The organism is Bradyrhizobium sp. BR 10289 (assembly GCF_019455385.1).
GTDB lineage: Bacteria > Pseudomonadota > Alphaproteobacteria > Rhizobiales > Xanthobacteraceae > Bradyrhizobium.
The window spans coordinates 1-55,934 of record NZ_JACOFR010000039.1 but is presented as its reverse complement, the minus strand read 5'-3'; the positions used below and the strand labels follow the sequence as shown (position 1 = coordinate 55,934).

Annotated in this window: 54 protein-coding genes and 1 tRNA gene (1 of these 55 running past the window's edge); 23 read left to right on the top strand and 32 right to left on the bottom strand. The window is 63.8% G+C overall.

Translation table 11 applies throughout. The annotated features are described in order from the left end of the window. Positions 1-182, bottom strand: the 5' end (the start) of a protein-coding gene (locus HYH08_RS36050; protein WP_220014567.1) for a septal ring lytic transglycosylase RlpA family protein. Its footprint begins 316 nt before the window's first position; only the first 182 of its 498 coding nucleotides appear in the window; its start codon is at positions 180-182; its stop codon lies beyond the left edge, outside the window. A gap of 637 nt (positions 183-819) precedes the next feature. Between HYH08_RS36050 and HYH08_RS36045 the strand changes: the two genes are divergently transcribed. The 6 genes from HYH08_RS36045 to HYH08_RS36020 all read left to right on the top strand — a co-directional run bounded on the left by HYH08_RS36045 (position 820) and on the right by HYH08_RS36020 (position 7,792). Further along, the gene (locus HYH08_RS36045) at positions 820-1,380 is read left to right on the top strand and encodes a F0F1 ATP synthase subunit delta (RefSeq protein WP_220014566.1); all 561 of its coding nucleotides are present in this window, start codon (positions 820-822) and stop codon (positions 1,378-1,380) included. Then, the gene (gene atpA / locus HYH08_RS36040) at positions 1,380-2,909 is read left to right on the top strand and encodes a F0F1 ATP synthase subunit alpha (protein ID WP_220014565.1); all 1,530 of its coding nucleotides are present in this window, start codon (positions 1,380-1,382) and stop codon (positions 2,907-2,909) included. Before HYH08_RS36045 ends, atpA begins: the two co-directional genes overlap by 1 nt. A gap of 150 nt (positions 2,910-3,059) precedes the next feature. Then, positions 3,060-3,932, top strand: coding sequence for a F0F1 ATP synthase subunit gamma (locus HYH08_RS36035; RefSeq protein WP_220014564.1), 873 nt, complete (start codon positions 3,060-3,062; stop codon positions 3,930-3,932). 86 nt (positions 3,933-4,018) lie between these two features. Next, positions 4,019-5,452 carry a F0F1 ATP synthase subunit beta gene (atpD, locus tag HYH08_RS36030; protein ID WP_220014563.1) on the top strand — a complete coding sequence of 478 codons (1,434 nt, stop codon included), beginning with the start codon at positions 4,019-4,021 and terminating at the stop codon, positions 5,450-5,452. Positions 5,453-5,566: 114 nt separating this feature from the next. Beyond that, positions 5,567-5,974 carry a F0F1 ATP synthase subunit epsilon gene (locus HYH08_RS36025; protein ID WP_220014562.1) on the top strand — a complete coding sequence of 136 codons (408 nt, stop codon included), beginning with the start codon at positions 5,567-5,569 and terminating at the stop codon, positions 5,972-5,974. A gap of 156 nt (positions 5,975-6,130) precedes the next feature. Further along, the gene (locus HYH08_RS36020; RefSeq protein ID WP_220014561.1) at positions 6,131-7,792 is read left to right on the top strand and encodes an adenylate/guanylate cyclase domain-containing protein; all 1,662 of its coding nucleotides are present in this window, start codon (positions 6,131-6,133) and stop codon (positions 7,790-7,792) included. A gap of 150 nt (positions 7,793-7,942) precedes the next feature. Here the strand turns inward: HYH08_RS36020 and HYH08_RS36015 are convergent, their stop codons facing one another. The 9 genes from HYH08_RS36015 to HYH08_RS35975 form a co-directional block, all read right to left on the bottom strand. Beyond that, on the bottom strand, positions 7,943-8,443 hold the full coding sequence (locus tag HYH08_RS36015; RefSeq protein ID WP_220014560.1) for an RNA pyrophosphohydrolase: 501 nt from the start codon (positions 8,441-8,443) through the stop codon (positions 7,943-7,945). Positions 8,444-8,507: 64 nt separating this feature from the next. Then, positions 8,508-9,014 carry an RNA pyrophosphohydrolase gene (locus tag HYH08_RS36010; protein WP_220014559.1) on the bottom strand — a complete coding sequence of 169 codons (507 nt, stop codon included), beginning with the start codon at positions 9,012-9,014 and terminating at the stop codon, positions 8,508-8,510. A 74-nt stretch (positions 9,015-9,088) separates the two neighbouring features. Next, the gene (locus HYH08_RS36005; protein WP_220014558.1) at positions 9,089-10,312 is read right to left on the bottom strand and encodes a divergent polysaccharide deacetylase family protein; all 1,224 of its coding nucleotides are present in this window, start codon (positions 10,310-10,312) and stop codon (positions 9,089-9,091) included. A 142-nt stretch (positions 10,313-10,454) separates the two neighbouring features. Continuing rightward, complete coding sequence (locus HYH08_RS36000) at positions 10,455-11,816, bottom strand: S41 family peptidase (protein ID WP_220014557.1); 1,362 nt, start codon at positions 11,814-11,816, stop codon at positions 10,455-10,457. Beyond that, complete coding sequence (locus tag HYH08_RS35995; RefSeq protein ID WP_220014556.1) at positions 11,813-13,183, bottom strand: murein hydrolase activator EnvC family protein; 1,371 nt, start codon at positions 13,181-13,183, stop codon at positions 11,813-11,815. Before HYH08_RS35995 ends, HYH08_RS36000 begins: the two co-directional genes overlap by 4 nt. Positions 13,184-13,216: 33 nt before the next feature. After that, on the bottom strand, positions 13,217-13,699 hold the full coding sequence (gene rlmH, locus HYH08_RS35990; RefSeq protein WP_220014555.1) for a 23S rRNA (pseudouridine(1915)-N(3))-methyltransferase RlmH: 483 nt from the start codon (positions 13,697-13,699) through the stop codon (positions 13,217-13,219). A gap of 92 nt (positions 13,700-13,791) precedes the next feature. Beyond that, complete coding sequence (rsfS, locus tag HYH08_RS35985) at positions 13,792-14,163, bottom strand: ribosome silencing factor (protein WP_220014554.1); 372 nt, start codon at positions 14,161-14,163, stop codon at positions 13,792-13,794. Between the two features lie 199 nt (positions 14,164-14,362). Then, the gene (locus HYH08_RS35980) at positions 14,363-15,007 is read right to left on the bottom strand and encodes a nicotinate-nucleotide adenylyltransferase (RefSeq protein ID WP_220014553.1); all 645 of its coding nucleotides are present in this window, start codon (positions 15,005-15,007) and stop codon (positions 14,363-14,365) included. 23 nt (positions 15,008-15,030) lie between these two features. Further along, positions 15,031-16,326, bottom strand: coding sequence for a glutamate-5-semialdehyde dehydrogenase (locus HYH08_RS35975; RefSeq protein ID WP_220014552.1), 1,296 nt, complete (start codon positions 16,324-16,326; stop codon positions 15,031-15,033). Positions 16,327-16,517: 191 nt separating this feature from the next. On the opposite strand from HYH08_RS35975, the gene HYH08_RS35970 reads away from it, so the two are divergent. Continuing rightward, positions 16,518-16,796 (top strand): type II toxin-antitoxin system ParD family antitoxin, encoded by a 279-nt coding sequence (locus tag HYH08_RS35970; RefSeq protein ID WP_220014551.1) that lies wholly within the window; start codon positions 16,518-16,520, stop codon positions 16,794-16,796. After that, complete coding sequence (locus HYH08_RS35965) at positions 16,786-17,082, top strand: type II toxin-antitoxin system RelE/ParE family toxin (protein ID WP_220014550.1); 297 nt, start codon at positions 16,786-16,788, stop codon at positions 17,080-17,082. The genes HYH08_RS35970 and HYH08_RS35965 overlap by 11 nt, the downstream gene beginning before the upstream one ends. Before the next feature lie 17 nt (positions 17,083-17,099). Here the strand turns inward: HYH08_RS35965 and proB are convergent, their stop codons facing one another. After that, positions 17,100-18,221, bottom strand: a complete 1,122-nt coding sequence (gene proB, locus HYH08_RS35960; RefSeq protein WP_220014549.1) for a glutamate 5-kinase — start codon at positions 18,219-18,221, stop codon at positions 17,100-17,102. 201 nt (positions 18,222-18,422) lie between these two features. Here proB and HYH08_RS35955 point away from each other — a divergent pair, with 201 nt between their 5' ends. Next, entirely contained in the window at positions 18,423-19,388 is a 966-nt protein-coding gene (locus HYH08_RS35955; RefSeq protein WP_220014548.1) for a Bug family tripartite tricarboxylate transporter substrate binding protein, read from the top strand. 135 nt (positions 19,389-19,523) lie between these two features. Here HYH08_RS35955 and HYH08_RS35950 read toward each other — a convergent pair whose 3' ends face one another. Both HYH08_RS35950 and obgE read right to left on the bottom strand, forming a co-directional pair. Continuing rightward, positions 19,524-21,158: an alkaline phosphatase family protein gene (locus tag HYH08_RS35950; RefSeq protein ID WP_220014547.1), complete on the bottom strand. Its 1,635-nt coding sequence runs from the start codon at positions 21,156-21,158 to the stop codon at positions 19,524-19,526. A gap of 196 nt (positions 21,159-21,354) precedes the next feature. After that, complete coding sequence (obgE, locus tag HYH08_RS35945) at positions 21,355-22,395, bottom strand: GTPase ObgE (RefSeq protein WP_220014546.1); 1,041 nt, start codon at positions 22,393-22,395, stop codon at positions 21,355-21,357. Positions 22,396-22,552: 157 nt separating this feature from the next. Here obgE and HYH08_RS35940 point away from each other — a divergent pair, with 157 nt between their 5' ends. After that, positions 22,553-23,527 (top strand): ABC transporter substrate-binding protein, encoded by a 975-nt coding sequence (locus HYH08_RS35940; RefSeq protein ID WP_220014545.1) that lies wholly within the window; start codon positions 22,553-22,555, stop codon positions 23,525-23,527. A 2-nt stretch (positions 23,528-23,529) separates the two neighbouring features. On the opposite strand, the gene HYH08_RS35935 is transcribed toward HYH08_RS35940, so the two are convergent. Beyond that, positions 23,530-24,009: a MaoC family dehydratase gene (locus HYH08_RS35935; protein WP_220014544.1), complete on the bottom strand. Its 480-nt coding sequence runs from the start codon at positions 24,007-24,009 to the stop codon at positions 23,530-23,532. Between the two features lie 189 nt (positions 24,010-24,198). Between HYH08_RS35935 and HYH08_RS35930 the strand changes: the two genes are divergently transcribed. Beyond that, the gene (locus HYH08_RS35930) at positions 24,199-25,113 is read left to right on the top strand and encodes a DMT family transporter (protein WP_220014543.1); all 915 of its coding nucleotides are present in this window, start codon (positions 24,199-24,201) and stop codon (positions 25,111-25,113) included. A gap of 3 nt (positions 25,114-25,116) precedes the next feature. Here the strand turns inward: HYH08_RS35930 and HYH08_RS35925 are convergent, their stop codons facing one another. The 3 genes from HYH08_RS35925 to rplU all read right to left on the bottom strand — a co-directional run bounded on the left by HYH08_RS35925 (position 25,117) and on the right by rplU (position 26,627). Next, on the bottom strand, positions 25,117-25,710 hold the full coding sequence (locus HYH08_RS35925) for a GNAT family N-acetyltransferase (RefSeq protein WP_220014542.1): 594 nt from the start codon (positions 25,708-25,710) through the stop codon (positions 25,117-25,119). A gap of 156 nt (positions 25,711-25,866) precedes the next feature. Beyond that, positions 25,867-26,136, bottom strand: coding sequence for a 50S ribosomal protein L27 (gene rpmA, locus HYH08_RS35920; protein ID WP_008137923.1), 270 nt, complete (start codon positions 26,134-26,136; stop codon positions 25,867-25,869). A gap of 104 nt (positions 26,137-26,240) precedes the next feature. Continuing rightward, positions 26,241-26,627, bottom strand: coding sequence for a 50S ribosomal protein L21 (gene rplU / locus HYH08_RS35915; RefSeq protein ID WP_220014541.1), 387 nt, complete (start codon positions 26,625-26,627; stop codon positions 26,241-26,243). Between the two features lie 320 nt (positions 26,628-26,947). Between rplU and HYH08_RS35910 the strand changes: the two genes are divergently transcribed. Then, positions 26,948-28,075 carry an ROK family protein gene (locus tag HYH08_RS35910; protein ID WP_220014540.1) on the top strand — a complete coding sequence of 376 codons (1,128 nt, stop codon included), beginning with the start codon at positions 26,948-26,950 and terminating at the stop codon, positions 28,073-28,075. A gap of 382 nt (positions 28,076-28,457) precedes the next feature. Here HYH08_RS35910 and HYH08_RS35905 read toward each other — a convergent pair whose 3' ends face one another. After that, positions 28,458-29,321, bottom strand: a complete 864-nt coding sequence (locus HYH08_RS35905; RefSeq protein WP_220014539.1) for an alpha/beta fold hydrolase — start codon at positions 29,319-29,321, stop codon at positions 28,458-28,460. Between the two features lie 138 nt (positions 29,322-29,459). Here HYH08_RS35905 and HYH08_RS35900 point away from each other — a divergent pair. The 5 genes from HYH08_RS35900 (at position 29,460) to HYH08_RS35880 (ending at position 37,513) form a co-directional block, all read left to right on the top strand. Further along, positions 29,460-29,549: transfer RNA gene (locus HYH08_RS35900), tRNA-Ser, on the top strand. A 326-nt stretch (positions 29,550-29,875) separates the two neighbouring features. Then, positions 29,876-31,858, top strand: a complete 1,983-nt coding sequence (locus HYH08_RS35895; RefSeq protein WP_220014538.1) for a type I restriction-modification system subunit M — start codon at positions 29,876-29,878, stop codon at positions 31,856-31,858. Beyond that, positions 31,855-33,234: a restriction endonuclease subunit S gene (locus HYH08_RS35890; RefSeq protein ID WP_220014537.1), complete on the top strand. Its 1,380-nt coding sequence runs from the start codon at positions 31,855-31,857 to the stop codon at positions 33,232-33,234. The genes HYH08_RS35895 and HYH08_RS35890 overlap by 4 nt, the downstream gene beginning before the upstream one ends. A gap of 144 nt (positions 33,235-33,378) precedes the next feature. Further along, positions 33,379-36,354, top strand: coding sequence for a type I restriction endonuclease subunit R (locus HYH08_RS35885; RefSeq protein ID WP_228748300.1), 2,976 nt, complete (start codon positions 33,379-33,381; stop codon positions 36,352-36,354). Continuing rightward, the gene (locus HYH08_RS35880; RefSeq protein WP_220014535.1) at positions 36,275-37,513 is read left to right on the top strand and encodes an FAD-dependent oxidoreductase; all 1,239 of its coding nucleotides are present in this window, start codon (positions 36,275-36,277) and stop codon (positions 37,511-37,513) included. Before HYH08_RS35885 ends, HYH08_RS35880 begins: the two co-directional genes overlap by 80 nt. A gap of 168 nt (positions 37,514-37,681) precedes the next feature. Here HYH08_RS35880 and HYH08_RS35875 read toward each other — a convergent pair whose 3' ends face one another. Genes HYH08_RS35875 through HYH08_RS35850 form a run of 6 tightly spaced genes read right to left on the bottom strand, consistent with a single transcriptional unit; the run spans position 37,682 to position 42,248 of the window. Then, positions 37,682-38,491, bottom strand: a complete 810-nt coding sequence (locus HYH08_RS35875) for an ABC transporter ATP-binding protein (RefSeq protein WP_220014534.1) — start codon at positions 38,489-38,491, stop codon at positions 37,682-37,684. After that, positions 38,488-39,279 carry a pyrimidine utilization protein D gene (rutD, locus tag HYH08_RS35870; RefSeq protein ID WP_220014533.1) on the bottom strand — a complete coding sequence of 264 codons (792 nt, stop codon included), beginning with the start codon at positions 39,277-39,279 and terminating at the stop codon, positions 38,488-38,490. Before rutD ends, HYH08_RS35875 begins: the two co-directional genes overlap by 4 nt. A 33-nt stretch (positions 39,280-39,312) precedes the next feature. After that, positions 39,313-40,110 (bottom strand): ABC transporter permease, encoded by a 798-nt coding sequence (locus HYH08_RS35865; RefSeq protein ID WP_220014532.1) that lies wholly within the window; start codon positions 40,108-40,110, stop codon positions 39,313-39,315. A 1-nt stretch (position 40,111) separates the two neighbouring features. Next, entirely contained in the window at positions 40,112-40,498 is a 387-nt protein-coding gene (gene rutC / locus HYH08_RS35860; protein ID WP_220014531.1) for a pyrimidine utilization protein C, read from the bottom strand. Beyond that, a complete protein-coding gene (gene rutB / locus HYH08_RS35855; RefSeq protein WP_220014530.1) occupies positions 40,495-41,235 on the bottom strand; it encodes a pyrimidine utilization protein B in 741 nt (246 codons plus the stop codon). The genes rutC and rutB overlap by 4 nt, the downstream gene beginning before the upstream one ends. After that, a complete protein-coding gene (locus HYH08_RS35850; protein ID WP_220014529.1) occupies positions 41,235-42,248 on the bottom strand; it encodes an ABC transporter substrate-binding protein in 1,014 nt (337 codons plus the stop codon). The genes rutB and HYH08_RS35850 overlap by 1 nt, the downstream gene beginning before the upstream one ends. Before the next feature lie 139 nt (positions 42,249-42,387). Between HYH08_RS35850 and HYH08_RS35845 the strand changes: the two genes are divergently transcribed. From HYH08_RS35845 to HYH08_RS35835, 3 genes are read left to right on the top strand one after another with little or no spacing between them, the layout of a single operon-like run. Then, positions 42,388-43,308, top strand: a complete 921-nt coding sequence (locus tag HYH08_RS35845) for a LysR family transcriptional regulator (protein ID WP_220014528.1) — start codon at positions 42,388-42,390, stop codon at positions 43,306-43,308. After that, entirely contained in the window at positions 43,238-44,563 is a 1,326-nt protein-coding gene (locus HYH08_RS35840) for a DUF2157 domain-containing protein (protein WP_220014570.1), read from the top strand. The genes HYH08_RS35845 and HYH08_RS35840 overlap by 71 nt, the downstream gene beginning before the upstream one ends. Beyond that, positions 44,560-45,156: a GDYXXLXY domain-containing protein gene (locus HYH08_RS35835; protein ID WP_220014527.1), complete on the top strand. Its 597-nt coding sequence runs from the start codon at positions 44,560-44,562 to the stop codon at positions 45,154-45,156. Before HYH08_RS35840 ends, HYH08_RS35835 begins: the two co-directional genes overlap by 4 nt. Here HYH08_RS35835 and HYH08_RS35830 read toward each other — a convergent pair. Beyond that, entirely contained in the window at positions 45,153-46,523 is a 1,371-nt protein-coding gene (locus HYH08_RS35830; protein ID WP_220014569.1) for an aminotransferase-like domain-containing protein, read from the bottom strand. The genes HYH08_RS35835 and HYH08_RS35830 overlap by 4 nt on opposite strands. Positions 46,524-46,684: 161 nt before the next feature. On the opposite strand from HYH08_RS35830, the gene HYH08_RS35825 reads away from it, so the two are divergent. Further along, entirely contained in the window at positions 46,685-47,545 is an 861-nt protein-coding gene (locus tag HYH08_RS35825; protein WP_220014526.1) for a DMT family transporter, read from the top strand. 11 nt (positions 47,546-47,556) lie between these two features. Here HYH08_RS35825 and HYH08_RS35820 read toward each other — a convergent pair whose 3' ends face one another. The 3 genes from HYH08_RS35820 to HYH08_RS35810 form a co-directional block, all read right to left on the bottom strand. Continuing rightward, positions 47,557-48,771 carry an EAL domain-containing response regulator gene (locus HYH08_RS35820; RefSeq protein ID WP_220014525.1) on the bottom strand — a complete coding sequence of 405 codons (1,215 nt, stop codon included), beginning with the start codon at positions 48,769-48,771 and terminating at the stop codon, positions 47,557-47,559. A gap of 284 nt (positions 48,772-49,055) precedes the next feature. After that, positions 49,056-49,481, bottom strand: coding sequence for a hypothetical protein (locus HYH08_RS35815; protein ID WP_220014524.1), 426 nt, complete (start codon positions 49,479-49,481; stop codon positions 49,056-49,058). A 323-nt stretch (positions 49,482-49,804) separates the two neighbouring features. After that, positions 49,805-50,968 (bottom strand): hypothetical protein, encoded by a 1,164-nt coding sequence (locus tag HYH08_RS35810; protein ID WP_220014523.1) that lies wholly within the window; start codon positions 50,966-50,968, stop codon positions 49,805-49,807. A 339-nt stretch (positions 50,969-51,307) separates the two neighbouring features. Between HYH08_RS35810 and HYH08_RS35805 the strand changes: the two genes are divergently transcribed. Beyond that, a complete protein-coding gene (locus HYH08_RS35805; RefSeq protein ID WP_220014522.1) occupies positions 51,308-51,931 on the top strand; it encodes a helix-turn-helix domain-containing protein in 624 nt (207 codons plus the stop codon). Between the two features lie 69 nt (positions 51,932-52,000). On the opposite strand, the gene HYH08_RS35800 is transcribed toward HYH08_RS35805, so the two are convergent. The 4 genes from HYH08_RS35800 to HYH08_RS35785 all read right to left on the bottom strand — a co-directional run bounded on the left by HYH08_RS35800 (position 52,001) and on the right by HYH08_RS35785 (position 54,571). Then, on the bottom strand, positions 52,001-52,249 hold the full coding sequence (locus HYH08_RS35800) for a hypothetical protein (RefSeq protein ID WP_220014521.1): 249 nt from the start codon (positions 52,247-52,249) through the stop codon (positions 52,001-52,003). Positions 52,250-52,439: 190 nt separating this feature from the next. Further along, a complete protein-coding gene (locus HYH08_RS35795) occupies positions 52,440-52,817 on the bottom strand; it encodes an Hpt domain-containing protein (protein ID WP_220014520.1) in 378 nt (125 codons plus the stop codon). Positions 52,818-52,974: 157 nt separating this feature from the next. Then, positions 52,975-53,673 carry a Crp/Fnr family transcriptional regulator gene (locus tag HYH08_RS35790; protein WP_220014519.1) on the bottom strand — a complete coding sequence of 233 codons (699 nt, stop codon included), beginning with the start codon at positions 53,671-53,673 and terminating at the stop codon, positions 52,975-52,977. A 187-nt stretch (positions 53,674-53,860) separates the two neighbouring features. Next, the gene (locus tag HYH08_RS35785; RefSeq protein WP_220014518.1) at positions 53,861-54,571 is read right to left on the bottom strand and encodes a Crp/Fnr family transcriptional regulator; all 711 of its coding nucleotides are present in this window, start codon (positions 54,569-54,571) and stop codon (positions 53,861-53,863) included. A gap of 423 nt (positions 54,572-54,994) precedes the next feature. Between HYH08_RS35785 and HYH08_RS35780 the strand changes: the two genes are divergently transcribed. Continuing rightward, positions 54,995-55,462 carry a response regulator gene (locus HYH08_RS35780; protein WP_283844202.1) on the top strand — a complete coding sequence of 156 codons (468 nt, stop codon included), beginning with the start codon at positions 54,995-54,997 and terminating at the stop codon, positions 55,460-55,462. Positions 55,463-55,934: the final 472 nt, after the last annotated feature.

Sequence of the window (55,934 nt, the reverse complement as noted above, 5' to 3'; positions counted from 1 at the left end):
GCGTTGCGCCAATCCGGGGTCGCGTTGGTGTCAGCCTGGGCGTGGTGGCGGTGATGGTGCCGGTGGTGGCGGGATTTGGCGGAAGCTTCGGTGGCAGTTCCACCGACCAGGAGAGTTGCAGCGACGAAAGCGATCGCCGTACGCGGCCGGGTCACAGAGCCCAGCATCTTCAAAGACAGCATTTAGTGGTCCCTAAGCTAGTATTGCCACATATGTGGCAAGTGGAGCCCCCATCAGTTTGTGAGCGGGTTGGCGTTTCGATTCTCAATGAGGCGTGAATTGGGCAGTAAATCCGTTCTGTGTCGTCGTGTAATATCTTGTTACTGGCATCGATATTGCAGCCGATGTTCCGTAATCTTAGACTTTAACGATTCATTAACCTTCAAATTACTTGGGAATACTGTAGAGCGAAGTCATCGCGCGCGATGTTTAGAATTGGGTAAGTATTCGGGATAAGTCGGCAAAGCCGTCCCGGTCACGCCTCAGCGATCCGTGTTCATGGCCGCTATGCGCTGAGGGCAGGAACGAAGGAGCTGGATGGCGCCGTCCGGGTCGGGTCAATTCCGTGACGTGGCAGGTCCACGTGCGAGCTTTGGTGCGTGCGACGAACTGGCGAGAAACAGCCGAGCCTTTAAGTTGCCGTCATGTTGCACGTGCGCGCCTGCTATGTTAGCAAAGCCGCGATTTTAACGGACCCGGCACCTCCCGTGTCGGTCGAAAATCGAAGTCCCGCTTGAATTCCAAGGGCTTGGATCGCTAGGCGCCGCTTCGTGGCGACGGTTTTTCCCTTGCGAGTTTGACAGCAAAAAGAGCGCGTCTGTGGCTGCAGAAGATACGTCCGTTTCCGGTGTGTCCGGCCGTTATGCAACGGCCTTGTTCGAACTGGCCCGCGACCAGAAAGTGGTCGACGAGGTCAAGGCCGATCTCGAAAAATTCGAGGCCCTGCTGAACGAGAGCGCCGATTTGAAGCGCCTCGTCCGCAGCCCGGTGTTCGCGGCCGACGCCCAGTCCAAGGCCCTTTCGGCCGTACTGGACAAGGCGGGCATTGCCGGCATCACCGCCAATTTCCTCAAGGTGCTGACCGCCAACCGCCGTCTGTTCGCGGTGGCTGACGTCATCCGCGCCTATCGCGCCCTGGTCGCCAAGTTCAAGGGCGAGGCGGTTGCGGACGTGACGGTCGCGGAAGCGCTCTCGGACAAGAATCTCGACGCCCTCAAGGTTGCCCTGAAGTCGGTGACCGGCAAGGACGTCGCGCTCAACGTGAAGGTCGATCCCTCGATCATCGGTGGCCTCGTGGTCAAGCTTGGCAGCCGCATGATCGATAGCTCGCTTCGCACCAAACTCAATTCGATCAAGCACGCGATGAAAGAGGCAGGCTGATGGACATCCGCGCCGCGGAAATTTCCGCGATCCTCAAGGACCAGATCAAGAATTTCGGCCAGGAAGCTGAAGTCTCCGAAGTCGGACAGGTGCTGTCCGTCGGCGACGGTATCGCCCGCGTCTATGGTCTGGACAACGTCCAGGCCGGTGAAATGGTCGAGTTCGAGAACGGCACCCGCGGCATGGCGCTGAACCTCGAAACCGACAACGTCGGTGTCGTTATTTTCGGCGCCGACCGCGAGATCAAGGAAGGCCAGACCGTCAAGCGCACCCGCGCCATCGTGGACGCGCCGGTCGGCAAGGGCCTGCTCGGCCGCGTCGTCGACGCGCTCGGCAACCCGATCGACGGCAAGGGCCCGATCCAGGCCGAGAAGCGTATGCGCGTCGACGTCAAGGCGCCCGGCATCATTCCGCGCAAGTCGGTGAACGAGCCGATGGCGACCGGCCTCAAGGCGATCGACGCCCTGATCCCGATCGGCCGCGGCCAGCGCGAGCTGATCATCGGCGACCGTCAGACCGGCAAGACCGCGATCGCGCTCGACACCATCCTGAACCAGAAGCCGCTCAACGCGCAGCCCGACGAGAACATCAAGCTGTACTGCGTCTACGTCGCAGTCGGTCAAAAGCGTTCGACCGTCGCCCAGTTCGTGAAGGTGCTGGAAGAGCAGGGCGCGCTCGAATATTCGATCGTCGTCGCCGCCACCGCGTCGGACCCGGCGCCGATGCAGTACATCGCGCCGTTCACCGGCTGCACCATGGGCGAGTACTTCCGCGACAACGGCATGCACGCGGTCATCATCTATGACGACCTTTCCAAGCAGGCCGTCGCCTACCGCCAGATGTCGCTGCTGCTGCGCCGCCCGCCGGGCCGCGAAGCCTATCCCGGCGACGTGTTCTATCTGCACTCCCGCCTGCTCGAGCGCGCGGCGAAGCTGAACAAGGACCAGGGCTCGGGTTCGCTGACGGCGCTGCCGGTCATCGAAACCCAGGCCAACGACGTGTCGGCCTACATCCCGACCAACGTCATCTCGATCACCGACGGTCAGATCTTCCTGGAAACCGACCTGTTCTTCCAGGGCATCCGTCCCGCGGTGAACGTCGGTCTGTCGGTGTCGCGCGTCGGCTCGTCCGCGCAGACCAAGGCCACCAAGAAGGTCGCCGGCAAGATCAAGGGCGAACTCGCGCAGTACCGCGAAATGGCGGCGTTCGCGCAGTTCGGCTCCGACCTCGACGCCTCGACCCAGCGCCTGCTGAACCGCGGTTCGCGCCTCACCGAGCTGCTGAAGCAGCCGCAGTTCGCGCCGCTGAAGATGGAAGAGCAGGTCTGCGTGATCTGGGCCGGCACCAACGGCTATCTCGATCCGCTCCCGCTCAACAAGGTGCGCGCGTTCGAGGACGGTCTGCTGTCGCTGCTGCGCGGCAAGAACGTCGAGATCCTCAATTCGATCCGCGACACCCGCGACCTCACCGACGACACCGCGGCCAAGCTGAAGTCGGTGGTCGAAGGTTTCGCGAAGAGCTTCGCGTAACAACACGCTTTCATGGCCGGATGCTTCCGGCCGTGACCGCTTCGCGAGAGGCAAATCAATAAGAAGCGTGCCCGGCGCCCGGCCGGGCATTGCGATAGGGACAGGCTAGCGGTCCGACATTTCAAGTCGAACCGCCGGGGTGAACGAAGAATGGCGTCACTTAAAGACATGCGCGTGCGCATCGCCTCCACCAAGGCGACGCAAAAGATCACCAAGGCCATGCAGATGGTCGCGGCCTCCAAGCTGCGCCGCGCCCAGACCGCGGCGGAAGCCGCGCGTCCCTATGCCGACAAGATGAGCGCGGTGATCTCCAACATCGCCAGCGCAGCCGCCGGTTCGCCCGGCGCGCCGGTTCTCCTGGCCGGCACCGGCCGCGACCAGGTTCATTTGCTGCTGGTCTGCACCGGTGAGCGCGGCCTGTCAGGCGCCTTCAACTCCTCGATCGTGCGTCTCGCCCGCGAGCGCGCGCTGGCGTTGATGGCGCAGGGCAAGGACGTGAAATTCTTCTGCGTCGGCCGCAAGGGCTACGAGCAGCTCCGCCGCCAGTTCGACAAGCAGATCGTCGAGCATCTCGACCTGCGCAGCGTTCGTCAGCTCGGCTTCGTCAATGCCGAGGACATCGCCAAGAAGGTGCTGGCGCGTTTCGACAATGGCGAGTTCGATGTCTGCACGCTGTTCTACTCGCGCTTCAAGTCGGTGATCGCGCAGATCCCGACCGCCCAGCAGGTCATTCCGCTGGTGGTCGAGGAGGGCGGCGCCGCCAACACCACGTCTTACGAATACGAGCCTGAAGAGGACGAAATTCTCACCCGTCTTCTGCCGCGCAACCTCGCGGTCCAGATCTTCCGCGCGCTGCTCGAGAACAACGCCTCGTTCTACGGCGCGCAGATGAGCGCGATGGACAACGCGACGCGCAACGCCGGTGAGATGATCCGCAAGCAGACGCTGGTCTACAACCGCACGCGTCAGGCGCAGATCACCAAGGAACTGATCGAAATCATCTCGGGTGCCGAGGCCGTCTGATCAAGACGCTTCAGTCCCCGTCAAACTCAACGTCCCGGTCGACGAGCTGACCGTGGTTTAAAAATTCGGATCGAAGGAGACATTCAATGGCAGCCCAGGTCGGTCGCGTCACCCAGGTCATCGGCGCCGTCGTCGACGTGCAGTTCGAAGGCCACCTCCCGGCCATTCTCAACTCGCTCGAGACCAAGAACGGCGGCAACCGCCTGGTGCTCGAAGTCGCCCAGCATCTCGGCGAGTCCACCGTCCGCGCCATCGCGATGGACACCACCGAAGGTCTGGTCCGCGGCCAGGAAGTGACCGACACCGGCGCTCCGATCCGCGTTCCCGTCGGCGAAGGCACGCTCGGCCGCATCATCAACGTCATCGGCGAGCCGATCGACGAAGCCGGTCCCGTCAAGACCGAAGGCCTGCGCGCCATTCACCAGGAAGCGCCGACCTACACTGACCAGTCGACCGAAGCTGAAATTCTCGTCACCGGCATCAAGGTCGTCGATCTGCTGGCTCCGTACGCGAAGGGCGGCAAGATCGGCCTGTTCGGCGGCGCCGGCGTCGGCAAGACCGTGCTGATTCAGGAGCTGATCAACAACGTCGCCAAGGCGCACGGCGGTTACTCCGTGTTCGCCGGCGTCGGCGAGCGCACCCGCGAGGGCAACGACCTCTATCACGAGTTCATCGAGTCCAAGGTCAACGCCGATCCGAAGAACCCCGATCCGAGCGTGAAGTCGAAGTGCGCGCTGGTGTTCGGCCAGATGAACGAGCCGCCCGGCGCCCGCGCCCGCGTCGCGCTCACCGGCCTCACCATCGCGGAAGACTTCCGCGACAAGGGCCAGGACGTGCTGTTCTTCGTCGACAACATCTTCCGCTTCACCCAGGCCGGCTCGGAAGTGTCGGCGCTGCTCGGTCGTATTCCTTCGGCGGTGGGTTATCAGCCGACGCTCGCGACCGACATGGGCGCGCTGCAGGAGCGCATCACCACCACGCAGAAGGGCTCGATCACCTCGGTGCAGGCCATCTACGTTCCGGCCGACGACTTGACCGACCCGGCGCCGGCGACCTCGTTCGCGCATCTTGACGCGACCACCACGCTGTCGCGCTCGATCGCCGAGAAGGGCATCTATCCGGCGGTGGACCCGCTCGACTCGACCTCGCGCATGCTCTCCCCGCTAGTCGTCGGCGAGGAGCACTACGCGGTCGCCCGTCAGGTCCAGCAGGTGCTGCAGCGCTACAAGGCGCTCCAGGACATCATCGCCATTCTCGGCATGGACGAGCTTTCGGAAGAGGACAAGCTGACCGTGGCCCGCGCCCGCAAGGTCGAGCGCTTCATGTCGCAGCCGTTCCACGTCGCCGAAATCTTCACGGGTTCGCCGGGCAAGTTCGTCGACCTCGCCGACACCATCAAGGGCTTCAAGGGCCTGGTGGAAGGCAAGTACGACCACCTGCCGGAAGCTGCCTTCTACATGGTCGGCACCATCGAAGAAGCCGTCGAGAAGGGCAAGAAGCTCGCCGCTGAAGCGGCCTAAGTTTCAGATGTCGTCGCCGGACTTGATCCGGCGATCCATCGAGAAAGAACTTTCGTTGAGTGATGGACCCGCGGGTCAGGCCCGCGGGTGACAAGCGAAGCAAGCGGAAACACCATGGCCACCTTCCACTTCGATCTCGTCTCGCCGGAAAAGCTCGCCTTCTCGGGTGAAGTCGATCAGGTCGACATTCCCGGCGTCGAGGGCGACTTCGGCGTGCTGGCGGGTCATGCGCCGGTCGTGGCTGCGATCCGCCCGGGCATCCTCACCATCACCACCGCTGGCCGCCACGAGAAGGTCATCGTGCTCGGCGGCCTCGCCGAGGTCTCTGAAAAAGGCCTGACCGTGCTTGCCGACGTCGCGACCTCGCTGGCCGAGCTCGACCGCGCCCAGTTCGCCGAGACCATCTCGGAGATGGAAGAGGGCCTGAAGGAGCACGAAGGCAGCGAGCTCGATCACGCCATCGCGCGGCTCGACCACTACAAGAGCATCCAGCAGCAGCTCAACTCCACGGCTATGCACTAAGCCCCGGCGCAACCGCTCCGGGGCCAAGCTCCAGCTTCAAATTTCTGAACAAAATCAGCGCTCGTCACGGAAGTGGCGGGCGCTGAAACTTTGTTGCACCCTGCGAGCGATAGCGGCATTCTGCCGCCGCGGCAGAGGTTCCAGGGCAGGGCTCAGATGAAGCGCAAGATCGCGGCGATTTTCGCGGCCGATATTGCCGGCTATTCGAGGCTCGTTGCGGAGGATGAGGAGGAGACGCTGCGGCGTCTGGCCTCCTACCGCGAAGTCATCGACGATTTCATCGCCAAGGCGGCTGGGCGCATCTTCAACACGGCGGGCGATGCCGTGCTCGCGGAATTTCCGAGCGCGGTCGACGCTGTGCGCTGCGCGATCGATATCCAGGAATCGCTTCGAACCCGCAACATGGCCTATCCGCCGAGCCGGCAGATGTCGTTCCGGATCGGCATCACGATCGGTGACGTGGTCGAGCGTAACGGCGATCTCTTAGGGGACGGCGTCAACATCGCGGCGCGGCTGGAGGGTCTTGCCGAGGTCGGCGGCATCTGCGTCTCCCGCGCCGTGCACGAGCAGGTCGCCAACAAACTGTCGGTGCAGTTCGCCGATATCGGCGCGCAGGAGGTCAAGAACATCCCGACGCCGGTACACGCCTATATGGTGGCGATGCGGCGCGAGGACGGCAGCTACGCCAAGCCGCAGCTGAAGAAGGCGGCCTCCAAGGTGACGGCGGCACCGGTGTGGATGTGGCCGCTGGTGGTGGCGGTCGTCTCGGTCGTCGCCATCATCGTCACCGGCTTTCTCTACAACACCAAGCTCAAGCAGACGGTCACCGCCGCGGTCGCGCCGGCTGCGGCGCCCAGCCCAACGCCGACAGCAATGGCTGCTGCGCCAAGCACTGTTCCGAGTCCTGCGCCGATACAGCCGGCAAAGGCGCCGATGGCTCCGCCGAGTGCGAGCGCCGCGATGGCGGCGATTCCTGCATCGGCGCCGCCGCTATCGGGCAAGCTCGTCGCCGACAGCGTGCCCTTCATCAACGAGCGCGTCCGCAATTACCTCGCCGGCGACTATTCCGCCTCCGGCGATTACAAGGCCTTTGCGCTCAATGTCGGCGGCTTCACCGGTTCGGTCTTGAACCAGCCGACCGAGGAAGCCGCGCGCAATGGCGCGCTGGAGCAGTGCCAGAAACGCGCCGATGCCGCGCAATCGCCGCGGCGCTGCGAGCTCTATGCCGTCGGCAACAACGTCGTCTACCCCCATGGCAAGCCGCCGATGCCGCCACCGCCCTATTTTCGGCACGACGCCATGACCGAGCGCGCCTTCGTGTCGAAAGACTTTCCCATGGTGCGCGATCCGCAAAAGGTCCGGCTCGAGAACATGTTCGTGCCGGCAGCAAAATCCCGCGCAGTCGCGCTCGGCCCGGGCGGGCAATATTTCTGGGTGCTGGGCGCGCCGACGCCCGAGGATTCGGCGCGGCGCGCGCTGGAATCCTGCGGCGCCATCGCTGGCGTCGCCTGCATGATCGTCGCGGTCGACGACAATTTCGTGGTGCCGATCCCGACCCTGCTCAGGATCACCGGCTTCTTCCACGCCGCCAGCAATGCCTCGATCATCGCGGACCAGCGCGACGACGTCGTGCGCAAGCTGGGTGATGCCATGGGCTGGAACGCAGTGGCCGTCGGCACCGCCGGCCGCCCCGGCCTCGGCCTGAAAGCCGCCGACGAGCAGGCCGCCGTGAACTCCGCCCTCGCCGACTGCGCCAAGCGCGACAGCGACTGCCACGTCATCGCGATCGGCCCGTTCACGGTGGGCCCGATCAATTAGGGTGGTGCGATCGGCCTTGCCGCGCGCGGGGCGCTCCCTCTACCGCAAGCGGGAGAGGTCTGGCACCTGTGATGGATTGCGCGCCGGCGCGCAAAAATATCCCAATGATTCCAACCCCAATCCTACTGTGCATGGGGTTGTTTTCGAATTTCAGTCCGCGAATACCGCGAACTGCTTCGCCACGGCGAGATAAACCTCGCGCCGGAACGGCACTACGATGTCGGCGACGCGGTCGAGGCGCTCCCAGCGCCAGGCATCGAACTCCGCGGGCTGGCCGTTGCGCGGCGTCAGCGGATCGATCTCGTCATCCTTGCCGGTGAAGCGCAGCGCGAACCATTTTTGCCGCTGGCCGCGGAATTTTGCCAGGCGATGGGTCTGCGGTCCGTCATAGGGCGGGAATTCGTAGGTGAACCAGTCGGTCTCGCCGAGGAAGTTTGCGCTGACCACGCTGGTCTCCTCCCACAGCTCGCGCATCGCCGCGTCCCGCAGATTCTCGCCCTCGTCGACACCGCCCTGCGGCATCTGCCAGTCGAGCCCGGGCAGGATGATCTCGGGCCCGTCGCCCTTGAAGCGGTGGCCGATCAGCACGCGGCCATCGGCATTGAACAGGGCGATCCCCACATTGGGGCGGTAGGGCTTGTCGTTCGTCACGCGTCAGTCTCTCATCGTCGTTCCCGGCGATGCCTTAGCACCGAAGCCGGGACGACAATTTGATTTATTGATCCACGAGTGACGAAAATTCCTTCACCACGCGCTCGTAGACCGGGCGCTTGAACGGGATGATCAGCTCCGGGAGATTCTTCATCGGCTCCCAGCGCCAGCTGACGAACTCGGCCTTGTGGCCGCCGCCGCCGGGGTTCTCGACATTGATCTCGCTGTCCTTGCCGGTGAATCGGACCGCGAACCATTTCTGGCGCTGGCCGCGATAGCGGCCCTTCCAGGCACGCCCGGCAACGGTGCGCGGGATGTCGTAGATCAACCAGTCCGGGACCTCGCCGAGCCGCTCCACCGAGCGCACGCTGGTCTCCTCGTAGAGCTCGCGCTTGGCGGCGTCCCAGGTGTCCTCGCCGGGATCGACGCCGCCTTGCGGCATTTGCCAGACATGGCTGTCGTCGACATGCTCGATGCCGCCGGCGCGGCGGCCGATGAACACCAGGCCCTTGTTGTTGATCAGCATCACGCCGACGCAGGTCCGGTAGGGCAGATCCTCGTAACGCGCCATTCCGCCAGACCTCTTGCGTGCTCTCGGTCAGGCCTTGAGGCCCCGCCGGACCCCTGCCGTACCAATCCGTTGATTTAGCTGGATTTTGATTTCAGCATCGCGGTTGTCAATGGCACCAGGAGAATACCCCGGTCGCCCAATGTCTTGGTCCAGGCACTGATGCGCTCGATCGAGACCGGCAGGGCCGAGGCGGTGCCGACGGCGGCGCCGCGCTCGCGGGCCGCCGATTCCAGCTTGTTCAGGGCGCGGTCGATCTCGGTCGGGGTCGGCACCGCGTCGATCGCGATGTCGCCCTTGCCGAACGGCACGCCTGCGCTGTTCGCGGCCTGGGGCGCGATGCTGCGCGGCGAGGAGCCGTCGTCGAAGAAGCCGAGGCCGCGCTTGGCCGCCTCGCGGATGATCGGCGTCATCGCCGGCTCGGTCGCGATGAAGCGGGCGCCCATGAAATTGGTGAGACCGGCATAGCCCTGTATCCGGCTGAGGTGCCAGTACAGGCGGTCCGTGTTCTGGTCGGTGCTGAGCGAGGTCAGCAGCGTCTGCGGGCCCGGATCGTTGTCCGGGAAGTCATAGGGCTCCATCGGGATCTGCAGGAAGATCTCGTGGCGCTGGGCGCGGGCCCGCTCAGCGAGCTTGCCGGGGTCCGAACCATAGGGCGTGAATGCCAGCGTCACCGCCGGCGGCAGCTTCATGATGGCGTCTAGCGTCTTGGCGGCGCCGACGCCGAGCCCGCCGATCACGATCGCGACCACAGGCATTTTTGCGGCCTTGGCGCGGTCGGCATCGGCGGCATAGACGTTGAACGGCTTGAGGTCGCCTGCGACCACCGGGATCATGCCGTAGCGCGACTTCTCCAGCAGTTTTGGGTCGATCCCGGCCATCACGGGCGGCGGGGCGGATGCGGCTGCCGCTTCGCCCTTGTCCGCGGCCTCGCCGGCGCCGATCACCACGTCGCGGCGCGTGCCGGTGGAGCCGTCGATCATGGTGACGGTCTTCGGCTCGCCCGCCTGCTTGGGGGCTTCCTTGGCCTCGTGCTTGCCGTCCTGCTTGGCCTCCTGGCCATGATCGGAGGCTGCCGGTTTCTCATCGGTCGCCTTGGTATCGCGGATCGCGATCCGCGTCATCGGCTCGCCGCCGAGCGGATCGTTGTTGAAGATGGCAAAGCCGGCAAAGGCGACCAGGAACAGGCCGAGCAGGACGGCGAGCAACTGCATGGCCGTGAACGGCAGCCGCAGCCGGCGTTTGCGGCGCGGCTTGTCCTGTCCGAGCGGGGTGCTCAGATCATCGGCCGTTTCAGTCATGCGCGATCCCGAATCACTCCACCGACGATACCACGCCGGGGTCAAGCGGCGGCAGGCCGGGAGAGGCCGGGGACGACCAGGTTCCAAGCAAAAAGGGCGGCTCTAGGAGCCGCCCTTTCGGGAGATCGTTTGGTCCGTCGACCTAGTTCGCCGCTTTGGGCTTGTCGGTCGTCGCCGCCTTGTTGTCGTTGCCGGGCGTCGGCGCCGCGGAGGCGCTGTTCTTGATGCCGTGAAGCAGATCGTCGGCGAGCTTGAGCGCCTTGTCGTCCTTGGCATCCGGCGGCACGTAGGACTGCGAGCCGGTCTTCTCGTCGCCGTCGTTCTTCAGGTGCCCGCGCAGCGAAGCCTCGCCCTTGGTGTCGGTGCGCGACTTCAGTTCGTCCGGCACGTCCTGCAGCACTTCGATATCGGGCACGATGCCCTTGGCCTGGATCGACTTGCCCGACGGCGTGTAGTAGCGCGCCGTGGTCAAGCGCAGTGCGCCGTTGCCGGAGCCGAGCGGGATGATGGTCTGCACCGAGCCCTTGCCGAACGAGCGCGTGCCGACGATGGTCGCGCGCTTGTGGTCCTGCAGCGCGCCGGCGACGATTTCCGACGCCGAGGCCGAGCCGCCATTGACCAGCACGATGACCGGCTTGCCCTTGGTGAGGTCGCCGGCATGCGCGGTACGCCGCTGGGTCTCCTCGGCATTGCGGCCGCGGGTCGAGACGATCTCGCCCTTCTCCAGGAACGAGTCGGAGACGGTGACCGCTTCCTCGAGCAGGCCGCCCGGGTTGTTGCGCAGGTCGATGATGTAGCCCTTCAGCTTGTCGCCGATCTGATTCGAGAGGTTGGCGACCTCGCGCTTCAGGCCTTCGGTGGTCTGCTCGTTGAAGGTGGTGATGCGAATATAGGCGATGTCGTCGGCCTCGACGCGCGCGCGCACCGAGCGGACGCGGATGTTGTCGCGCACCAGCGTGACGTCGAGCGGATTGTCCTGGCCCTTGCGGATGATCTTGAGCTTGATCTTGGTGTTGACGGGGCCGCGCATCTTCTCGACCGCCTGGTTCAGGGTCAGGCCCTGCACCGCCTCGTCGTCGAGATTGGTGATGATGTCGTTGGCCATGATGCCGGCGCGCGAGGCCGGCGTGTCGTCGATCGGCGAGACCACCTTGATCAGGCCGTCTTCCATGGTGACCTCGATGCCGAGACCGCCGAACTCGCCGCGGGTCTGCACCTGCATGTCGCGGAAGCTCTTGGCGTCCATGTAGCTCGAATGCGGATCGAGGCCGGTGAGCATGCCGCTGATGGCGGATTCGATCAGCTTGGTGTCGTCGGGCTTCTCGACATAGTCGGAGCGCACGCGCTCGAAGACGTCGCCGAACAGGTTGAGCTGGCGATAGGTGTCAGCGGTCGCGGCGCGCGCGCTGGAGCCCATGAAGACCGCGCGCGGCTGGGTCACGAACAGCGTCAGCGCCGCACCGGTGGCCGCGCTGAGGAGGATAACTGAAGTCTTGCGCATCATCCGCGAACCTTCTCGCCTTCATTTGCGGCCCACCATGGGCCTGGATCGATTGGAGTGCCGTCTTTGCGGAACTCGACATACAGCACAGGTTGACTCGCGTTCGTGGCGAGAATGGAGGCGACTTGAGAGGTCGACCCCATGGTCGCGACCGGCTCCCCCGTGAGCACAAACTGACCGATGTTGACCGAAATGCGCTCCATCCCGGCGATCAGGACATGATACCCGCCACCGGCGTTGAGGATCAAGAGTTGTCCATAGCTGCGGAAGGGGCCTGAATAGACCACCCAGCCGTCACACGGCGTCGTGACCTGGGCGCCGGGTCGGCTTGCCAGCGAAATCCCCTTCTGGACCCCGCCGACCCCGTCGGAACCGCCAAAGTCCCTGATCTTGTTACCGTTAACCGGAAGCGGCAGGAGCCCCTTGGCCGATGCGAAGGCGATCGCCGGGGTGGTCCGGGAGCGGTCCTTGAAAATGGCGGGGCCGGGCTTGGCGCTGGCAGCCGCGTTTGCCGCTGCCGCCTTGGCTTCCTTGGCCTCGGCCTGCCGGGCGGCCTCAGCCGCCTTCTCGGCGGCCTTGGCCGCGCTCTGCAGGTCCTGCTCCATCTTGGCGATCAGCCCCTGGAGGTCGCCGACCTGCCGCGATAGCGCGATGGCGCGCACGTTCTCGGCGTCGAGGTCCTTTTCGCGCGAGGCCTGCTGGCGCTGCCGCTCCTCGACCAGAGCGGTGAGGCGGGTCTGGTCGCTGCGGACCTTGTCGCGGTCGGCGGCGAGCTGGTCGCGCTCGGCGGCGATGTTCTTGCGCAGGGCAACGAGCTCGCCGAGCTCGCCCGCGATCTTTTCGGCGCGACCGCGCAATTCCGGCACCACCGCGCCGAGCAGCATCGCGGTACGCAGCGATTGCAGCGCGTCCTCGGGGCGCACCAGCAGCGCGGGCGGCGTGCGCCTTCCGGCGCGCTGCAGCGCCGCCAGCACCTCGACGATGTCGGCGCGGCGCGAATCGAGCGAGGAGCGCATCTGCTGCTCGCGTCCGTTCAGCGTCTTCAGCCGCGCTTCGGCCTCGTCGATCTTGGTCTCGACGGCGCGCACATTGGCGGCGGTGTCGATCAATTGCTGATTAAGCTGGGTGCGGTCCTGACCGAGCGCGGAGATCTCGGCCTTGAGCTTGGCTTGCGCTTCCTCCGCGCTCTTCTTGCTCGCGCGCGCGGCCTCGAGCTCCTGCTCGCGCTGCTTGATGGCATCGGGCGAGACGGAAGCGGTCTGCGGTGCTGGCGCTGCCGTTTGAGCTTGCGCGAGGCTTACGCAACCTTGCGCGAGGCTTGCGCCTGAGACGCTTGCGATCAGCAGCAGGTTGAGGACAGGCGCTCGCATCGCTTGAGGCAAAGGTGCTCGTTGTGGCGCGTATCACGCGCGGTGATAGGGATGGCCGGCCAGAATGGTGGCGGCCCGATACAGCTGTTCCAGAAGCATGACGCGGACCATTTGGTGCGGCCAGGTCGCAGAGCCGAACGCGATCGCGAGCTTGGCCTTACGGCGCAATTCGGGCGAAAGTCCGTCCGCCCCTCCGATCACGAAGATAGTATGTCCGGCACCCTCGTCGCGCCAGCGTCCGAGATGCCGTGCGAATACGGTGGACTCGAGATTCTGGCCGCGCTCGTCCATCGCCACCAGAATCGATTTGTCAGGGATATGCGCGGAGATCGCCGCGGCCTCCTCGCTCATCCGGGTCGCCGCGTCGCGCGCGCGGCTCTCGGGAATCTCATGGATGCTGAGCTCGCGGAATCCGAGCTTGCGGCCGGCTTCGTCGAACCGCTCGAAATAGCGGTCGGCAAGCTCCCGTTCGGGGCCCTGCTTCAGCCGGCCCACCGCAATGACAGCAACACGCATGTATTTTCAGGGTCGCGTTTTCAAGACCGCGCGCAGTTTGCGCGCGCACGACGCTAGCATGCGCGTCAGCCGATTCGAAATCGACCTCTCGCCTAGATCACCTTCGCCGCGACCGCTTTCGCAGCCCCTGGACCCTGCGTGTACAACCGCTCGAGGTTGTAGAACTCGCGGACTTCGGGCCGGAACACGTGCACGATCACATCGCCGGAATCGATCAGCACCCAGTCGCAATTGGGCAAGCCCTCGACATGGATGTTCTTGATGCCGTTTTCCTTGAGGCCCTTGGCGACGTTCTCCGCGATCGCGCCAACGTGCCGGTTCACCCGGCCGGTGGTGACGATCATGTAGTCGGAGTATGCCGATTTGCCGCGAAGGTCGATGGTGACCGTCTCTTCCGCCTTCATGTCCTCGAGGCGGGAGAGGATCAGGCTCAGCGTCTTGTCGGCGTCGGGTTGCGCCTGCAAGGCCGCAGCTTTGGTCGATGTTTTACGCGCCGGTTTTGCCTTGGGTAAAACAGACTCAGTCTTGGACAATACAGATGTGGTCAGGGACCATTCCTTTCACTGTATCGCGAGCGCCGAATCCAGCACCCGCTGGTTACACTACATCATGTGGGGTTAAGGGTTTCAATATGCCAGAGAGCCCTTCGCCGCACAGTCTGTCTCACTTCGTACCTTTCCAGCTCCCGTCCGGGTTCCGCAGGCCCGTCGAGGACAGGTTCAGCTTCAATCCGGTGAGGAAGACCCAGGCCGGCGCCGGCTGATCCGCAAGCAGCGCTGCCTTATTCTCAGGCAAACGGTAGCGCGAAAGCGCCTTGGCGGCGGGGGAGGCAAGGGCGCGAAAACTCTGCGGCGGGCGATCGATGACCGCAATCGGCACCTGGCCGGCGATGCGCCGCCAGTCCTGCCAACGGTGGAATTGAGCGAGGTTGTCGGCGCCCATAATCCAGACAAAGCGCAGGCCCGGGAAGCGGCGGCGCAAGGTGTTGATCGTGTCGATAGTATAGCGGGTGCGAATGACGGATTCGAGACAGCTGACCTCGATCCTGGGGTCGTCGGCAACGTCGCGCGCAGCCTGCATGCGCTCGCCGAGTTCATGCAGATTGCCGTTCTCCTTAAGCGGATTGCCGGGGGTCACCAGCCACCAGACGCGATCGAGCTGCAATCGCTTGAGCGCGAATTGACTGATCGCACGATGCGCCTGATGCGGCGGATTGAACGAGCCGCCGAGCAAGCCGATCCGCATGCCCGGCGTGTGGGGCGGGACCGCTTGCGCCACGAAACGCGGCACGACGAAATTGTTGCTCAATGCCCCACGCCTTACGACGTTACTTACGGTCGCGTCTGCCCGGTGCCGTGAACGCGATACTTGAAGCTGGTGAGTTGCTCGGCGCCGACAGGGCCGCGGGCGTGGAAGCGGCCGGTGGCGATGCCGATCTCGGCACCGAACCCGAACTCGCCGCCGTCGGCGAACTGCGTCGAGGCGTTGTGCAGCACGATCGCGGAATCGACCTCGCTGAGGAATCGCTTCGCAACAGCTTGGTCCTCGCTGACGATCGCGTCGGTGTGCTGCGAGCCGTGGGTCTGAATGTGCGCGATCGCGCCGTCGACGCCGTCGACCACCTTGGCGGCGATGATCGCGTCGAGATATTCGGTGTCCCAATCCTCGTCATTTGCAGGCTTTACGCGCGCATCGGTCTTCTGCACGGCATCGTCGCCGCGGACCTCGCAGCCGGCATCCAGCAGCATCTCGATCAGCGGCTTCAGGTTCTGAGCCGCGGCAGCGCGATCCACCAGCAGCGTCTCGGCCGCCCCGCAGACGCCGGTGCGGCGCATCTTGGCGTTGAGCACGATCGATTTTGCCATGGCGAGGTCGGCGCTGGCATCGACATAGACGTGGTTGACGCCTTCGAGATGCGCGAACACGGGCACGCGCGCCTCCTGCTCGACGCGTGCGACGAGGCTCTTGCCACCGCGCGGGACGATCACGTCGATGGCACCGTTGAGGCCGGACAGCATCATGCCGACCGCCGCGCGGTCGCGCGTCGGCACCAGCGTGATCGCAGCTTCGGGCAGGCCGGCTTCGCGCAGGCCCTGCACAAGGCATTCGTGGATCGCACGGCAGGAACGGAAACTGTCGGAGCCCCCGCGCAGGATCACGGCATTGCCCGACTTCAGGCACAGCACGCCGGCATCGGCCGCAACGTTCGGGCGGCTCTCGAAGATCACGCCGACGACGCCGAGCGGCACGCGCACGCGTTCGATCGTCATGCCGTTCGGCCGCTGCCAGCTCTCGGTGACCACGCCGATCGGATCTTTGATGCCGCGCACGATGGCGATGCCCTCGGCCATCGACTCCACGCGCGCCGGCGTCAGCGTCAGGCGGTCGATGAAGGAGGCGATCATCGTGCCAGATGCCTTGGCGTCGGCAACGTCCTCGGCATTGGCGGCAAGGATCGCTGCGGAGTTCGCGCGGATCGCCCGCTCCATGGCCTCCAGCGCCCGGTTCTTCTGCTCCGGCGGCGCCAGGGCCAGGACGCGCGCAGCGGCGCGGGCACGGGCGGCGAGATCGGACATCAGCGCCTGAAGATCGGCAGTGCCGTCAACGGCTTTCAGAGGGGCGGCCATGGGTTTTCAACCTTTGCTAAGGCGGTGTCCTAGCACGGAAATCCCGCTTTTGCGAAGGGCGGGCAGGGTATGGCAGGGATCCGGCTGGCGCCACCGGTTCGGCCAATGGCCTGGCTAGGGGCGTGGCCCGATCGATCCTTGCCGAATGGGCAAATATCAATAAGTATCATTATCTGATAATGGAGCCGTCCATGGCGAGCAGCTACAGCATTGGCAAGCATTTCGAGGACTTGATCGACAATCTGGTCGAGAGCGGCCGCTATGCTACTGCGAGCGAGGTCATGCGAGAGGGGCTTCGCCTTGTCGAGGAGCGCGAAGAGCGGCGCAAGCTCAAGCTGGAGGCGCTGCGGGAGGAGATCCAGAAGGGTTTTGACAGCGGGCCGATGGAAGAGGTCGATGTCCAGGAATGGATGAACGACATCAAGGCGCGGGGACGGCGGCGATCGGCCGCGCGCAAACGTGGCGAATAGATTCCGCAAAGCTCCCCAAGCCAACACCGATCTCGATTCGATTTGGGATTTCATTGCTTCGGACAGCATTCGGGCTGCCGAGAAGCAGATCGGGCGCATCGGTGAGATTTTCGAGATGCTGGTGGAGAACCCGCTGGCCGGAAGAGAGCGACGAGAACTGCGAGCGGGCTTGCGCAGCTTCCCTGTCGGCAACTACGTGATTTTCTATATCCCGTTGCCCGATGGCGTGGAGATCGTCCGAGTGATGCACGGCCGGCAGGATGTCGCCTCTGACGACATGCAGTAGATGAGCGCCTGCTTGAACTACCCGCCCACCACCAGATCATCGCGGTGGATCATCTCCGCCCGCCCGCTGATGCCGAGGATGGTCATCACATCAGGAGACGATCGGCCCTTGATACGTTCGGCATCGTCGGCGTCGTAGGCGATCAGGCCGCGGCCGATCTCGCTGGTATCCGGGCCGCGCACGATCACGGCGTCGCCGCGGGCGAACTGGCCCTCGACCTTGATCACGCCGGCCGGCAGCAGGCTGGCGCCGGCACGCAGTGCCGTCACGGCGCCGGCATCGATGGTCAGCGTGCCCTTCGGCTCCAGCGTACCCGCGATCCAGCGTTTGCGCGAGGTGATGGGGTTGGCGGGCGTCAGGAACCAGGTGCAGCGGCCGCCATCGGCGATCGCCTGCAGGGGATGCTCGATCTTGCCGGAGGCGATCAGCATATGGGTGCCGCCGGTCGTGGCGATCTTGGCGGCCTCGACCTTGGTGCGCATGCCGCCGCGCGACAGCTCGGACTCGGCGTCGCCTGCGACAGCCTCGATTTCCGAGGAGATGGTGTCGACGACGGGAATGAGCTTTGCGTTCGGATTGTTCTTCGGCGGGGCGTCGTAGAGCCCGTCGATGTCGGAGAGCAGCACGAGCAAGTCCGCGCTCGCCATGGTGGCGACGCGCGCGGCGAGGCGGTCATTGTCGCCGTAGCGGATTTCAGTGGTGGCGACCGTGTCGTTCTCGTTGATGACGGGGATCGCGCGCCACTCCAGCAGCTTGCCGATGGTCGAGCGGGCGTTGAGATAACGGCGGCGCTCCTCTGTGTCCTGCAGCGTCACCAGGATCTGGCCGGCGTCGATGTCGTGCGCGCCGAGCACCTCGGACCAGATCCGCGCCAGCGCGATCTGGCCGACGGCGGCGGCGGCCTGGCTCTCCTCGAGCTTCAGCGGGCCGCGCGGCAGCTTGAGCCGGCTGCGGCCGAGCGCGATCGAGCCCGAGGACACCACCAGCACGTCGCGGCCTTCCTTGTGCAGCTTCGCCATGTCGTCGGCGAGCGCGGCGAGCCAGGACGCCCGCACCTCGCCCCTATCGGAATCGACCAGCAGTGCGGAGCCGACCTTGACGACGATGCGGCGGAATTGGCTGAGTTCGGGGCTGGCCATGTGTTTAGGTTTTGGCGCTAACGGGACGGGTGCACGGGAAACGGCGGAGCGACAGGCAGCGCCGATGAGGCCTGCTTTTGCAGCAGGACGATGGCCGGCGCAAGGCGGCCCGAATGGTAAACGGCACCCATGTCGGCCTTGTGTCGCGCGTCAGCCTGGCTCTAATGGCTGCCAATGACAAAGGGCTGGAAGAGGAAACGAATGGACCGCCGTAAATTCATGGCCGGATGTATGGGTCTGCCGTTGCTGGCGCAGGCAAGCCGGGCGCAAGCGCAGGCCGGGCTGACCAAGATCATCTTCCCGTTCGCGGCCGGCGCCGGCGGCGACACGTTGTGCCGGCTGATCGCGCAGGAAATTTCTCCGGTGCTGCAACGGACCATCGTGGTCGAGAACCGCACCGGCGGTGATGGTCTGATCGGCATCAAATCGGTGAAGGGCGCCAGCCCCGACGGCAGCATGGTGCTGGTGACGACGGGGCCGACCATGTACCTGCTGCCGATGGTCGAGACGACACCGAGCTTCGATACGGCGAAAGATTTCATGCCGGTGTCGCTGCTGGCCCGGTTCGAATTTGCCGTCGTGATCGGGCCGGGTGTCGATGCCGCCGATTTCAAGGGATTCGTCACCTGGTTGAAGGCGCATCCAGACAAGACCTCGTTCGGCGTGCCCAGCAACGGCACCATCCCGCACTTCGCCGGCTCGAAGCTGGAGAAGGATCTCGGCATTCCCCTGACCCGCGTGCCCTATCGCGGCAGCGCGCCGATCCTCAACGATCTCATCGGCGGCCACATCTCTTTCGGGATCACCACGCTGGCGGATGCGCTGCCGCAGCATCGCGCCAGGGGCGTGAAGATCGTTGGGGTCAGCAGTGCGGAGCGTTCGCCGTTCGCGCCTGATGTTCCGACGCTGAAGGAGAGCGGCATCGATCTCGTTGCCGATGCCTGGTACGGCATGTGGCTTCCCGCCGGCAGCCCGCCGGAGTTTGCGAGCAAGCTGGGAGCTGCCGCAAGCGCCGCGCTCGCCAAGCCCGAGGTGAAGGAGAAGCTCACGGCGATCGGGCTGATCCCGGTCGGCAGCAGCGCCGATGGGCTGTCGAAAGAGCTCGCCGCGAACACGGCGTTCTGGCAGCCGATCGTGAAGGCGACGGGATACAAGATCGAGAATTAGCGCTCGCTCGCGCTTCACCCTCCGCCGTCATGGCCGGGCTTGACCCGGCCATCCACGCGTCACCGCGATTGAAGGAAAACGTGGATGCCCGGGTCAAGCCCGGGCATCTCGAGTAGAGAGGCTCGCCCCACTCACTCACATCTTCGCGCGTTGCGCGATGCCGTCCTTGATCGCGGCAAGCTCGGCTTCATCCCAGATGCCGATCAGGACCCCGCCCTTCACCTGGAGCTGATTGTCCGCATAGGCCGCGATCTTCTCGCGCGGCGTGGTGATGTGGTCGTTCGGATGCAGCGCCCAGTCGAACAGTTCGGCCTGGAGCCGCGCGATAGTCCCGGCGCAATCAGGGTCTTCGCCGCGATCGACATATTCCAGCGGATCGGTTTCGAGGTCATACAGCATCGGGCGGAAGCCGGAGGCGTGGATGTATTTCCAGCGGCCGTCGAACACCATGAACAGGCGGCAGCGCTCGATCGGCTGGTTCAGCTTCAGCCGCACGTCCTGCATGGCGTAGTCATATTCGGAGAACGCGACCTTGCGCCAATCCGGCGGGGTTGCGCCGCGCAACAGCGGCAGCAGCGAGCGTCCCTCGAGAATGTGGCCCGGCACCTTGCCGCCGAAATAATCGACGAAAGTCGGCGCGAGATCGATGCCTTCCACCAGTGCGTCGCTGCGCGTGCCGCGCGTGGCGTCGGCTTCCACGGAAGGATCGATGATGATCAGCGGAATCTTTGCCGACTGCTCGTGGAACAGATCCTTCTCGCCCATCCAGTGATCGCCGAGATAGTCGCCGTGATCGGAGGTGAACACGATCATTGTGGTGTCGAGCAGGCCGCGCGCCTCCAGAAACTTCATCAGCACGCCCATCTGGTCGTCGATCTGGCTGATCAGGCCCATATAGGTCGGGATCACCTTCTCCCGCGCCTCGTCGCGCGCCATGTTGCGGGAGTAGCGCATGTCCATATAGGCGCCGAACACCGGATGGGGATTTTGTCGCTCGCGCTCCGAGCGGATCACCGGGATCATGTCCGATATCGAATACATGCTCGCATAGGGTTCGGGCGCGATGTAGGGCCAGTGCGGCTTGATGTAGGACAGATGCAGGCACCACGGCCGGCCATCAGTCTCGGCCTCGCTGATGAAATCCATTGCGCGCCGCGTCATATAGGGCGTCTCGGAATGCTCGTCCGGCACGCGCGCGGCCTTGTCGGCATGCACCAGCAGCCAGCCGTTCTGTAGCGAGCCGTCTTCAGCCGCGCCTGAGTTCGCCCAATGCTCCCAGGGATTGGTCGCCTCAAAGCCTTGGCTACGCAGATACTCGTCGTATTTCGGTCGCGGCCGCCCCGAGGGATGCAGGCCGTCGTCGCGCTCATAGGGCTCGAACCCGCATTCGGCGACATGCACGCCGATCATCGACTCCGGCGGGATGCCCAGCGCCTTCATGCCTTCGAGATCGGGCGCCATGTGGGTCTTGCCGACCAGCACGTTGCGCACGCCGATCTTCTTCAGGTGATCGCCCAGCGTGGGCTCGCCGACGCGCAGCGGCCAGCCGTTCCAGTGCGAGCCGTGCGAGCGCATGTAGCGGCCGGTGTAGAACGACATCCGTGACGGGCCGCAGATCGGCGATTGCACATAGGCCTTGCTGAACAGCACGCCTCGCTTCGCCATCGCGTCGATGTTCGGCGTCTTCAGCGTGGGATGGCCGGTGCAGCCGAGATAATCATAGCGAAGCTGGTCGCACATGATCCAGAGAACGTTCTTCGCGCGCGCCATGCTTATCGCTCCAGTCATCGTTTGCTGGATATTGCGCTATTGATGGCGCGAAGAAAACCTCTCCCATAGGGAGAGGTCGGCGCGTAGCGCCGGGTGAGGGGTTAAGCTCTCTCGTGGGACCTCTCCCCCTCACCCGATTTGCTGCGCAAATCGACCTCTCCCCGCTGGGGAGAGGTGTGGAGAGAGTGTCGCTCGACTACGCCGACCACGGCTCCGCTTCGGCGGCGCTCTTGGCCTTGGCCGACACCGGGGCCTCGCCGATCACATCCACCAGCGCCCGCAATGCTTCCTTCACGCCCTCGCCGGTGACGCCGGAAAGCAGCAGCGGGGTCTTCTTCGCAGCGCGCTTCAGTCGGTCCTTCTGCTTCTTCAGCTCGTCCGGCTCGACGGCGTCGATCTTGTTCAGCGCGACGATCTCGATCTTGTCGGTGAGTTGCCCGCCATAGGCATCGAGCTCCTTGCGCACGGTCTTGTAAGCCTTGCCGGCGTGCTCGCTGGTGGCGTCGACCAGATGCAGCAGCACGCGGCAGCGCTCGACATGGCCGAGAAAGCGGTCGCCGAGGCCGGTGCCCTCATGCGCGCCTTCGATCAGGCCGGGAATGTCGGCGAGCACGAATTCGCGGCCGTCGGCGTTCACGACGCCGAGTTGCGGATGCAGCGTGGTGAAGGGATAGTCGGCGATCTTCGGCCGCGCCGCGCTGACCTTGGAGAGGAAGGTCGACTTGCCGGCATTGGGCATGCCGACCAGGCCGGCGTCTGCAATCAGCTTCAACCGCAGCCAGATCCAGCGCTCCTCGCCCACCTGGCCGGGATTGGCGTTGCGCGGCGCGCGGTTGGTCGACGACTTGAAATGCGCGTTGCCGAAGCCGCCATTGCCGCCCTCGGCGAGAACGAACTTTTCGCCGACCTTGGTGAAGTCGTGGATCAGCGTTTCGCGGTCTTCGTCGAAGATTTGCGTGCCCAAGGGGACCTTCAGCACGATGTTCTTGCCGTTGGCGCCGTGGCGGTCCGAGCCCGAGCCGTTCTCGCCCTTCTGGGCCTTGAAGTGCTGCTGGTAGCGGTAGTCGATCAGCGTGTTGAGGCCGTCGGCGACCTCGACGATCACGTTGCCGCCGCGACCGCCATTGCCGCCGGAGGGACCGCCGAACTCGATGAACTTCTCGCGGCGGAACGCCACGCAGCCGTTCCCGCCGTCACCGGAGCGGATATAGACCTTTGCTTCGTCGAGGAATTTCATGGGCCATAGGTAGGCCAGCAGGGCTGGCGCGGCAACCCGGATGACCCCGCAAATCGGCCGAATCTGCGCGAATTTCGGCCCTTGCTTAACCCGCCGAGGGCGATCGCGCGTCGCCAGGATATGATATAGCGGAACCGGCACAGGGGAGCAGGCGGGAATGCGGCGGCGGGATTTCATCGGGGGCGCCATCTCGGTTGCGGCGCTGTCGCGGGCCCATGCCCAGCCGGCGCGGCCCGTCATCGGTTTTCTGCACGCCGGTTCGGCGGAAGAGAACGTCAAGCGCCTAGCGGCCTTCCGCAGGGGGCTCGCCCGAGGCGGCTTCACCGAGGGAGAGAACGTCGTCGTTGAATACCGGTGGGCCTCGGGTCGGAACGAGGAGCTGCCGGCGCTCGCGGCTGATCTGGTTCGGCGCAATGTCACCCTCATAGCCACGCCGGGAAGCACCGCCGCGGCCGTGGCGGCGCGCAAGGCCACTGCGACGATGCCGATCGTGTTTTCCTCCGGCACCGATCCGGTCGCGCTTGGCCTCGTCGACAGTCTCAACCGCCCCGGCGGCAATGCCACCGGCATCACCTCGCTCAATGCGGAGCTCTCGGCCAAGCGGCTCGGCATTTTTCGCGAACTCGTACCCGGCCTCTCGCGCTGCATTACGCTGGTGAAGCCGGGCTCGGCGCTCGCCGCGCCCTTCGCCGCCGATCTCAAGCGGGCCGCGGCGCCGTTGGGCATGCACGTCGAGGTGCTGAACGCTGATACGGACAACGAGATCGATGCCGCCATCGCGGGCATCGCCGCGGCGCCGGACACGGGGCTTGTGTTCGGCCCGGAAGGATTTTTCTACGTCCATCGCGCCCGCATTGCGGAGCTTGCGCTGCGCCATCGCCTGCCCGCCATTTTCGATGTCCGGGACTATGTCGAGGCCGGCGGACTTGCGAGCTATGGCTCGGATTATTTCAACGTGATGGAGCTCGCCGGCGAATATACCGCACGCGTGCTCAAGGGCGCCCGGCCGGCCGAGTTGCCGGTGCAGCAGGCGATCAAGTTCGAGCTGGTGCTCAACCGCAAGACTGCGACCACCCTGGGTCTTGCGATCTCGCCGACTTTGCTCGGCACCGCCGATGACGTGATCGAATAGCTTTACCCGGGTCGCCTGCGGATCAGGAATTTCTGCATGCCTTCCAGCACCAGCTCCTTGCGCTGGTTGAACACGGTGCTCCTCAGCGTCACTGCGCCCGTGGTGCGGCCCGGCACCAGCTCGGTGACCTCGAGCGCGGGATAGAGGGTGTCGTCGGCGAACACCGGCTTGAGGAACCGGCTCGACTGCTCGAGGAAGCCGACCAGGGAGTCCTCGACCATGAATGGAAACAACCCGGCTCCCGGCGCGGTGTGGATCAGGGTCTGAAAGCCGTGGGCGAGCAGATGCGGCATGCCGCGGCTGCGGCAATATTCCACGTCGTAATGCACCGGATGGGTATCGCCGCTCGCGGTCTGGAAGGCCGCAAACACCGCCGTCGTCTGGGTGCGGCTCGGCAGCACGAAACGTTCGCCGACCACGAAATCCTCAAACCAGCGTTGCGTGGGGATCATGCGATGCCGGGCTGGATCGAAGTCGGTCATGTCTGGCTCTTCTTGTCGAGGCGGTGCCTATCGCTACCGTGATGCGAAGCGTGCGACAATCCGTTCAATTCGGCTGGCGCGGGGTTGCCGCGGCCGTTCACGCCATTAAAACGGCCGCAGGCGACTCTATGCCATTTTCGCAGCGCTCCCTTCGCTCGCAATGACGAGCTCCCGAACTCACGCGTACCGATGCCCTTCTTCAAGAACCTCTCCGCCTATGACGAGCGATCCGCGCGCCTCGCGGGCATCGGGCTCATGGTGCTGTCGATCTTCATGTTCTCGTTCGGCGACGCCATGGGCAAGTTCCTGGTCGGGACCTATTCGGTGGGACAGCTGCTGTTTCTGCGAGGCGGTGCAGCGTTGCTGCTGCTGTCGCCGATGATCTGGCGGCAGCGCGACCTGTTTCTGCATCTGGAGCGGCCGCGGCTCCAGCTCATCCGCGTCACGCTGTCGACCCTGGAGGTCGCCGCTTTCTTCATCGCGACGGTCTATCTGCCGCTTGCCGACGTCATCACTTACTATCTCGCCGGCCCGATCTTCGTCACCGCGATGTCGGCGATCTTCTTGCGCGAAAAGGTCGGCTGGCGGCGCTGGACCGCGATCCTGATCGGCTTCTGCGGCGTCGTGATCGCGCTGCGCCCCTCGGCGCAGACGGTGAGCCTGCCGGCGCTGATCGCGCTCGGCGGGAGTCTTTCCTTCGCAACGCTGATGTTGATCACCCGCAGCCTGCGCAAGACGCCCGACATCGTGATGGCCTCCTCGCAATTCATCGGCACCTTCCTGCTGGGGGCGGTGATGTCGGCCTTCCACTGGGTGCCGCCGACGCCGGGCAGCCTCGTGATCTTCGCGGCCGCTGGGCTGATTTCGGTGACCGCGCTGTTCTGCGTCAACCGCTCGCTGAAGCTTGCGCCGGCGAGCGTGGTGGTGCCGTATCAATATTCGATGATCGTCTGGGCCGTGATCTTCGGCTTTGTCGTGTTCGGCGATGTGCCGTCGATGGCGACCATCGGCGGCGCCGCGATCATCATCGGCGCCGGCTTCTACATCTATCTGCGCGAGCGCGATCTGGGACGGCCGAGCCCGGACGTGAATCCGCCGGCGTAGCCCCTACCTCACCCGTCGCGCACTGCTCCAGCTCTTCAGCGACGACCACACCCCGCGCGAGAGGCGGAAGCAATCGACCGGCGTCGACGAGCCCAGCGCCAGGAAACGATGCAGCTGCACGCCGCTCCACTGGAAGCCGCACTTCTCCAGCACGTTGCGCGAGGCCGGGTTGGTGACGCGCGCGCCTGAATAGAGGTGATCGTCCTCGAACGCCTCGAAGAAGAAATCGATCGCGCCGCGCGCGGCTTCGGTGGCATAGCCCCGGCCCCAATGCTCGACGCCGAGCCAATAGCCGAGCTCGGCATTGCCTGGCGTGGAGCGGTCGATGCCGACCATGCCGACCGGCCCGCTGTCGTGCTCGATCAGGAACACGGTCTCAGCGCCGGGCGCTGAGGTGGCACGGATGAATGCGACGGCGTGGTCTTGAGAATAGGGATGCGGGAGGCGGCGGGTGTTTTCCGCGACACGGCGGTCGTTGGCGAGGTGGGCGATGGCCCTGGCGTCGGCCAGCGTCGGCCGCCGCAAGGTCAGCCGCTCGGTGGCGACGACGCTGGGTCTCGCCTCAGCTAAGGTCACGCTCGAAAAATCCTGCAACATGTCCGGCTCCGTGAGAAGTCACTAAGTCAAAAGTGAGCAAGTCAAACGAAAGGGGAGGCCGGTTTCCCTGCCTCCCCTGGAGCCGTCGATCTTTCGATCTGTTGGACTCCGCCGGTTCGGTCAAGGACCCGGCGGACTCCGAATTTGATCCGCCGTCTATTCAGCCGCCTCTGCAAGCGGGAGCACCGATACGAAGGTGCGGCCGTTGGCTTTGGCCTGGAACGTCACGCGACCCTCGATCTTGGCGAACAGGGTGTGGTCCGTACCCATGCCGACATTGAGGCCCGGGTGCCAGGTGGTGCCGCGCTGACGCGCAATGATGTTGCCGGGAATGACGACTTCCCCGCCGAACGCCTTGATGCCGAGGCGCTTACCCTTGGAATCGCGACCGTTGCGCGATGAACCGCCTGCTTTTTTGTGAGCCATGGCTCGTCTCCGAAATCCTGCGTAGTTCTAGGTCAATTCCTTGACGGAATCATTTCAAAACGTCGCACGCATCAATTCGTGAATTGGCGTGATCGGTCTCAAGCTTACTCGGCAGCTTCCGCGGCCGGCTCCTTCGCAACCTTGTCCTTCTTCGGACGCGGGCCCTTGGTGGGCTTGGCGCCGTCAGCCAGGATCTCGGAGATGCGGAGCACCGTGATCTCGTCGCGATAGCCGCGCTTGCGGCGCGAATTCTTGCGGCGGCGCTTCTTGAACGCGATGACCTTGGGGCCGCGCTTGTGGTCGAGCACCTCGACCGCAACGGACGCACCGGCGACCGTCGGAACGCCCAGCACCGGGGTGTCACCGCCGAGCACCAGCACTTCATTCAACTGCACGATCGAGCCGACTTCGCCTTCGATCTTGCCAACTTCGAGAACATCATCCGGCACGACGCGGTATTGCTTGCCGCCGGTTTTGATGACTGCGAACATCGTTTTTTCTCCGTGTTCAATCCCGGCCTCGCGACGGATCGTCGTGGGCCGGCTTTTTGCCAGTCGCTATGGGTTATTTGCGAGTCTTGTGCGGGCGGGAGCTATCCCTTTGAAAACCCACGCAAAAACAAGCGGCGCGAGAAACGCCCCGCGCCGGTTGTGGGACTTATAGCCGCGACACACGAAGAGTCAAGGAAAACTGCCGGAATTTGAAGGATTTGGCCGTCCGCCGGGCCGACATCGAATCCCGGCCCGCGTTGCAACCAACGGGTTCCCGCGCCGTTAGTCCGGCCGGAACAGATCTAGCGGGCAGGGTTTTCATGGCAACGGACGAACTGGTCAAGACGACGACGGGCATCGCCACCCACGGCGCGGAGCGGCTGCCGTCGGTGGACATCGACAGTTTCAACATCGAGCTGAAGGACGAGGACGGTTTTCTCGGCGACCGCGCCAGCAAGGGCGCGTTTCGCGAGATTCTCGACCGCTGGCGCAAGCCGCTGCGCAAGTCGGGTGAGGACCCGTTCGGCAAGGAGCCGTCGGAGGACATCAGCAAGAAGACGCTGGACGCCATCCTGATCGGCGATGATGTCGAGGCCTCCGCGGTGGTGCATAGCGCCATCGAGGATTTCGCCCAGGAGCTCGCTCACGTCACCCGCCGCTTCCTCAAGACCAAGGCCTGGGCCAAGACCGAGCGCATCGTGGTCGGCGGCGGTTTTCGCGATTCCCGGCTCGGCGAACTCGCGATCGCGCGCACCGAGATCATCCTGAAGTCCGAGGATTTCAAGATCGATCTGCAGCCGATCCGTCATCATCCGGATGAGGCCGCTCTGGTCGGCGCGCTGCATCTGGCGCCGTCCTGGATCTTCGAGGCTCATGACAGCATCCTCGCGGTCGATATCGGCGGCACAAACATTCGCTGCGGCCTGGTCGAAACCGGCTGGAAGAAGGCGAAGGACCTGTCGAAGGCCAGGGTCGTGAAATCCGAGCTGTGGCGTCATGCCGACGACGAGCCGACCCGCGAAGGCGCGGTGAAGCGGCTGACCAAGATGCTGAAGGGCCTGATCACCGAGGCCGAGACCGACGGTTACAAGCTCGCGCCTTTCATCGGCATCGCCTGTCCCGGCGTGATCAACGCGGACGGCTCGATCGAGAAGGGTGCGCAGAACCTGCCGGGCAATTGGGAGAGCAGCAAGTTCAACCTGCCGGCGAGCCTGATCGAGGGCATCCCCGAGATCGGCGAGCACGACACCGCCATCCTGATGCACAATGACGGCGTGGTTCAGGGCCTCTCGGAAGTGCCGTTCATGCAGGATGTCGACCGCTGGGGCGTGCTCACCATCGGCACCGGACTCGGCAACGCCCGCTTCACCAATCGCCGCAAGGAGAACGGAAAAGACCGGGATTCTGCGGAGAACGGGAAGAAAAAGAGCAAGGCGGACAAGGAGTAACCTTGTCTGGTTAGGTTAAGGAGCGGATTGCGTTGCGGCGCCCTCGCCGCACGCTAGGGTCGAACCGTCGCCTCACCTGACCAGCGAAGCCGCCCTTCCTGGCCAGAGTTTCAATGAGCGGCACCGGGACCGCCAGTGTTTACCGCGTCTGGCGGTCCCACCCGTTTTCTTGCTTCGCCTCTCCCGCTTGCGGGAGAGGCCGACGCCCCCCGGGCGATGCGAAGCATCGTCCGCGCGCGGCGGGTGAGGGTTCTTTCCTCTTGGGGATTGTCCCGTTGCGGAGAGACCCCCACCCCAGCCCTCCCCCGCAAGCGGGAGAGGGAGCCCAGCGCCGAATGCCGCTGCGACTTGGCTCAATCTCATCGCGGCTATCCCCCGCCGCTCACCCCCAACCAATCCGCTGAAAAAACCCCGCGATCTCGCTTGCACCGCGATCCGGATCCTCCCGATGCGGGAAGTGCCCGACATTCGGAAACATCTTCAGATCGAGATCGCCAAACGTCTCGCCGAGCCGGTCGGTCCAGGCATAGGGAAACAGCGGATCGTGCTCGGCCCAGCGCACGCAGGTCGGCACATCGATCGGCGGCAGCGCTGGCGCTTCGCCCTTCATCATCGCGACCCGCCCGGCATGCGAGGCCCGATAATGCGCAAAGCCGCCGGCGAGGTTGCCCGGTTTGAAGTAGTTGTCGGCGAAGGCGTCGAGGACATCGTCGAACGCGTCCTTGCGATGCGCCCAGCCTTTCAGGAAGTGGCCGATATAGAGCCGGCAAGTCTCGCGGCTCGCCCCGACCAGCGCAGGCGCCATCTCCATCTGGTGAAAGGACTGATACCAGATGTGGTTGAGCCGATCGGGTGCCGCCATGCGCGGCCCGATCCCGGGATAGACGAAATCGAACAAGAACAGCCCGGCCAGCCGCTCGGGCGCCTTCCGCGCCAGCGGCTGCATCACGGCCCCGCCGACGTCATGGCCGACCACGCCGAATCGGTCGATGCCGAGCCCCTCCATCAGCGCCAGCATGTCGGCGGCATGGCCGTCCGGCCCGAAAACCCCGTCCGGCTTGTCGCTGTCGCCGAAGCCGCGCAGATCGGGCGCGATCAGCATGAACCGGTCGGCCAGCCGCCCCATCACCGGCTCCCAGGTCAGCCAGAATTCCGGCCAGCCATGCAGCAAAAGCAGCGGTTTTCCGGCCCCGGCGCGGGCCACATGGAATTTGGCGCCGTTGGCTTCGATGGTGAGGTGCTCCATGGGCGGTTCCTTTCGAAAGCTGGTGCGGGGCTGACAGAGGCAGCGGATTTTCCCCTTTCGCGCCTTGTCTGGCCGGCGATCCTCGCCTATTAGAGCCCCCAACCACAGGGGCCGCAGCTCCTATCGATGGCGCCTTCAGGAGAGGTGGCAGAGTGGTTGAATGCACCGCACTCGAAATGCGGCATAGGTGCAAGCCTATCGGGGGTTCGAATCCCTCCCTCTCCGCCAGGTCATGTCCCACAACCACGCCTCCAATTCTTGACAGGTCCTTGCGCGACGTCAGACGCCGCCGACCAAGCCATCGTCGGACTTGCCGCACGTCGGATTGGCGTAGGCAAATAGACGTACTCGGAATTCGCGTACCCAAACTTGATCAAAGGGCCAAAATGGCCAAAGGTCGCGTGATTCGGGGAGCACAAGTTGCCTGACACGAGCGACCGGTCGTGTCCCGTGATGGCTGCTGAAGAATAAGACAAGTTACGCGCGCGCGAACGCGTCGGATGTATCGAAGCGTCGCGCCAAGCGATATGGGACGTCAGGGGGCCTGCCGAGGAATGAGTAACGGTGATCTGAACTGGATCGCGAACTTCATCTGGGGCATCGCGGACGATGCCCTGCGCGATCTTTATGTACGTGGCAAATACCGTGACGTTATCCTGCCGATGATGGTGCTGCGCCGTCTTGATGCGGTGCTGGAGCCGACCAAGGTTGCCGTGCTGTCGATGAAGGCCAATCTCGACAAGGCGGGCGTCACCAACCAGGATGCAGCGCTGCGCCAGGCCGCCGGACAAGCCTTCTATAACACGTCCCCGTTTAATCTGCGCGATCTTCGCAACCGCGCCTCGCAGGCTCAGTTGAAGGCCGATTTCGAGGCCTTCCTCGAAGGGTTCTCGCCGAACGTGCAGGTGATCCTCGACAATTTCGAATTCCGCAATCAAATCCCGAAGCTGTCGAAGGCCGACGTGCTCGGCACGCTGATCGAGAAATTCCTAGACAGCTCGATCAATCTCGGCCCGAAGCCGGTGCTGCATGGCGACGGCTCAGAGAAGCACCCCGGCCTCGACAACCACGCTATGGGCACGGTGTTCGAGGAACTGGTCCGCCGCTTCAACGAAGCCAATAACGAGGAGGCCGGCGAGCACTGGACACCGCGCGACGCCGTCAAGCTAATGGCGAAGCTGATCTTTGTGCCGATCGCCGACAAGATTCAGTCCGGCACCTATCTGCTATACGATGGCGCCTGCGGCACCGGCGGCATGCTGACCGTGGGCGAGGAAACTCTGAAGGAACTAGCCGCGCAGCACGGCAAGCAGGTCTCCACCCATCTTTACGGGCAGGAGATCAACGGGGAGACCTATGCTATCGCCAAGGCTGATCTGCTGCTTAAGGGCGAGGGCGAGGAGGCCGACAACATGGTCGGCGGCCCCGAGTGGTCAACGCTGGCGAATGATGCCTTTCCATCCCGAGAATTCGACTTCATGTTGTCGAATCCGCCCTACGGAAAGAGCTGGAAGAGCGATCAGGAGCGCATGGGTGGCAAGGCCGGCATGCGCGATCCACGCTTTGTGATCGAGCATGCCGGCGATCCCGAATACAGCCTCGTCACCCGTTCCAGCGACGGACAGATGATGTTCCTGGCGAACATGCTGTCGAAGATGAAGCACGATACGCCGCTGGGGTCGCGCATCGCCGAGGTGCACAACGGCTCCTCGCTATTCACGGGCGACGCGGGCTCCGGCGAAAGCAATGTCCGGCGCTGGGTCATCGAGAACGACTGGCTGGAAGCCATTGTCGCCTTGCCGCTGAACATGTTTTACAACACCGGCATTGCCACCTATGTCTGGGTGCTGTCGAACCGCAAGCCCGGCCATCGTCGCGGCAAGGTGCAGTTGATCGACGCAACCCAATGGTTCAAACCGCTGCGCAAGAACCTCGGCAAGAAGAACTGCGAACTGACCGAGTCCGATATCGAACGCATTCTCGAGGCCTTCATGGCCTTCGACGAGAGCGAGCAATCACGCATTTTCGACAATGCCGAGTTCGGCTATTCCAAGGTGACAGTCGAGCGACCCTTACGGGCCACTGGCATCGAGGCAACCCGCGCCTACACTCCGAAGGAGATCAAGTCGCTGAAGGAGGAGGGGCGCATCGCAGAAGACGGGACGCCGGTGATCCGTCGGATTCACAAGGCGGGCAAGGTTGAAGCCGATCCGCTGCACGGACTGTTCCCGCTGGCCATCGACGGCAAGACCTGCGTGGTCGAATATGAGCCGGATGGTGATTTGCGTGACACCGAGACGGTGCCGCTAAAGGAACCTGGCGGGATCGAGGCCTTCATTCGCCGCGAGGTTCTGTCGCACGTCCACGACGCCTGGGTCGATCCGGCCAGGACCGTCATTGGCTATGAGATCAGTTTCACGCGCTATTTTTATAAATCGCAGCCGCTGCGTTCGCTGGAAGCAATCCGCGCCGATATTCTGGCGCTGGAGCGCGAGACCACCGGTCTGATGGGCGATATCATTAGAGTTTTCCAATGAGCGAGGCAATCGTCACAGGGCATTGGAATATCCCTTGGCTTAGAGACCTGCCCGCGAATTGGCAAGTCGTGTCCAGTAAACGGCTCTTTGCTGCCCGGAAAGAGCTCGCCCGCCCCGACGATCAACAACTCGCTGCGACACAGGCTTACGGGGTCATCAGCCAGAAGGAGTTCGAGCGCCGCGTCGGCCGACGAGTTGTTCAGATCACTCAGAATCTTGAGAAGCGCCGGCGCGTTGAAAAGAATGACTTCGTTATCAGCATGCGCAGTTTTGAGGGTGGCCTCGAAAGAGCGTGGGAGACCGGCTGTATTCGATCCTCATACGTGGTGTTGAAGCCTAGTGTAGAGGTTGATGTTGGCTTCTTTCAATACCTCTTCAAATCGCATGATTACATTCAAGCTCTGCGTGCTACCTCTAACTTTATCCGCGACGGGCAAGACCTGAACATTTCCAATTTTAGTCTGGTTGATCTCCCCCTTCCGCCTCTAGATGTTCAGGGACAGATCGCGAGGTTTTTGGATTGGCATGGCGCGCAAACAGCGAAGCTGATTCGCGCCAAGAAGAAGATCATTGCACTTCTGAATGAGCAGAAGCAGGCGATAATCCACCACGTCGTCACCTGCGGCCTCGATCCGAACGTCAAACTAAAGCCCTCAGGCATCCCTTGGCTCGGCGATGTACCTGCGGGGTGGGAAGTCAAGAAACTCAAGTATCTGGTTCGCTTTAACAACGGTTTGGCCTTCAAGCCATCCGATTGGTCTGTTTCCGGAACGCCAATCATCAGAATTCAAAATTTGAACGGGTCGGACGTGTTCAACTACACGACCAAGAACGACTTGCCTGAAGACATGTTGATCGCCAAAGGTGACATCGTGTTCTCTTGGTCGGGAAACATCGGGACTTCATTCGGCCCCTTTATCTGGGAAAGAGATTTCGTCGGCTATCTAAACCAGCATATCTTCAAACTGGAAAAGGTAACCTCTCACCGCCGATATTTCTACTACGTGCTGAAAGCGGTTACCAAGCACGTTGAAGAAAACGCTCATGGGATCATCGGCCTCGTCCACATTACTAAACCGGAGCTTGGGTCGATATCAGTTCCGCTTGCCCCATTTGACGAGCAAGTAGAAATTGCCACCTGGCTGGACGAGCATCTGTCCGGAATAAACGCAATCATTGAGCGTGCCCGACGGGAAATCTCGCTCATCCAGGAATTCCGCACCCGCCTGACCGCTGACGTCGTAACCGGCAAGCTCGATGTCCGGACCTTTGCGGCCAGCCTACCCGAGGTCATTGCAGCCGAACCCATCGACGCTGTTGCCGAGGAAGATGACATCCTAGAGTCCGAGCCAGATGCGGAAGACGAGGCCGCGTGATAGGATGCACGCCATGGACGCCGCCGGGGCCACTCTCATCTTGTTGTTGGACTGCTATCTCGATCGTCTGATGGACTCGTTCAACATCCTTCGTGCCAAGGGATGGCTGACGGCGGTATGAGCACGGACACCTCAGAGAGGGGCTTGGAGGCTCTCATCGTCGCTGACCTGACCGGTCGCAAAACAGCGACTGGCGGCGGATTTGACGAGAACCCCGAGCCCTACGTTGGCCTTCATAACTGGCTTCACGGCGATCCCAAGGCCTATGATCGCGCCTGGACCGTCGATCTTGTGCAGCTACGCGCCTTCGTCGGTGCGACTCAGCCGCTACTGGTGGCGGCGTTCGATCTCGACCACGACAGCCCGACAAGGCAGAAATTTCTGGCCCGGCTTCAAGGCGAGATTGGCAAACGCGGCGTTATTGACGTGCTGCGCAAGGGCGTGAAGCATGGTGCTCATGATGTTGACCTGTTCTACGGCACGCCGTCGCTGGGCAATCCCAAGGCAGCTGAACGCTTCGCGCTGAACCGGTTCTCGGTCACCCGCCAGCTTCGCTACAGCCGCGACGATACCGCCCACGCGCTCGATCTGGCGCTGTTCATCAATGGCCTGCCGATCGCCACGTTCGAGCTCAAGAACAGCTTGACCAAGCAGACCGTCGAGGACGCTGTCGAACAGTACAAGCGTGACCGCGATCCGCGAGAGAAATTGTTCGAGTTCGGCCGCTGCATCGTGCATCTGGCGGTCGACGACGCGCAGGTCAAGTTCTGCACCCAGCTCAAGGGCATGGCGTCATGGTTTCTGCCCTTCAACAGGGGCTGGAACGACGGTGCCGGTAATCCGCCGAATCCGGCGGGGATCAAGACCGATTATCTCTGGAAGGATATTCTGACGCCGGTTGGCCTTACTGATATCATAGAGAACTACGCGCAGATCGTCGATCGGAGAGACCCTAAGACCAACCGGATCAAGCGGGATCAGATATTTCCCCGTTTCCATCAGTTGGACGTGGTTCGCAAGCTGTTGGCCGACGCGAAAGCCGAGGGGGCAGGGCGGCGCGTGCTGATCCAGCACTCAGCCGGCTCCGGCAAATCGAACTCGATCGCTTGGCTGGCGCATCAGCTGGTGGGGCTTGCGAACACCGCCGGCCAAGTGTTCGATTCCGTGATCGTCGTTACCGACCGCCGTATTCTCGATCAGCAGATCCGCGACACGATCAAGCAGTTCGCGCAGGTCGGTGCCACGGTTGGCCATGCCGAGCGTTCCGGCGATCTTCGCCGCTTCATCACCGACGGCAAGAAGATCATCATCACTACGGTGCAGAAATTCCCATTCATCCTCGATGACATCGGCTCACTGCACCGAGACCGGCGCTTTGCAATCATCATCGACGAGGCGCATTCGAGCCAAGGCGGCCGGGCCGCGGCGGCCCTGAACACTGCATTGTCCGGCACCGAAGACGGCGACGAGGACGAGACCGTCGAGGACAAAATCAACGCGATCATGGAGGGCCGCAAGATGCTCCCCAATGCGAGCTATTTCGCGTTCACCGCTACGCCAAAGAACAAGACACTAGAAATCTTCGGCGAACCCTGGCCGGATGGTGACAAAGTCAAGCACCGACCTTTCCACAGTTACACGATGAAGCAGGCGATCCAGGAAGGATTCATTCTGGATGTGCTGCGGGACTACACGCCGGTCAACAGCTATTACCGGCTGGTCAAGACGGTCGAGGCCGATCCGGAATTCGACACTAAGCGTGCGACCAAGAAGCTCCGCCGTTATGTCGAAAGCAACAGTCACGCCATTCGTCTTAAGTCCGAGATCATGGTCGATCACTTCCACGAGCAGGTGCTCGGACTGAACAAGATCGGCGGTCAAGCACGAGCGATGGTAGTGACTTCAGGCATTGAGCGCGCGATTGAATACTATCAAGCGGTGAGCGCTTATCTGATTGAACGTAAGAGTCCCTATCGTGCGATCGTCGCTTTCTCTGGCGAGCATGATTTCAAGGGGACAAAGGTTACTGAAGCCAGCCTCAACGGCTTCCCCTCCAAGGATATTGCCGAGCGTATCGAAACTGATCCCTATCGCTTTCTGATTTGCGCGGACAAGTTCCAGACCGGCTACGACCAGCCGTTGCTGCATACGATGTACGTGGACAAGGCTCTTTCAGGTATCAAGGCCGTTCAGACGCTCTCACGCCTGAACCGCGCGCATCCGCAGAAGCACGATACGTTCGTGCTCGACTTCATGAACGATACCGAGACGATCCGGGCTGCGTTTGACACATTCTATCGAACCACAATCCTCAGTGACGAGACTGATCCGAACCGGCTGCACGATCTCAAGGCTAGTCTCGATGGCCATCAGGTCTATCAGCCCACCCAGATCGAGCAGCTCGTCGAGCTGTATCTCGCGGGAGCGGATCGCGACCGCCTCGATCCCATCCTGGATGTTTGCGTTGAGACCTATGTGACCGACCTCGATGAGGACGGTCAGGTCGACTTCAAAGGCAAAGCCAAGGCGTTTACTCGCACCTACGCTTTCATTTCCTCTATCCTGCCCTACACCAACGCAGATTGGGAGAAACTCTCGATCTTCTTGAACTTCCTAGTTCCAAAGTTGCCGGCTCCGCGCGAAGAGGATCTGTCTAAGGGGATTCTCGAAGCGATCGATATGGACAGCTATCGGGTAGAGAAGCAGGCCGCGCAACGGGTGCAGCTGTCCGATCAGGACGCAGAGATTGATCCGGTGCCAACGGATGGCGGTGGACACAGATCCGAGCCCGAGCTCGATCGCCTGTCCAACATCATCCGAAGTTTCAACGATTTGTTTGGGAATATCACTTGGGCGGACACGGATCGCATCCGCCATCTGATTGCGACCGTGATTCCGGACAAGGTGGCCGCAAACCCTGCGTATCAGAATGCACAGAAAAATTCAGATAAGCAAAACGCTCGGATCGAGCACGACAAAGCTCTGGCGAACGTGATTATCGGATTGATGAAGGACGACACCGAGCTATTCAAGCAATTCAGTGATAATCCTGAATTTAAGCGATGGCTCACTGATACGGTTTTTTCCGCGACTTACGATAGATCAACGCCGTCATCGTAGCCCCCCTCCCGAGGCCTTCATGCGAAAATGCGAAGTCGCCGTGCTGGGTCTGGGGCTCATGGGCGGAGCGGCGCTGGGCAAATTGCTGGAGGCCGGCGTCGATGCGCTCGGCTTCGATCCCGTGGGGCCCGGTTCGGATCGCGGCTCGTCGCATGGGTCGTGTCGCATTTTCCGTCGCTTCAATTTTGAAAACCCCAACTACACCGGCTTGAGCGATGAGGCGCATGCCGGCTGGATCCGGCTGCAGAGCGAAAGCGGTCGAACGGTTCTGACGGAAACCCCTGTTCTGGAGGCCGGCCGCCCCGGCTCCGCCATGGTGGCGTCCTCGCGCGCGGCCGCGATCGCGACAGGGCGGGCGGATCCGGTGATGACCGCGGCGCAAGCGAACAAGGAATTTCCGGCTTTCAACCTGCCCGGCGACTGGGACGTTGTCGTCCAGGACGGTGGCGCGATCCTGCACACCGATGTCATCATGAGACTGATGCGCGCACGCGCCGCGACCCGCGTGATTGCCGAGCTCGCAAGCTTCACGCCGCGCCGCGACGGCGTGTCGATCCGCACGGCCAGCGAAGAGGTCTTCGCCGAGCGCGCGATCCTGGCGCTGGGCCCATGGCTCGGTCGCGCACTCCCAGAGCTCGCCGCGTTGCTGGACGTGACCCGGCAGGCGGTCGGCTGGTTCGCACCGTCCCGCGCCGATAGTGTGGTTTCAGGTCGCTTCCCGATCTTCATTCTGGACCGCGGTCCTGATGACATCGTCTACGGCTTCCCGGATTTCGAACAGCGCGGCGTCAAGGCTGCGCCTCACAACCACGGGCCCGTGGTCGGCCCCGACGACTGGGGTCCGCCCGCCAGCGATGCCGAACTCCGCTCCGTCAGCGAAGCCTTGGCCGCGCTCGTCCCCGGCGCGGCCGGGCCCATCATCGATCGCGACGTCTGCCTCTACACCAACACCGCGCCCGCCGACATCAGGCGAGACGCGGGCGAGGAGTTCATCATCGATCGCTGGCCGGAGTCCCGCCTGATCGTCTGCTCCGCGTGTTCAGGCCATGGCGCGAAGTTCGCGCCCGCCATCGGGCAAAGGCTTGCTCGCCTTGCCACCGATCCGTCCTACCAGGCAGAACCGTTCTTCCAGCTGTCCCGCTATTCCCAATTCGCCTGAGCGGTCGAACCTTCCGCCATGATGCCATCATGCACCCATTTTGCCCGACAGTCAAGTGAAATTTTGGATTTCCGAAATCGCCTTCGCGTAAATCATTGATCTGACGGAGGTCTCTACTGTGCATGGGGTTGTTTTCGAAATATTGCTGTGGGAGCCACTACTCGCCCGTCACCCTACCCCCACCGGCTTTTCCAGATCGGCCCAGATCTTCGCAAAATAGTCCTGGAACACCGGGTCGGTCCGCAACCCCGCCGGATCGCGCCCCTCGCGCGGCAGGTCGATCACATGCAGCGACCTCACCGTGGCAGGCCTTGCGCTCAGCACCAGCACGCGATCGGCCATGGCGATGGCTTCGCCGATGTCGTGGGTAACGAGGATCGCGCTCTTGCCGCGCTCGGTGATGATGCGGGAGACGTCGGCCTGCATCAGGAGGCGGGTCTGGAAGTCGAGCGCGGAGAACGGCTCGTCGAGCAGGATCACCTCAGGATCGAAAGCGAGCGTGCGCATGATGGCGACGCGCTGGCGCATGCCGCCGGAGAGCGCGGCGGGCTTGGCGTGCTCGAAACCGGCGAGGCCGTAGGTCCGGATCAGCTCCAGCGCGATCTCGCGTGCGCGGGGCTTGGGCGTTTTGCGGATCTCCAGCCCGAGCATGACGTTGTCCAGCACGCTGCGCCACGGCAGCAGCAGGTCCTTTTGCAGCATGTAGCCGACATGGCCGGCGGCATCGTCGACGCGGCGGCCCGCCACCTCGACATGGCCGCGGGTCGGGCGCAGCAGGCCGGCAATGGCATTGAACAGCGTGGACTTGCCGCAGCCGGAGGGGCCGACGATCGCCAGCGTCTCGCCGCGGCGCAGCTCGAAGTCGACCTTGCGGATCGCTTCGACCGGCTTGCCGGCGCCATCGAAGGTGACGCCGACATTCTCGGCGCGCAGCACGATCGGCTCGGCTTCAGTCAGATTTTGCGCGAGCGCATTCATCGGTCCACCTCCTTCAGGAAGTCGAGCAGCGTATCGTTGAAGATTTTTGGCGTGACCACGCTGAAGGCGTGCGCCCCCCAATCGACCTCGTGCACGCGCGAGTTCGGGATTGTGGCGGCGAGTTCGCGCGTGAGATAGGCCGGCACCAGCGCATCGTCCTTGGCGGACGACAGCAGCGTCGGGACGTTGATTTCGCGCAGGCGCCTGCCGCCCTCGAACGCCAGGAACATGTCGATGCGCTGGTTCATCGTCGCGACGGAGGGGAAGTGCTTCAGGATCTTCTCTTCCTCGGCATCGAGATGCGCGATGTTGTCCGAGATCCATTGCGGCGGATAGAGGAAGAGCGGCTGCGCACGCACATAGGCTTGCGGGCCGGACTGATTGAGGAGCTGCTTGCGGATCTCGAAGCAGCGCCGCAGGAACGGGTCGGCGCGGCCCCAGCCGTTGACCACGGTGAGGCTGCGCAGGCGCTTGGGGTGACGCAGCGAAAGCTCAATGCCGACGATGCCCCCGATGGCGTGGCCGACCACATGCGCTGCGTCCACTGCGGCGTGGTCGAGCACGCAGGCGATGTCGTCGGCCATGCCGGCAATGCTGCGGCTGCCGGCCTCGCTGTGGCCGGTGCCGACGTGATCGTAGAGAATGACCTGGTGGCGGTCCGCCAGTGCCTTGAGCTGCGGCGCCCAGAACGAACCGCTGCCGCCCATGCCGGCGGAGAGCACGATCGGCGTGCCGCGTCCGTGAACTTCGTAATAGATCCCGGCATCCTTGCCGCGTGCAAAAGCCATGACGTCCCAGTGATTGGAGTGTTGCGTGTCGGATCAGGAGAGCAGGCGGCGCTCGATCAGGTCGATCGCGCCGTACATCAGCAGCGCCACCGCCATCAGCGTCGCGATGCCGACCCAGACCGCGTTGAGGTCGTAGAGCACGCCGGCGTAGTAGATCATGTAGCCGAGGCCTTCCTTGGAGGCGATATACTCGCCGACGACAGCGCCGATCAGGGCGAAGCCGACATTGAGCCGGAAGGCCGCGACGATCCACGGCATCGCGCCGGGCACGATCACGGTGCGCCAGGTCTTGGCGCGGCTGGCGCCGAGCGAGCGCAGCAGCTTGACGAGGTCGGCGTCGACCTCCTTGGCGCCCTGCAGCGCGGTGATGACGGCAACGATGAAGGTGATGATCGCGGCGATCGCGATCTTCGAGGACAGGCCGATGCCGAACCAGACGATGATCAGCGGGGCCAGCGCGATCTTCGGCAGGCCGTTGAGCGCGACCAAATAGGGCCGCAGCACCGCCGCGCCCGTCGGCACCAGCCACAGCGAGAGTCCCGCCGCGCTGCCGAGCACTGTGCCGATCAGGAAGCCGGCGATGGCTTCCCATGCGGTGAGCGCGGCGTCGCGGAGCAGCTCGCCGCTGGCGATCAGCTTGGCTCCCTTTGCGATGATGCCGCTGGGCTGGCCGTAGAGATAGACCGCGATCAGGCCGAAGCGGATCGCGAGCTCCCACGCTGCGAGCAGCGCCACCAGCAGCGCGATCTGAAGCAGCGCGATGCGGAGCGCAGGCGGCAGCTTGAACCGCGCGCCCGTCACCGCAGCCTGGCCGGCGTCGAGCACGGCCACCTCACGGCCTCTTGTGCGCGATCGAGGCAATCTCGACGAGGCAGGCCGGCTTCACCAGGCCGCACTGGATGCAGAAGCGCGCCGGCTTCTCGCCCGGAAAATACTCGGCATAGACCTTGTTGACTGCGCTGTAATTGGCCCAGTCGGTGATGAAGATCGAGTTGAAGGTGACATCGGCAAGGCTGGAGCCCGCCGTCTCCAGCACGCGCTTGATGGTTTCGAGGATATGCCGGGTCTGGCCGGCGGCATCGCCCTCGTGAACGACATCGTTGTTCGAATCGAAAGCCAGCGTGCCCGACACGTAGATCACGTTATCGGCCATCATGCCCGGCGAGAACGGGGCGATGGGGGCGTGGGTACCTGCGGGAATGATGGCGCGGTCGGTCATAGCGAGTCCTCTTTTGCTGGAGCGGCTTCGGTCTGGGCAAAGGCGCGGCGGAAATCGCTCGCGGACGAGACCCAGCCGAAGAATGTCTCGATATTGAAGACGGAGGCCTTCTGGATGTAATCGGGGCCGGCCTGATGCGTCGCGTCCTCCAGCATCACGCCGAAATATTCGAGGTGGAAGCCGTCGCGCAGCGTCGATTCCACGCAGACATTGGTAGCGATGCCGCAGAAAACGAGATTTCGGATGCCGCGGGCGCGCAAGATGCTGTCGAACTGGCTGTTGAAGAAGCCGCTGTAGCGCGTCTTCGGCACCACGATGTCGCCGGGCTTGGGCTGGAGATCGTCGACCAGCGCGTAGTCCCAGCCGCCCTTGGCGAGCAGCTTGCCTTGCAGCTCCGGCCGTTTACGCATCGTCTTCAGCGCGTTCGACTTGTGCCAGTTCGGCGAGCCCGGTCCGCCGGCCTCGACATAATCGGCATCCCAGCCGTTCTGGAAGAAGATCACGGGAACGCCGACGCCGCGCGCGACGCTCACCACATCCTGGATCGCATTGATCGCGGCCTTGGCGCCGGAGATGTCGAAGCCGGCGAGGTCGAGATAGCCGTTCGGCGAGGCATAGGCGTTCTGCATATCGACCACGACGACCGCGGTCTCATCGACCGCGAGCCGAAGCGGTTCGGGCCGCGCCGGCAGCGTGACGAAGCGCTGTTCGCGCGCGGGAGAGGTATTCACTGTCATCAGACGAGACCGAACTGCTTTGTCGCTTGCTCGGCGAACCGGTTGTCCACCATCTGCGCGTAGGGAAGGGCGGTCTGCACCGCTCCGCCGCCCTGCTCGAGCTGCATCGCGCGGTCCCATTCATCCACAGAGATCGTCGGGTTGCGCGGGATCGCGGTCTTCGAGCCGAAAAAGTTTTTCGTCGCGCTGGCGACGACCGACGGGGTCACCTTCGGGAAATATTTTTCCGCGACCTCGGTGAAAACAGCATTGTTCTCATGCATCAGTTTCTGTGCTTCCGCGATCGCGTTGCAAAAACCCTGCACGGCGGCCGGGTTGCTGGCGATGGTCTCTTCGGTCGCCATCGCGGTGGTGAAGCAGAGCGAGCCCAGCGCATCGGCAAAGGACAGCACCGGCACCAGGCCGAACTGTTCGGCGGCGATGCTGACGTCCCATTCGAAGGCGGTGGCGATGTCAGCGCGGCCGTCCTTCACCGCGGCGGCCTGCGCGCCCGGCGGCAATTCGAGGAAGGTGACGCCGGCTTCCTTCGGATCGAACTTGCCGATGGTTTTGATCGCGTAGGTCGGCACTTGAATGGTCGAGGACGGGAATTTCAGCGTCGCGATGGTCTTGCCGCGCAGATCCTCGATCGTCCTGATCTTGCTGTCGGGTTTCGCAATGCCCCACATCGACACGCCGCCAACGATCTTTGCGATGTTCTTGATCTTGCCGCCTTCGCGCACGGCGTTGACCGACATGCCCGGGCTGGTCACGCCGATCTGCCCGCGCCCCGACAGCAGGATCGGCACCGGCAGCGCGATGCCGCCGGCGGTGGACAGGTCCGCATCGAGACCGTGCTTGGCGAACAGTCCCTTGTCCGCGGCCACATAGAGCGAGTTGTACATGCCGAGCCGGAGCGCTTCGGCGATCGCCACCTTGGCTCCGGCCGCGAAGCTCGGGGTGCTGAGGCCGGCCAGCGGCGCCGTTGCCGCACCGAGGAGAGAATATTTCACGAGGTCGCGTCTGGTGATCACGTCCCAGTCCTTTGACTTGTCAGAACAACGGGTTAGCTCGTCGTCTGCTCAATTGATGGTCATTCCCGGTCTTCGCCCAAAATCCTTGCATCGGAGATTTTCATTAACAATCCGGAATAGAGAGATATATTTATAAACTATGCTGATAGATCAGCTCGACCTGAAGCAGCTCCGCGCTTTCGTCCGTGTCGTCGAGACCGGCAGCTTCAGCGCGGCTGCGCGCGCGCTCGGCATGTCGCAATCCGCCGTCAGCCAGGCCGTGCGCCAGCTCGAGGAAAACCTGCGGGTGCGGCTGCTGGATCGCACCACGCGAAAGCTTCAGCTCAGCAAGGTCGGCGCGGATTTCATGCCGGGCATCCAGCGCCTGCTCGCCGATCTCGATCGCCAGCTCCAGGACCTGCGTGATTTGCGCGAGCACCGTCGCGGCCACGTCACCGTAGCTTGCGTGCCGTCGGTGGCGTTGCGGCTGATGCCGCGCGTGCTCGCCGCGTTTCAGCGTGAGCATCCGATGGTCGCGGTGACGCTGAAGGAGATTTCACGGCACCAGATCTTCGCAGCGCTGCGCGGCGGCGATGTCGATCTCGGCATCGCCAATGTCCCCGGCGATGATCCCGAGCTCGATGCCTCGCGCCTGCTCGTCGACAATTTTGCCCTCGTCATGCGCCGCGATCATCCGCTTGGCGCGCGCGAGGCCGTGAGCTGGACGGAAGCCTCGAAGGCCGGCCTCGTGGTCATGGCCACAGGCACAGGCATCCGGCTCGAGATCGAGCGCGGTGTTGCCGAGCTCGGGCAGGGCACGCCGATCCATGAAGCCGAGCATCCGGCAACGCTGCTGGCGCTGGTCGAGGCCGGCGTCGGCGTCGCGCCCTTGCCGAGCCTTGCATGGCCCGAGGCCGATCATCCGGTCCTCACCTGGCGCAAGCTGGTCGATCCCGTGATCGAGCGCGAGCTCTATCTGCTCTGGCGCATCGGCCGCGACCTCTCGCCGGCTGCGCGCGCACTCCAACGCGGCATTTTGGCAGGCGCGCAGGCGATTCGCGAACGTAGTTTGGCCGGCTGACGCGCGGGGACGGCTTGAACCTGCCGGCGGCGGAAGCCGACCTAGCAACAGCCCGCCGGCCGGCAGGGAACGAGGTTATTCACGACGATGTTCGACAGAACCTACCGGCAACATCGCGGTGGTCGTCGGCATCGTCGGCGGACTCCTGATCGCATCCGCCTTCCTTGCTTTCGTCGCGGCGCACTGGACGGAGATCGCGCGGCTGCTGCGGTTCGCGATCCTGCTCGCCGGCATGGTCATCACCGGCGGCCTGGGCGCATGGTTCGCCGCGACGGGCCGCAACGTGCTTGCCGACCTCTGCGCCAGCGTCGGCGCCATCATTTTCGGTGCGGGCATTGCGCTGGTCGGGCAGATGTATCATCTCGGCGACGACTTTGCCGGCGGCATGCTGCTGTGGTCGATCGGGGCATTCGCTGCGGCGCTGCTGACCGGCTCGCGCGGCGCGCTCGCAGTCGGTCTCACTGCCGCCTGCATCTGGACCTGCATGCGCAGCTACGATGCGCCCGATATCCTGCACCTTCCATTCGTCGCGGTCTGGCTGATCGCCGCCACTCTCGCGTTGGCGTGGAATTCCCGCGTCGCCGTCCACCTCGTTGCGATCGCGGTGCTGCCGTGGTGGATCGCGACGTCGCTTCGTTTCGATCTTGATGGCCTTCAGCCGTCCTTCGTGCTGGCGAACGGCGCGGCGCTGCTGTTCGGCGCCGGGCTCGTGATCGCGGCTACGCGGCGGCCTAGAGCGCTTTTGCTCGGGAGCGTCATGTCGACCTACGGTGCGTTCGCGCTGGCGGCCGTCGCCTTCCTGGAGGTGACGACAGTCGACGACATCATTCGCTTCCGGACCGGCACCGCATCGGCCCAGCCATTGTGGGCGATCCTGTGCGGGCTTGCGGGCGTGGTCCTCGCTCTCGCGTCAGGCGCAATCACGAAGCGCGCCGGCGAAATCCTGGCGGCATGCGCGATCGGGCTCGTGCTGCTCGCCGCGCCGATCTGGCCGGCTTCCGCGGCCGGCGAGCCCTGGTTCGCCTATGCCGCGCTGCTCGGTGCCATGCTGTGCCTCGTCGTCTCCGGTGTGCTCGACGACGTGCGTCCGCGCATCGTGGCCGGCTGGCTCGGGATTGCCGGCGTCATTGCGGGTATCACCTGGGCGGTGAAGGGCTCGCTGTTGCGCCGCTCGGCCTTCCTCGGCGCCGCCGGAATCATCGCAATGGTGTTCGCAACTGCGCTCAATCGCGCATTGCCGAGGGCTGACCGATGATCGAGGCCATCACAAAATTCTGGCAACACATCCCGAAAGCTGTGCTGTTCGGCCTCGCCATCCTGATCCAATGCGTGCTGCTGGTCCTGATGGTCGCCGATCGCATGCAGATCCTGCGCGAAGGCCGTGAAGTGACCTTGCAGACCCAGCCGGTCGATCCCCGCGATTTCCTGCGCGGCGATTACGTCGTGCTGCGTTACGACATCTCGCAGCTGCCGGCAGGTAGCCTCGCCGGCAAGACCGCCGAGACGCGCAATCCCGTCGTTTTCGTGAAACTCGCGCCCAATGCCGGCGGCCTTTACGAGGCGGTTTCGGTGCATGCCGAGCCCGTCGCGGTCACTGCGCCCGAAATCCTGATCCGCGGCCGCGTCAGCTATTCCTGCGGTTCGACCAGCCGTATGTTCTGCGACAAGCTGACGATCACATACGGCCTCGAAAGCTATTTCGTGCCCGAAGGCGAGGGCCGAAACCTCGAGCAGGCCCGCAACCAGCAGAAGCTGCGCGTCGTCGCCGCCGTGCTCCCCTCAGGCCGCGCCGCCATCAAGCGCCTGCTGCTCGACGGCGAGCCGGTGTATGAAGAGCCGCTGTATTAGCGCTCGGCTGGTTTCGCCTTCAACGTCCGCCGTAGCACGTCCCACATCCGCGGATCGTTCATATGTGCCACGTTGAAGCGCAGGAAGTTTTGCGCGGTCTGCGACACGCTGAACACGTTGCCGGGCGCGAGCACCACGTTCTCTTCGAGCGCGGCGCGTGCGACCGCGGTTGCATCCTGTCCGCCGTCGAGGCGGCACCAGAGAAAGAAACCGCCGCGCGGCATCAGCCAGGGCTCGATGCCCAACGCCCCGAGTTTTCGCGCGACGTCGCGGCGGGCGCGGGTCAGCTTCTGCCGGAGCTCATCCATGTGCTTGCGATAGCTGCCGCCGGCTAAAACCTTCGTGATGATCTCGGTCGCGACCGGGCTCGGACCGCCAAAGCTGGTCGCGACCTGGAGATCGACGAGGTGCTCGATCCAGTCGGCGCGTCCTGCGATGTAGCCGCAGCGCACCGAGGCCGACAGCGTCTTGGAGAAGCTGCCGATGCGGATCACGCGGGAGAGTCCGTCGAGCGCGGCAAGGCGCGGCGAGCGCTCGGGCTCGAAGTCGCCGAAGATGTCATCCTCGATGATGGTGAGGTCGTGGGTTGCCGCCGCGGTCAACAGCCGGTGTGAGGTCTGCAGCGAGATCGTCGCGCCGGTCGGATTGTGCAGCGCTGAATTGGTGATGTAGAGCCGTGGCCGCTCGCTGGCGAGAATCTCCTCAAAGCGTGCAACGTTCGGGCCCGATGGCGTATAGGGCACGCTGACGATCCTGGCCTGATGCGCCCGCAGCAGCGCGCGAAAATTGAAATAGCAGGGATCGTCGACCAGCACGGTGTCGCCGGGACGAAGCAGGAAGCGGCAGATCAAATCGGTGGCCTGCGTGCCCGAGCCCGTCAGCATCAGCTGGTTGATCGAGGCCTCGATCCCGTCTTCGGCGAGACGCGTCAGCAGCAGCCGGCGCAGCGCGAGCGAGCCGGACGTCGAGCTGTAATTGGTCAGCACACTGGTCTCGGTGCGGGCCAGCGCGCGGGTGGCGCGGCGCAGCGCCGCTTCCGGCATCCAGTCCGGCGGCAACCAGCCGCAGCCGGGCTTGGGCACGGCATCGTCCGTATCGAGCGATTGCCTGGAAACCCAGAACGGATCGACGGCGCGATCGCGGCGCGGCTCGACCTCGGTCAATGCCAGCGGCGGCGTGACGGTCGGCGAGACATAGAAGCCGGAGCCGCGGCGGGCGCGGATCAGGCCTTCGGCTGCGAGGCGATCATAGGCCTCGACCACGGTGGAGGGCGAAACACCCATCGTCGTGGCAAGACTGCGGATCGACGGCAGGCGGTCGCCGGCGCCGAGGGTGCGTCCTGCGACCTTGGCGCGGATCGCGCTCATCACGTCGATGGTGCGCGTTCCGCCGCGACCTCTTGTCTGCGCCTCGCCACCCAAGGCGTACGGCCTTCCATACCCATACAGTTTGGCTGGATTGTACTAGATTGTTGCTGGTTTGGCCACCGGCGCGGGTGGAGTATCGCTGTCCAAAAGGCGGGACGGAAATGCAATCGACGGGAACTGGCTGGGGCAATGGTCTCCTCGGCGTCATCATCTTCAGCGGCTCCTTGCCGGCGACGCGCGTCGCGGTCGGCGGCTTCTCCGCGCTGTTCCTGACCTCAGTGCGGGCGGTCATAGCCGCACTGATCGGAATGGCCGTGCTGGTCCTGCTCCGTCAGGCGCGTCCCGGCCGAGAGGATCTCGCCTCGCTGACCATCGTCTCGATCGGCGTCGTGGCCGGCTTTCCCCTGCTGACGGCGCTCGCGCTCCAGCACATCACCTCCGCGCATTCGATCGTCTTCATCGGCCTCTTGCCGCTGTCGACGGCGATCTTCGCCGTACTGCGCGGCGGCGAGCGGCCGCAGCCGTTGTTCTGGTTGTTCGCGATCTTCGGCAGCGCCACGGTTGCGGGTTTTGCCCTCTCCAACGACGGCTCCGCATCGGTCACGGGCGATCTGCTGATGGTCGCCGCGATCGTGCTGTGCGGGCTCGGCTATGCCGAAGGCGCCGCGCTGTCGCGCCGTCTCGGCGGTTGGCAGGTGATCTCGTGGGCGCTGCTGCTTGCATTGCCGCTGATGGTGCCGGTCGCGATGTGGACCTGGCCGCCGGCATGGAGCGGCATCAGCGTGCCCGCCTGGATCGGGCTCGCTTACGTCTCGGTTTTCAGCATGTTCGTCGGCTTCATCTTCTGGTACCGCGGCCTTGCCATCGGCGGCATCGCCCGCGTCGGCCAGTTACAACAGCTCCAGCCGTTCTTCGGCCTAGCGCTCGCCGGCTTCCTGCTGCATGAGCCCGTCGCCTGGAGCATGATCGCCGCAACCGCGCTCGTGGTCGTCTGCGTGTTCCTGGCGCGGCGGTTTGCCTGAGGCTGCTCGCCTCAGGCCGGATCCATCACCGTCCGCGTCAACGTGCTCCTTGCAAACTTCTTCAACGGCATCGGCTTGCCGAACAGAAAGCCCTGCACGAGGTCGAAGCCGAGCTCGTTTGCGGCGACGAGATCGGCGCGGCTTTCGACGCCTTCGGCGACGGCGGGCACGCCATAGCCCTGCGCGAGCTCGACGATGTGGCGGCACACCGCGCGCTTGAGACGGTCGCTGCCGCTGCCGGTCACGAAGTGGCGGTCGGCCTTCAGCTTGATGAAGGGAATCTTGCCGAGGTCCATCAGCTCCGGCCAGTTGGCGCCGAGATTGTCGATCGACAGGCCGATATTGTGCAGGCGCATCTCGCGCGCGATCTCCGTCAGCAGATCGAGGTCGCGGATCGCTTCCGCGCTGTCGATCTCGATGGTCAGTCCGCCGAAGGCCGGATGCGTCGGCACGTGGCGGCAGAGATCGCGCACCGACTGCGGCTCCTTCAGATACGAGGCCGGCAGATTGATCGAGAGATCGACCTGGCTCTGCTGCTCCAGGAGATAGTGCCAATCCTGCACGGCGCGCTCGATCACGAACTCCGAGAGATCGCGGAAGTGCGGATCGTGCGCCTCAGGAATGAAATAGGCCGGCGGCACCACGCCCCAGGTCGGATGCCGCATCCGCACCAGTGCCTCGGCGCCGCTGCGGACCAGCGTGCGCGCGTCGATCTTCGGTTGATACCACAGCTCGAGCCAGCCGGCATGCAGGGCCTCGCCGACATGCACGGCCGGGCTCGGCGCCGGCTCATCCGGCAGCAACATCGCGACGCGTTCGCGCAGCGTCTGCGCGGCGAAGGGTGTGGTCAACGGCGGCAACATCGCAAGGCCGTATTCCTCGCCGACCTGCTGCACCGCCTTGACGATGATCGACTCGCGGGCGCCGACGGCCAAGACCTTGCCGTCGAAGGCCTCGCGCACCAGGATCTCGAGAAATCTTCCCGGCTCGATGCCGTCGGCGGCGATGCCGAGCAGGATCAGGTCCGGCAGCTCGTTCGCCAGCATCGCCTGCAGCTCGTCGGCGCCGGAGCATTCGCTGGTGACGAAGCCGAGGTCCTCCAGCACCTCGCTCATGAAGGCGCGCAAGTGGCGTTTGCTGTCGGCCACGCAAGCGCGCGGCGTCACCTTTCGCCGCCCGAAGGTCCTCGGCCTCCGTCCGGCGAGCTCAACAATTTCGTCGTCCATCGCAAACCACTCCCGTTCCGTCCCGGTGTGTTAGCGACGTGAGCAGTTTCAAATATGGAGAGCTTCAGCCGATTGTCGAATTATCTGGGTAACGTTAAAGCCTGCATCATTCGTAAAATTGTTCGGATCTCCTTCGAGAAGTTTTTACGGGATGCCTGCCTGCTGCGCGCGCGGATGCGATAATCGCGCGGGATTTTCTCGATGCGTGTGTTGGTCGCCATTGCGCGTGTGTCCTGCAATTGGACGAAGCCGTTCGCGCTTCGCCCAATTGAATAATGGACGCCTCAATTGCTTGTGGCCTTCTCGTGTTGCGCCATGCCGACCGCCTTGTAATCGTACGTCGGATAGAACTCGGTGCGGTAGGGGCCCCACGCGGTATCCTCGATGACGCGATTGACTTCGCGCAGGCGCGAGGCCGGCAGGCGCAGCGTGATCACCTGGCCGATGCCCATCATCACGTACCAGCTCACGACCTCGGTGCCGGGCGGCGGGAAGGATTTGTAATAGCCCTGCTTCTCGAGCTGCGCATTCAGCTCGTTCAGCGGACGCGACTGGTCGTGCTTGAAGAACACGGTGAGCAGCACCGCGTTGTCGGCGGTCGGCGCCGCATTGCCCTGTGGCGGCGATGTCTGCGCCATCGTCGTCGAGGTGAGCGCCAGCGCTCCCGCCAGCAACGCTGCCGCCGTCAACATCCGTCGGTTCGATCTCATCGCGAACTCCTTCCCAATGCTCGTGCGATGCATCGGAGAATAGGAGAGAGGCGCGTCGCCGAAGAATTCATTTTCGCGCGATGCGCGCATGTTTCGCCGCCGCTCGTGACAGTTCTGCGACAATGCGCGCGAGGCCAATGCTGCGAATGTGAAGCACATCACACGCGTATTGCTGCACCTGCGCTATGGGTCCCCAGAGCCGGTGGTGGGCTGTTTCGGGATTACAGCTATGTCGATGCGGCGAATGATGTATTGGTGGTTCAGGTTCGTGCTGTCAGGGCGATTTCTAGATCGCTTCCTGTGCCTGCCGCGCTAGCGTGAGCTCAGGTCTGCCCGATCAACTTGCGGAACGCTGCCGCGCCATCCTGCACGACGTCACGTCCCCTCCAAGCCAGATAGGTCAGCTTGCCACCGAGTGTGTCGTGACTGCGCAGCCGGCGGGAGCCGAGGATATGGCCGACGTTGGAGGGGAAGCGGCTGACCTCGGCCGACACAAGCGCCGCGATCGCGTCCATCAATTGTTGAAGCCGGACACCCCATTCGCTGGCCTCGATGCCGTCGATGCGCACCTTGAGCGCATATTCGGTGTCGTAGATGTCAGTGAGCAGGTCGCGCGCGATCAGGATCCGGTTGTGGCGCAGCGCGATCCGCAAGGCGAGGCGCTTGTCGTCGAGCCGGTCGAGCACCATGGCAACGACGCAGGCATAGGGCGTCGCGGCGACATCGCTTGCTTTCTTGCTCGCGGCCGCCTTGGTGGCGAGGCGCACCAGCTGCCAGGACGTCTTGAGGCGTCGCGCCACCAGCGTCAGCGCGAAGGGCAGCGCGTCGGGATGGGTTTTCTTGAAGGCGTCGAGCTGCGCGGTGATCTGCGCGACCTGGACGTCGTCGAATTTCGTGATCCTCTCGGGCAGCTTTTCGTTGAACTTCGGCAGTGCGTCGCCGGCGCGCAGCACCTGCTGCATCTTCTTCACGTCGTCGAAGGCGGTTCGGGATGCCGTGTATTGCGCGAGCTTGGCGCGCGCGAGTTCGGCGCTCTCCGCCGATGCGAGCGTGTTCTCGAGCACCTTGACGACCTTGATCTGGAAGGCCGATGCGGTCTTCAGCACTTCCTTCGGGTTGTTGGCGGTGACCTGATCGTTGATTGCATTGATGTAGTCGCGCGCCATGGTCGGCAGGAGATCGCGGCAGATCCACTCCCAGATCGGGGTCAGCGTGTTGCGCGAGATCCGCCCCGCATTGGCATGCTCGGGCGCGCCGTCGATCAGCAGCAATTCGAGCGGTGCGAAGAAATAGCGAGAGGGATTGGTGGCGCGCGCCTGGGTCGATCCGTCCTTGCGAAACTCGGCGCGAAGCTTGGCCTGAACGCTGGCTGAACCCGGCATGTCGATGCCGCACAGTTCAAGCCGCTCGAGCTCGCTGAGCAGGCAGCTGCGTGACAGCGGCGTCAGCCTCTGCAAGAATTCCGATAGCCGATCGATCTCGTCCATGGCACGCAATCTTTCGCAGCGATTCCAGCAAGCCTACAGGCTCAATGCATGGAGGCATTTGCGCGCTCACAATTGCGATCTAGAGAAGCAAGTTGCCGTTAATTAATCCGTAAAATTCGGGGGGCGCGGACTGGGGCCAAGGGACGGCGGTTAGGGGCGTTTTGGACCAGAGCCCGCGATTTGGGTGAAATTCTCAACCCCTGCATAGTCAGGGCCAGTCCCGCGCAAGCATAAATTGTGCCGATGCCGGCGTTTTAGCGCAAAACTGCCCAAATCACCGTAGTCTTACGGAGCAAAAAGTTAACCACAGATCGGCCCCGGTTCCGCTAAACAGGTCACATGGGGTCACAGAATGATACGGCCACCGATTCGCGGCCGTCGGAATGGTACGAAAGCAGCACCGCTCCAACTGACGAGCTCGATTTCGCCCGCCTGAATGCAGCCCGTGCCAAGGCGGCCGACGAAATGGCCGCCGCCATCGCCCGCGAACTCAACGGCCCCTTGACCGCACTCCTGCTCTATATGGGCGAGATCAAGCACCACAGCGATCAGCTCGCGCCCGTCTCGGGCGATCGGGTCTATTTGCAGCGGGTGGTGGAAAATGCGCTGGCGCAGACCGAGCGCGTTTGCGGCCTGGTCAAGCAGCTCGCCGGCTCTCACAAGGGCGGCTTGTCGATCCCCTCCGGGACCGAAGATGCCGAGCTCAAGGCCGCCCGCGCGCAGCAAGCCCCGCGCGTGCCGGGCGCCGAGCTCCTTGGCCCGCCGGGCCAGAAGCGGCTGACCAAGCGCGAACGCGAGGTGCTCCGGCTGATCAGCGAGGGCTATTCGAACAAGCAGGGCGCGCTGCGCATGCAGATCAGCCCGCGCACGTTCGAGAGCCATCGCGCCGAGGCGATGCGCAAGCTCGGTGCCCGCAACACCGCGGACCTGGTCCGCGCCGCGCTGCTGCATTCGATCGATTGAAGCTGTTCTGTTGCGCCGCCTGCCGGCGGCGCGTTCCGGACCTCGGCAGGCCGTTGGAAGCCGCTCGGCTCAGAAATAATCTTCAGCGAAGGGACGCGCGCGCGAGGCGGGCCGCAGCGGCTTGATCTCGTCCTTCGGCACGTTCGGGATGATGGTGATGGTCCAGCGCGGGGGCGTGGTCGATTCCTGCTCCAGGACCGAGCGCACGAAGCCAGTCACCGTTGCCTCGCCGGACGTCACCGTCGCCATGCGGCCGTTGAACTGAGCGATGCGGAAGCGCCGGACTTCCTTCTGGTCCGCAGTCTCGTAGGTGAACATGGAAACCCTCCTGGTTTCCCGCGACTATCGCCTCCCATGATTAGCCATCTCTAAAAATCGCACGCCGTAGAAGTACGGCGGGTTTTGCACGCGCTTGGCTCGAGCAAAGGCGCGTAGCGGTTCTCCGAAGAGATCGTGCGCAAACAGCGACCTGAAGCGCGATGACGATTCAGCCAGATCTCGTCGCGCTTCAGGCCTGCGGTTCCTGCGCGCGGGCGGCGGCGTAGGCCGCATCCATCCGGTCGAGCAGATCGTGAAATTCCGTCTCGCCGAGCGTCTCCGCGGACTTCTCCAGCCGCAGCGCCAGCGCCGCGAGCCTGACATAGCCGAACGTTCCGGCCGCGCTCTTCAGCGAATGCGCTTCGCGCGCGATCCTGGCATTGTGCTGCGCGAGCGAGAGCGTGCGGAACAGCTGCAGCCGCGCGCTCGTCTCGCTCCAGAACACGGCGCGCACTTCGCCCGCGCCCTCCTCGCCGATCTCGCGCACGAGTGCCGCATAGGGGCCCGGCTCGCGCGCGGGTTCGGCATCGAGCACCTTATGCGCCGGCGCGACGGTCATCTCGAACATGGGCTTGCTTGTCCTGGTCACGGTTCGTCTGTCGCGCGGCCTGTCCGGCGCGAGGCAGGCATCGTGTCTACGGCATTTGAATTTCAGTTTTGGGTGCGGGACAATGCGGGTTTGCAGGCCGGCATTAACCGCAGGTTTACCACGCGAGGGATGCCGGTCAGTGCTGGCCGAGCAGCCGGTCGTACTGGGCCTTCACGGTGGCGTAGCACTCGCACGCCGTCTGGCGCAGCCCCTCCAGGTTCAGGATCTGGATGTGTCCGCGGCTGTAGTGGATGAAATTGGCCTGCTGCAAGGTGTTGGCGACCAGCGACACGCTGTTGCGCCGTGCCCCGATCATCTGCGCCATCGCTTCCTGGGTCAGCAGCAGCCGGTGGTCGCCGCTGAGATCATGGGTGTGCAGCAGGCAGCGCGACAGCCGCGACTCCACGGGATGAGCCGCGTTGCAGCCCGCAGTCTGCTGCACCTGCGCGTAGACCGCGAGCCCGTGGCGGGTGAGCAGGGTCCGCAAGGTGCTGCTCTGGTCGGCGGCACTGCGCAGCCGGTCGAGATCCATCACCGAGGCGGCGCCGGGAACCAGCACGATCGCGGTGTTCAGCGCGCAGGCATCGCCCATGGTCGAGAGCGTCCCGAGCAGGCTGTCGCGGCCGATCATGGCGATCTGCACATGCTCGCCCTTGGCGAGCTTCACCACCAGCGAGATGACGCCGCGGTGGAGAAAATAGGCCCGCTTGAGCGTCTCGCCGGCTTCGACCAGCACAGCCTCGTGGGGCAGTTCGACCGTTCGCAGATAGGGACGAAGCAATTCATAATCGTCTGCCGACAGCGCGGACAGGAAACCGTTGGATGGACGCACCATCGTTTCCAAAGCTGCCTCCCTCTCCTGCGCCGGTTGGTCGCGGCGTGCGATTCATGCCCTGTGCGGGGAAGTTCCATCATGTTCACGTCGGGATATATTGGCAATTGGTACATTGTCATCCGGGCAACTAGGTCGCAGGCACGCGTTGTGTACACGGCGGCATGCAGATCGTTGCAGCTGCGTGGTGTCATTGCCGGATTCCGATCAAGGCCGCGTGGTGAGCCTTCACGGCCGCATAGCAATCGCAGGACGTCGTCTGGAGCGCGGGCAGGTCGACGATGACGATCTGCCCGCGGGTGTACTGGATGATGCCGGCGCGCTGGAGCGCGTGTGCGACGAGGGAGATGGCGTTGCGCCGGACGCCGATCATCTGCGCCAGTGTCTCCTGTGTCAGCGGCAGGATCTCGCTGTCGGAGAGATCGCGGGCCCGCAGAAGCCAGCGTGCAAGCCGTGCCTCGACCGGATGCAGCGTATTGCAGAGCAACGATTGCTGCGCATGCGCGAACAGCACCTGTTCGTACCTAATCATCAGGTTGCGAAACGGAGCGCTCGCAGCGGCGACGGCGCGGAAGGCCGCAATTTCAAGCATGGAGGCAGTTCCCGGGAACAACACGGTGGCGTCTGCCGGCGCGACGCCGTCGGCAAGTGCGGCACCGCCGCCGATGACACTGTCGTGCCCCAGCATCGCCACCTCGATCATTTGTCCTTCGGAGAGGCCGACCGTGATCGACACGGCTCCGCCGTGGGGGAAGTAGACATGTCGGAGCGCTGCGCCCGCCTCGCCCAAGACAGATTCCCTGACTATTTCGACCGTAGCCAGATGCGGCCGCAGCAGATCGAGATCAGCCGCATCGAGCGTCTGCAGCAATTGGTTGGACGGGTGGCCGCTTGCGGTCATGCAAACTCAATCCGACGTGTGCGACGCCGTGACCGGTTCGTCATCCAGTTGTACGGCGAAACAATACTATTGTAATGGTTGTGTCGCCGTCTATATACCCGTTGGGGGGCAGACAGCGTGTCGCATTTGCGGCGGAATTAAGAGTGGCGCACGCGATTCGCGGCTGAACCCGCGCGCCGCTCCTGCAACGGACGCGCAGGAAAAAGTGGCAAGGGGGCCTCGTGAGCCGGAACCACCCTATCCGCGCCTCAACCGGACGTCTCGCAGCCTCGTTCGCTGGACGAGCAGTTCCGGCGACCAACCATCGCCTCGAAGCGTGCCGCCGCATGGCCGCAGATATCGAGCCCATCGCTTGCGCCGCGCTGATTCCCTCGCCGAGCTTCGCGACCGTCAATCGTTCGTTTCAAACCAGAGGAGAAAGGCTTGCGCCACGGTTCAATTATTGAATCGCCGAAACGGGAAACTCAAACGGGGACAGAAAGTCTGCGTCATATTCTCGTTGTCGACGACGACCCGATGGTCTGTATGGCCATCGAGGTCTATCTGCAGCGAAACCATTTTCGAGTGACGATTGCCGACGGCGGTGAAGCGGGACTGCGCGCGCTCGAACACGAGCAGTTCGACCTGATGATCGTCGACATCTTCATGCCGCATATGCGCGGGTTCGAGTCGATCCGGATCTTCCACGAGCAGGCGCCTGCGATTCCGTTGATTGCCATGTCGGGTTATGCTTTTGCGGATCTGAATTCGCCCGCGCCCGATTTCCTGCGCATGGCGCTGGAGCTCGGTGCCGCACGCTGTCTGCGCAAGCCGTTCACACCGCACGCGCTGCTGGCCGCGATCAACGACTGCCTCGCGGAGCATCGTTCCGCGGTTGCGCGCCTCGGTTAGCGCCGCGCCGGTCGTACTGGCGGCGAGTTAAGCGTTCATTCACCCTAAACGCGGGCGTTGCGGGTTCGGCAGGGCACGACCTGACCGTTGTGAGAGGCCGCCGATCGCCAGTGATCGAAGCCGGCCACGCGCGAGCCGCGCATATCCTCTTTCGCGGGCAGACCTTTTTTGCGCGCATCTTCTCGCTGTTAGCGCCGCCTTTACCTGACGCTTCTCACGATCGCCTGTCGTTGCAGCTCTTGCCGAAAAGCGCTTGCGCGCGGGGTCGAACTGCAAACTTGTCTTCAATATCCGTATTAGCACGGAGGACGAAATTAACGGGACCGTGAAAGGGGTTGTCTAACGATTCGAGGCGAAGACTTCCGCCGATTCCAGACGTGGCACAGGCGTCGAAGTCCAGCTCAGTAAGGCGTATCCCATGGATGATCTGTTGCGGGAGTTTCTGACGGAGACCAGCGAGAGCCTGGACACC

What these genes read in the sequence shown, in the direction of transcription:
- HYH08_RS35820 (WP_220014525.1), bottom strand. Translation starts at nt 48,771, where the DNA reads ATGGACGACGAAATTGTTGAGCTCGCCGGACGGAGGCCGAGGACCTTC.
- HYH08_RS35835 (WP_220014527.1), top strand. Translation starts at nt 44,560, where the DNA reads ATGATCGAGGCCATCACAAAATTCTGGCAACACATCCCGAAAGCTGTG.
- rpmA (WP_008137923.1), bottom strand. Translation starts at nt 26,136, where the DNA reads ATGGCTCACAAAAAAGCAGGCGGTTCATCGCGCAACGGTCGCGATTCC.
- rutC (WP_220014531.1), bottom strand. Translation starts at nt 40,498, where the DNA reads ATGACCGACCGCGCCATCATTCCCGCAGGTACCCACGCCCCCATCGCC.
- HYH08_RS35970 (WP_220014551.1), top strand. Translation starts at nt 16,518, where the DNA reads ATGGCGAGCAGCTACAGCATTGGCAAGCATTTCGAGGACTTGATCGAC.
- HYH08_RS35825 (WP_220014526.1), top strand. Translation starts at nt 46,685, where the DNA reads ATGCAATCGACGGGAACTGGCTGGGGCAATGGTCTCCTCGGCGTCATC.
- HYH08_RS35895 (WP_220014538.1), top strand. Translation starts at nt 29,876, where the DNA reads ATGAGTAACGGTGATCTGAACTGGATCGCGAACTTCATCTGGGGCATC.
- HYH08_RS35940 (WP_220014545.1), top strand. Translation starts at nt 22,553, where the DNA reads ATGCGGCGGCGGGATTTCATCGGGGGCGCCATCTCGGTTGCGGCGCTG.
- atpD (WP_220014563.1), top strand. Translation starts at nt 4,019, where the DNA reads ATGGCAGCCCAGGTCGGTCGCGTCACCCAGGTCATCGGCGCCGTCGTC.
- HYH08_RS35805 (WP_220014522.1), top strand. Translation starts at nt 51,308, where the DNA reads ATGGGGTCACAGAATGATACGGCCACCGATTCGCGGCCGTCGGAATGG.
- rutD (WP_220014533.1), bottom strand. Translation starts at nt 39,279, where the DNA reads ATGGCTTTTGCACGCGGCAAGGATGCCGGGATCTATTACGAAGTTCAC.
- HYH08_RS35800 (WP_220014521.1), bottom strand. Translation starts at nt 52,249, where the DNA reads ATGTTCACCTACGAGACTGCGGACCAGAAGGAAGTCCGGCGCTTCCGC.
- HYH08_RS35995 (WP_220014556.1), bottom strand. Translation starts at nt 13,183, where the DNA reads ATGCGAGCGCCTGTCCTCAACCTGCTGCTGATCGCAAGCGTCTCAGGC.
- obgE (WP_220014546.1), bottom strand. Translation starts at nt 22,395, where the DNA reads ATGAAATTCCTCGACGAAGCAAAGGTCTATATCCGCTCCGGTGACGGC.
- HYH08_RS35875 (WP_220014534.1), bottom strand. Translation starts at nt 38,491, where the DNA reads ATGAATGCGCTCGCGCAAAATCTGACTGAAGCCGAGCCGATCGTGCTG.
- HYH08_RS35830 (WP_220014569.1), bottom strand. Translation starts at nt 46,523, where the DNA reads ATGAGCGCGATCCGCGCCAAGGTCGCAGGACGCACCCTCGGCGCCGGC.
- HYH08_RS36025 (WP_220014562.1), top strand. Translation starts at nt 5,567, where the DNA reads ATGGCCACCTTCCACTTCGATCTCGTCTCGCCGGAAAAGCTCGCCTTC.
- HYH08_RS35910 (WP_220014540.1), top strand. Translation starts at nt 26,948, where the DNA reads ATGGCAACGGACGAACTGGTCAAGACGACGACGGGCATCGCCACCCAC.
- HYH08_RS36035 (WP_220014564.1), top strand. Translation starts at nt 3,060, where the DNA reads ATGGCGTCACTTAAAGACATGCGCGTGCGCATCGCCTCCACCAAGGCG.
- proB (WP_220014549.1), bottom strand. Translation starts at nt 18,221, where the DNA reads ATGGCCAGCCCCGAACTCAGCCAATTCCGCCGCATCGTCGTCAAGGTC.
- HYH08_RS35810 (WP_220014523.1), bottom strand. Translation starts at nt 50,968, where the DNA reads ATGGACGAGATCGATCGGCTATCGGAATTCTTGCAGAGGCTGACGCCG.
- HYH08_RS35905 (WP_220014539.1), bottom strand. Translation starts at nt 29,321, where the DNA reads ATGGAGCACCTCACCATCGAAGCCAACGGCGCCAAATTCCATGTGGCC.
- HYH08_RS35935 (WP_220014544.1), bottom strand. Translation starts at nt 24,009, where the DNA reads ATGACCGACTTCGATCCAGCCCGGCATCGCATGATCCCCACGCAACGC.
- HYH08_RS35955 (WP_220014548.1), top strand. Translation starts at nt 18,423, where the DNA reads ATGGACCGCCGTAAATTCATGGCCGGATGTATGGGTCTGCCGTTGCTG.
- HYH08_RS36020 (WP_220014561.1), top strand. Translation starts at nt 6,131, where the DNA reads ATGAAGCGCAAGATCGCGGCGATTTTCGCGGCCGATATTGCCGGCTAT.
- HYH08_RS35950 (WP_220014547.1), bottom strand. Translation starts at nt 21,158, where the DNA reads ATGGCGCGCGCGAAGAACGTTCTCTGGATCATGTGCGACCAGCTTCGC.
- HYH08_RS35790 (WP_220014519.1), bottom strand. Translation starts at nt 53,673, where the DNA reads ATGGTGCGTCCATCCAACGGTTTCCTGTCCGCGCTGTCGGCAGACGAT.
- HYH08_RS35795 (WP_220014520.1), bottom strand. Translation starts at nt 52,817, where the DNA reads ATGTTCGAGATGACCGTCGCGCCGGCGCATAAGGTGCTCGATGCCGAA.
- HYH08_RS35890 (WP_220014537.1), top strand. Translation starts at nt 31,855, where the DNA reads ATGAGCGAGGCAATCGTCACAGGGCATTGGAATATCCCTTGGCTTAGA.
- atpA (WP_220014565.1), top strand. Translation starts at nt 1,380, where the DNA reads ATGGACATCCGCGCCGCGGAAATTTCCGCGATCCTCAAGGACCAGATC.
- rutB (WP_220014530.1), bottom strand. Translation starts at nt 41,235, where the DNA reads ATGACAGTGAATACCTCTCCCGCGCGCGAACAGCGCTTCGTCACGCTG.
- HYH08_RS35815 (WP_220014524.1), bottom strand. Translation starts at nt 49,481, where the DNA reads ATGAGATCGAACCGACGGATGTTGACGGCGGCAGCGTTGCTGGCGGGA.
- rlmH (WP_220014555.1), bottom strand. Translation starts at nt 13,699, where the DNA reads ATGCGTGTTGCTGTCATTGCGGTGGGCCGGCTGAAGCAGGGCCCCGAA.
- HYH08_RS36010 (WP_220014559.1), bottom strand. Translation starts at nt 9,014, where the DNA reads ATGGCGCGTTACGAGGATCTGCCCTACCGGACCTGCGTCGGCGTGATG.
- HYH08_RS35785 (WP_220014518.1), bottom strand. Translation starts at nt 54,571, where the DNA reads ATGACCGCAAGCGGCCACCCGTCCAACCAATTGCTGCAGACGCTCGAT.
- HYH08_RS36000 (WP_220014557.1), bottom strand. Translation starts at nt 11,816, where the DNA reads ATGATGCGCAAGACTTCAGTTATCCTCCTCAGCGCGGCCACCGGTGCG.
- HYH08_RS36005 (WP_220014558.1), bottom strand. Translation starts at nt 10,312, where the DNA reads ATGACTGAAACGGCCGATGATCTGAGCACCCCGCTCGGACAGGACAAG.
- HYH08_RS35930 (WP_220014543.1), top strand. Translation starts at nt 24,199, where the DNA reads ATGCCCTTCTTCAAGAACCTCTCCGCCTATGACGAGCGATCCGCGCGC.
- HYH08_RS35845 (WP_220014528.1), top strand. Translation starts at nt 42,388, where the DNA reads ATGCTGATAGATCAGCTCGACCTGAAGCAGCTCCGCGCTTTCGTCCGT.
- HYH08_RS35925 (WP_220014542.1), bottom strand. Translation starts at nt 25,710, where the DNA reads ATGTTGCAGGATTTTTCGAGCGTGACCTTAGCTGAGGCGAGACCCAGC.
- HYH08_RS35975 (WP_220014552.1), bottom strand. Translation starts at nt 16,326, where the DNA reads ATGGCCGCCCCTCTGAAAGCCGTTGACGGCACTGCCGATCTTCAGGCG.
- rplU (WP_220014541.1), bottom strand. Translation starts at nt 26,627, where the DNA reads ATGTTCGCAGTCATCAAAACCGGCGGCAAGCAATACCGCGTCGTGCCG.